56 protein-coding genes (2 of these 56 running past the window's edge) are annotated in these 57,671 nt (G+C 43.4%); 51 read left to right on the top strand and 5 right to left on the bottom strand.

Annotated features, from left to right (window positions below; translation table 11 throughout):
• From DS742_RS06000 to DS742_RS05985, 3 genes are all read left to right on the top strand, one after another.
• Nucleotides 1-661: the 3' portion of a helix-turn-helix domain-containing protein gene (locus DS742_RS06000; RefSeq protein WP_242996402.1), read on the top strand. 305 nt of this gene lie to the left of the window's left edge; 661 of the gene's 966 nt are visible here — the last part of the coding sequence; the start codon falls outside the window, past its left edge; its stop codon occupies nt 659-661.
• Nucleotides 662-664: 3 nt separating this feature from the next.
• Nucleotides 665-2,059, top strand: coding sequence for a tyrosine-type recombinase/integrase (locus DS742_RS05995; protein WP_117416094.1), 1,395 nt, complete (start codon nt 665-667; stop codon nt 2,057-2,059).
• 737 nt (nt 2,060-2,796) lie between these two features.
• Nucleotides 2,797-2,976, top strand: a complete 180-nt coding sequence (locus DS742_RS05985; protein WP_117416092.1) for a hypothetical protein — start codon at nt 2,797-2,799, stop codon at nt 2,974-2,976.
• Nucleotides 2,977-3,054: 78 nt separating this feature from the next.
• Here the strand turns inward: DS742_RS05985 and DS742_RS05980 are convergent, their stop codons facing one another.
• On the bottom strand, nt 3,055-3,783 hold the full coding sequence (locus DS742_RS05980; protein WP_117416091.1) for a class I SAM-dependent methyltransferase: 729 nt from the start codon (nt 3,781-3,783) through the stop codon (nt 3,055-3,057).
• A gap of 607 nt (nt 3,784-4,390) precedes the next feature.
• Between DS742_RS05980 and DS742_RS05975 the strand changes: the two genes are divergently transcribed.
• The 27 genes from DS742_RS05975 (at nt 4,391) to DS742_RS05845 (ending at nt 36,333) form a co-directional block, all read left to right on the top strand.
• On the top strand, nt 4,391-5,215 hold the full coding sequence (locus DS742_RS05975) for a ParA family protein (RefSeq protein WP_117416090.1): 825 nt from the start codon (nt 4,391-4,393) through the stop codon (nt 5,213-5,215).
• Nucleotides 5,172-6,119, top strand: coding sequence for a ParB/RepB/Spo0J family partition protein (locus tag DS742_RS05970; protein ID WP_117416089.1), 948 nt, complete (start codon nt 5,172-5,174; stop codon nt 6,117-6,119). Before DS742_RS05975 ends, DS742_RS05970 begins: the two co-directional genes overlap by 44 nt.
• 233 nt (nt 6,120-6,352) lie before the next feature.
• Nucleotides 6,353-7,057, top strand: coding sequence for a hypothetical protein (locus DS742_RS05965; RefSeq protein WP_117416088.1), 705 nt, complete (start codon nt 6,353-6,355; stop codon nt 7,055-7,057).
• Nucleotides 7,058-7,127: 70 nt separating this feature from the next.
• A complete protein-coding gene (locus DS742_RS05960; protein WP_117416087.1) occupies nt 7,128-11,378 on the top strand; it encodes a SpaA isopeptide-forming pilin-related protein in 4,251 nt (1,416 codons plus the stop codon).
• Nucleotides 11,379-11,526: 148 nt separating this feature from the next.
• A complete protein-coding gene (locus DS742_RS05955; protein WP_117416086.1) occupies nt 11,527-11,820 on the top strand; it encodes an exodeoxyribonuclease VII small subunit in 294 nt (97 codons plus the stop codon).
• 9 nt (nt 11,821-11,829) lie between these two features.
• Complete coding sequence (locus tag DS742_RS05950; protein WP_242996401.1) at nt 11,830-12,345, top strand: hypothetical protein; 516 nt, start codon at nt 11,830-11,832, stop codon at nt 12,343-12,345.
• An 89-nt stretch (nt 12,346-12,434) separates the two neighbouring features.
• The gene (locus DS742_RS05945; protein ID WP_066733305.1) at nt 12,435-12,668 is read left to right on the top strand and encodes a hypothetical protein; all 234 of its coding nucleotides are present in this window, start codon (nt 12,435-12,437) and stop codon (nt 12,666-12,668) included.
• Nucleotides 12,646-13,203: a hypothetical protein gene (locus tag DS742_RS05940; protein WP_117416085.1), complete on the top strand. Its 558-nt coding sequence runs from the start codon at nt 12,646-12,648 to the stop codon at nt 13,201-13,203. Before DS742_RS05945 ends, DS742_RS05940 begins: the two co-directional genes overlap by 23 nt.
• 5 nt (nt 13,204-13,208) lie before the next feature.
• The gene (locus DS742_RS05935; RefSeq protein WP_117416084.1) at nt 13,209-13,892 is read left to right on the top strand and encodes a hypothetical protein; all 684 of its coding nucleotides are present in this window, start codon (nt 13,209-13,211) and stop codon (nt 13,890-13,892) included.
• Nucleotides 13,893-13,907: 15 nt separating this feature from the next.
• Nucleotides 13,908-21,710 (top strand): helicase-like domain-containing protein, encoded by a 7,803-nt coding sequence (locus DS742_RS29400; RefSeq protein ID WP_117416083.1) that lies wholly within the window; start codon nt 13,908-13,910, stop codon nt 21,708-21,710.
• On the top strand, nt 21,700-22,092 hold the full coding sequence (locus DS742_RS05925; RefSeq protein WP_117416082.1) for a hypothetical protein: 393 nt from the start codon (nt 21,700-21,702) through the stop codon (nt 22,090-22,092). The genes DS742_RS29400 and DS742_RS05925 overlap by 11 nt, the downstream gene beginning before the upstream one ends.
• 16 nt (nt 22,093-22,108) lie before the next feature.
• Entirely contained in the window at nt 22,109-23,062 is a 954-nt protein-coding gene (locus DS742_RS05920) for a DUF3991 and TOPRIM domain-containing protein (protein ID WP_117416081.1), read from the top strand.
• A complete protein-coding gene (locus DS742_RS05915; RefSeq protein WP_117416080.1) occupies nt 23,059-23,976 on the top strand; it encodes a DUF3846 domain-containing protein in 918 nt (305 codons plus the stop codon). Before DS742_RS05920 ends, DS742_RS05915 begins: the two co-directional genes overlap by 4 nt.
• 133 nt (nt 23,977-24,109) lie before the next feature.
• Nucleotides 24,110-24,253 carry a DUF3789 domain-containing protein gene (locus DS742_RS05910; protein WP_074017777.1) on the top strand — a complete coding sequence of 48 codons (144 nt, stop codon included), beginning with the start codon at nt 24,110-24,112 and terminating at the stop codon, nt 24,251-24,253.
• The gene (locus DS742_RS05905) at nt 24,234-24,575 is read left to right on the top strand and encodes a plasmid mobilization protein (protein WP_117416079.1); all 342 of its coding nucleotides are present in this window, start codon (nt 24,234-24,236) and stop codon (nt 24,573-24,575) included. The genes DS742_RS05910 and DS742_RS05905 overlap by 20 nt, the downstream gene beginning before the upstream one ends.
• Nucleotides 24,566-25,936: a relaxase/mobilization nuclease domain-containing protein gene (locus DS742_RS05900; protein WP_117416078.1), complete on the top strand. Its 1,371-nt coding sequence runs from the start codon at nt 24,566-24,568 to the stop codon at nt 25,934-25,936. The genes DS742_RS05905 and DS742_RS05900 overlap by 10 nt, the downstream gene beginning before the upstream one ends.
• Nucleotides 25,920-26,714 carry a PcfB family protein gene (locus tag DS742_RS05895; protein WP_117416077.1) on the top strand — a complete coding sequence of 265 codons (795 nt, stop codon included), beginning with the start codon at nt 25,920-25,922 and terminating at the stop codon, nt 26,712-26,714. The genes DS742_RS05900 and DS742_RS05895 overlap by 17 nt, the downstream gene beginning before the upstream one ends.
• 5 nt (nt 26,715-26,719) lie before the next feature.
• Complete coding sequence (locus DS742_RS05890) at nt 26,720-27,604, top strand: hypothetical protein (protein ID WP_024531573.1); 885 nt, start codon at nt 26,720-26,722, stop codon at nt 27,602-27,604.
• Between the two features lie 9 nt (nt 27,605-27,613).
• Complete coding sequence (locus DS742_RS05885) at nt 27,614-27,817, top strand: hypothetical protein (RefSeq protein WP_003525217.1); 204 nt, start codon at nt 27,614-27,616, stop codon at nt 27,815-27,817.
• Nucleotides 27,804-29,600, top strand: coding sequence for a VirD4-like conjugal transfer protein, CD1115 family (locus DS742_RS05880; RefSeq protein WP_117416076.1), 1,797 nt, complete (start codon nt 27,804-27,806; stop codon nt 29,598-29,600). The genes DS742_RS05885 and DS742_RS05880 overlap by 14 nt, the downstream gene beginning before the upstream one ends.
• 14 nt (nt 29,601-29,614) lie before the next feature.
• Nucleotides 29,615-29,974, top strand: coding sequence for a glutamyl-tRNA amidotransferase subunit A (locus DS742_RS05875; protein ID WP_014635894.1), 360 nt, complete (start codon nt 29,615-29,617; stop codon nt 29,972-29,974).
• A 73-nt stretch (nt 29,975-30,047) separates the two neighbouring features.
• A complete protein-coding gene (locus tag DS742_RS05870) occupies nt 30,048-30,884 on the top strand; it encodes a VirB6/TrbL-like conjugal transfer protein, CD1112 family (protein WP_080908666.1) in 837 nt (278 codons plus the stop codon).
• A 14-nt stretch (nt 30,885-30,898) separates the two neighbouring features.
• Nucleotides 30,899-31,084, top strand: coding sequence for a hypothetical protein (locus tag DS742_RS05865; RefSeq protein WP_117416075.1), 186 nt, complete (start codon nt 30,899-30,901; stop codon nt 31,082-31,084).
• A complete protein-coding gene (locus tag DS742_RS05860; protein ID WP_117416074.1) occupies nt 31,084-31,449 on the top strand; it encodes a PrgI family protein in 366 nt (121 codons plus the stop codon). Before DS742_RS05865 ends, DS742_RS05860 begins: the two co-directional genes overlap by 1 nt.
• Nucleotides 31,442-33,775: a VirB4-like conjugal transfer ATPase, CD1110 family gene (locus DS742_RS05855; RefSeq protein WP_117416073.1), complete on the top strand. Its 2,334-nt coding sequence runs from the start codon at nt 31,442-31,444 to the stop codon at nt 33,773-33,775. The genes DS742_RS05860 and DS742_RS05855 overlap by 8 nt, the downstream gene beginning before the upstream one ends.
• A 37-nt stretch (nt 33,776-33,812) precedes the next feature.
• A complete protein-coding gene (gene srtB, locus DS742_RS05850; RefSeq protein WP_117416072.1) occupies nt 33,813-34,583 on the top strand; it encodes a class B sortase in 771 nt (256 codons plus the stop codon).
• Nucleotides 34,584-34,623: 40 nt separating this feature from the next.
• A complete protein-coding gene (locus tag DS742_RS05845; RefSeq protein WP_117416071.1) occupies nt 34,624-36,333 on the top strand; it encodes a CHAP domain-containing protein in 1,710 nt (569 codons plus the stop codon).
• A 38-nt stretch (nt 36,334-36,371) separates the two neighbouring features.
• Here the strand turns inward: DS742_RS05845 and DS742_RS05840 are convergent, their stop codons facing one another.
• Together DS742_RS05840 and DS742_RS05835 are read right to left on the bottom strand one after the other, a co-directional pair.
• A complete protein-coding gene (locus tag DS742_RS05840) occupies nt 36,372-36,830 on the bottom strand; it encodes a hypothetical protein (protein ID WP_117416070.1) in 459 nt (152 codons plus the stop codon).
• Complete coding sequence (locus DS742_RS05835; RefSeq protein ID WP_117416069.1) at nt 36,802-37,272, bottom strand: SLOG family protein; 471 nt, start codon at nt 37,270-37,272, stop codon at nt 36,802-36,804. Before DS742_RS05835 ends, DS742_RS05840 begins: the two co-directional genes overlap by 29 nt.
• Before the next feature lie 150 nt (nt 37,273-37,422).
• Between DS742_RS05835 and DS742_RS05830 the strand changes: the two genes are divergently transcribed.
• The 5 genes from DS742_RS05830 (at nt 37,423) to DS742_RS05810 (ending at nt 40,605) form a co-directional block, all read left to right on the top strand.
• A complete protein-coding gene (locus DS742_RS05830; protein ID WP_066733248.1) occupies nt 37,423-37,758 on the top strand; it encodes a helix-turn-helix domain-containing protein in 336 nt (111 codons plus the stop codon).
• A gap of 154 nt (nt 37,759-37,912) precedes the next feature.
• Nucleotides 37,913-38,131 (top strand): hypothetical protein, encoded by a 219-nt coding sequence (locus tag DS742_RS05825; RefSeq protein ID WP_117416068.1) that lies wholly within the window; start codon nt 37,913-37,915, stop codon nt 38,129-38,131.
• 169 nt (nt 38,132-38,300) lie between these two features.
• Entirely contained in the window at nt 38,301-38,510 is a 210-nt protein-coding gene (locus tag DS742_RS05820) for a helix-turn-helix domain-containing protein (RefSeq protein WP_066733245.1), read from the top strand.
• Nucleotides 38,511-38,606: 96 nt separating this feature from the next.
• A complete protein-coding gene (locus DS742_RS05815; protein WP_117416067.1) occupies nt 38,607-40,112 on the top strand; it encodes a class I SAM-dependent DNA methyltransferase in 1,506 nt (501 codons plus the stop codon).
• Entirely contained in the window at nt 40,102-40,605 is a 504-nt protein-coding gene (locus DS742_RS05810) for a restriction endonuclease subunit S (RefSeq protein ID WP_117416066.1), read from the top strand. Before DS742_RS05815 ends, DS742_RS05810 begins: the two co-directional genes overlap by 11 nt.
• Here DS742_RS05810 and DS742_RS05805 read toward each other — a convergent pair.
• The gene (locus DS742_RS05805) at nt 40,602-41,264 is read right to left on the bottom strand and encodes a restriction endonuclease subunit S (protein ID WP_278335929.1); all 663 of its coding nucleotides are present in this window, start codon (nt 41,262-41,264) and stop codon (nt 40,602-40,604) included. The genes DS742_RS05810 and DS742_RS05805 overlap by 4 nt on opposite strands.
• 89 nt (nt 41,265-41,353) lie before the next feature.
• On the opposite strand from DS742_RS05805, the gene xerA reads away from it, so the two are divergent.
• The 16 genes from xerA (at nt 41,354) to DS742_RS05725 (ending at nt 57,582) form a co-directional block, all read left to right on the top strand.
• Nucleotides 41,354-42,337, top strand: coding sequence for a site-specific tyrosine recombinase/integron integrase (gene xerA / locus DS742_RS05800; protein WP_117416064.1), 984 nt, complete (start codon nt 41,354-41,356; stop codon nt 42,335-42,337).
• Between the two features lie 14 nt (nt 42,338-42,351).
• Nucleotides 42,352-43,461 (top strand): restriction endonuclease subunit S, encoded by a 1,110-nt coding sequence (locus DS742_RS05795; protein ID WP_117416063.1) that lies wholly within the window; start codon nt 42,352-42,354, stop codon nt 43,459-43,461.
• Nucleotides 43,454-43,660 (top strand): hypothetical protein, encoded by a 207-nt coding sequence (locus DS742_RS05790; protein ID WP_117416062.1) that lies wholly within the window; start codon nt 43,454-43,456, stop codon nt 43,658-43,660. The genes DS742_RS05795 and DS742_RS05790 overlap by 8 nt, the downstream gene beginning before the upstream one ends.
• Nucleotides 43,661-43,752: 92 nt before the next feature.
• Nucleotides 43,753-46,818: a type I restriction endonuclease subunit R gene (locus DS742_RS05785; RefSeq protein WP_117416061.1), complete on the top strand. Its 3,066-nt coding sequence runs from the start codon at nt 43,753-43,755 to the stop codon at nt 46,816-46,818.
• Nucleotides 46,819-46,835: 17 nt separating this feature from the next.
• The gene (locus DS742_RS05780) at nt 46,836-48,965 is read left to right on the top strand and encodes a DUF8426 domain-containing protein (protein WP_117416060.1); all 2,130 of its coding nucleotides are present in this window, start codon (nt 46,836-46,838) and stop codon (nt 48,963-48,965) included.
• The gene (gene mcrC / locus DS742_RS05775) at nt 48,962-49,990 is read left to right on the top strand and encodes a 5-methylcytosine-specific restriction endonuclease system specificity protein McrC (protein ID WP_117416059.1); all 1,029 of its coding nucleotides are present in this window, start codon (nt 48,962-48,964) and stop codon (nt 49,988-49,990) included. Before DS742_RS05780 ends, mcrC begins: the two co-directional genes overlap by 4 nt.
• Before the next feature lie 26 nt (nt 49,991-50,016).
• Nucleotides 50,017-50,658, top strand: coding sequence for a hypothetical protein (locus tag DS742_RS05770; RefSeq protein WP_117416058.1), 642 nt, complete (start codon nt 50,017-50,019; stop codon nt 50,656-50,658).
• A 16-nt stretch (nt 50,659-50,674) separates the two neighbouring features.
• Nucleotides 50,675-52,186, top strand: coding sequence for a hypothetical protein (locus tag DS742_RS05765; protein ID WP_117416057.1), 1,512 nt, complete (start codon nt 50,675-50,677; stop codon nt 52,184-52,186).
• A gap of 16 nt (nt 52,187-52,202) precedes the next feature.
• A complete protein-coding gene (locus DS742_RS05760) occupies nt 52,203-53,108 on the top strand; it encodes a coiled-coil domain-containing protein (protein WP_117416056.1) in 906 nt (301 codons plus the stop codon).
• A gap of 4 nt (nt 53,109-53,112) precedes the next feature.
• A complete protein-coding gene (locus DS742_RS05755) occupies nt 53,113-53,511 on the top strand; it encodes an HIRAN domain-containing protein (protein ID WP_117416055.1) in 399 nt (132 codons plus the stop codon).
• A 200-nt stretch (nt 53,512-53,711) separates the two neighbouring features.
• Nucleotides 53,712-54,128 carry a YjdF family protein gene (locus tag DS742_RS05750; protein WP_117416054.1) on the top strand — a complete coding sequence of 139 codons (417 nt, stop codon included), beginning with the start codon at nt 53,712-53,714 and terminating at the stop codon, nt 54,126-54,128.
• Between the two features lie 46 nt (nt 54,129-54,174).
• On the top strand, nt 54,175-55,047 hold the full coding sequence (locus DS742_RS05745) for a sigma-70 family RNA polymerase sigma factor (RefSeq protein ID WP_117416053.1): 873 nt from the start codon (nt 54,175-54,177) through the stop codon (nt 55,045-55,047).
• Nucleotides 55,048-55,334: 287 nt separating this feature from the next.
• Nucleotides 55,335-55,922 (top strand): helix-turn-helix transcriptional regulator, encoded by a 588-nt coding sequence (locus tag DS742_RS05740; RefSeq protein ID WP_117416052.1) that lies wholly within the window; start codon nt 55,335-55,337, stop codon nt 55,920-55,922.
• A gap of 134 nt (nt 55,923-56,056) precedes the next feature.
• Nucleotides 56,057-56,521, top strand: coding sequence for a helix-turn-helix domain-containing protein (locus tag DS742_RS05735; RefSeq protein WP_117416051.1), 465 nt, complete (start codon nt 56,057-56,059; stop codon nt 56,519-56,521).
• A gap of 146 nt (nt 56,522-56,667) precedes the next feature.
• The gene (locus DS742_RS05730) at nt 56,668-57,108 is read left to right on the top strand and encodes a LytTR family DNA-binding domain-containing protein (RefSeq protein WP_117416050.1); all 441 of its coding nucleotides are present in this window, start codon (nt 56,668-56,670) and stop codon (nt 57,106-57,108) included.
• Between the two features lie 9 nt (nt 57,109-57,117).
• Complete coding sequence (locus DS742_RS05725) at nt 57,118-57,582, top strand: DUF3021 domain-containing protein (RefSeq protein ID WP_117416049.1); 465 nt, start codon at nt 57,118-57,120, stop codon at nt 57,580-57,582.
• 71 nt (nt 57,583-57,653) lie between these two features.
• On the opposite strand, the gene DS742_RS05720 is transcribed toward DS742_RS05725, so the two are convergent.
• A protein-coding gene (locus DS742_RS05720; protein ID WP_117416048.1) for an ImmA/IrrE family metallo-endopeptidase crosses the window boundary here: on the bottom strand, nt 57,654-57,671 show its 3' end. It continues 516 nt past the right edge of the window; only the last 18 of its 534 coding nucleotides appear in the window; its start codon lies beyond the right edge, outside the window; it ends in the stop codon at nt 57,654-57,656.

Raw genomic sequence — 57,671 nt, 5'->3', positions numbered from 1 at the left:
TTCCCCACAGGAGTTAGCACAGGAACTTGGTGTCACAGACAGTGTCTTATACGACATCTTAAAACGTGAAAATATTGAAACTGTTACGGTGGATTATTGGAAGCGTATTCCCAAAGAAGCATTTGATAAATGGTATGCCAGCCAGTCACGTTACCGAACCAGAGCTGATCGTGAAAAAGATTTGGCTGCAGAAGCTGCAACAATTACGATGCCGGAAATGGCACGATTACTTGGGACTACACGAAGTACCGTTTATTCCATTTTGAATAATCCCAATTATAAAGAGTTCTTTGATTTTGTGGTAATTGCAGATAAGAAAAGAATTACGAAAGAAAGCTTTCAGAGATTTTTAGACGGACAGGATCGATATCACTTGGATGCCCGCAATGAATATACAGAAGTTGCCGCAGAAGAAAATATGGCACTGGCAGATTTCAGAAGAAAGAATCTCTTCAAGTCCGGTGTTCGAAGAGGAAATGGAAATAAAAACTATTTGACCAGAGCAGAAGCTGCTATGCTTGCGAAAGTGTCAAAGCCGACCATTGATTATTGGGCAAATAAAGGGCATTACAAAATTTTAAAAATTGGAGAGTTGGTTCGAATACCTAGAGCAGAATTTGAAGATTGGTTAAATTACAGAGAGAATATGGAGGCGAAATAATACATGGCATCAATTAAAAAAAGAGGTAATAAGTTTTGCGTGATTTACCATTACAATGACAATGAGGGGAAACGCAGACAGAAATGGGAAACATATGACACGAAGGCAGAGGCAAAGAAAAGAGCGAAAGAGATTGAATACCGAGCTGAGATGGGAATCATCTCTGTTCCAAAATGCAAGCTGCTCAAAGAACTGATTGAAGAGTATATCGTATTATATGGAAAAGATAAATGGGCACTATCTACATATGAAGGTAATGTAGGCTTGATTCGGAATTATATTATCCCTATTATTGGAGATACCAAACTGTCAGAAATCAATACCCGATTTATGGAGAAGTATTACCAAACACTGCTGAAAACACCTGCAGTAATCAATCCGATCTTTGGAAAAAGATTAAATGAAACGGTAGGCACAAGTACTATTCGAGATATCCATAAGCTTCTTCGCAGTGCTTTTGATCAAGCTGTAAAATGGGAGCTTATGGAAAAGAATCCTTGTATCCATGCGACAGTTCCAAAGCATAAAGCAAAGAAAAGAGAAATCTGGACAGCAGAACAATTAATGTACGCAATCGAAGTATGTGATGATGAATTTACAAAACTTGCATTGAATTTGGCATTTGCCGGATCACTTCGTATTGGTGAACTGCTGGGTCTTACATGGGATTGTGTAGATATCTCTCCGGAAGCAATCCAAGAAGGAAGAGCCTACATATATGTGAATAAGGAGCTGCAGCGTGTTTCAAAAGAAGCTGTTAAGGAATTAGATGGAAAAGATGTATTATTGATTTTTCCGGAAGAAAGCAAACGTTGCAAAACCGTTCGTATCTTAAAAACTCCAAAAACTGATAGTAGCGTAAGAAAAATCTTCTTACCAAAGAGTGTGGCAATGATGCTCATAGACTGGAAAAACTCTCAGAAGGAAATCAAAGAAGTTCTGGGGGAAGAATATCAGGATTATGGACTGATCATGGCTACTTCTTATGGACTTCCTGTCAGTGGATCTTTTGTGAGAAAGGGATTAAAAAAGCTGATTGAAGAACACGATCTTCCCCCTGTTGTGTTTCACAGTATAAGACATACCAGTGTTACTTACAAATTAAAACTCAATGGCGGAGATATCAAAGCTGTTCAGGGGGATTCCGGTCATGCTCAGGTCAATATGATCACAGATGTTTATTCTCATATCATAGATGATGACAGAAGAAGAAATGCGGAATTATTTGAAGATGCTTTCTATAATAAAAAGAACTTAGATCCGCAGCTGCATGAAGCACAAGCAGCTAATACAGTGCAGGTACCGGACGGGGTGGATGCCGAGCTGCTATCAAAAGTATTATCTAATCCTGAAATGGCTGCTCTTCTATCCTCTCTTGCAAAGAGTATGCAGAAATAGTTGTGGACGAAAGTTCTTAACAAATTAGTATTCTTGTAGTATAATAAATCTGTAAAAAGAATGATTCGAAAAATTGAATATTGTTTCACCATTTCCGTTTTGTCAGAGGTTTCCGGTGATCGATATTTATGCTTTCGAACTTTCTCGTGAACATTCCCCAAATGGTGGCAAATGCCAAAGGTTTGCTAACAAAATGGGGTGTACAGCTAATAACAAAGAATAACAAGGATTGTCTCGGACGGGATTCGGAACCGAAAAAAGCCTTGATTTTACTTGACTTAGGAGCACTTCGCTTAACTGTGTTTGACACCGTAGCGTGGTGCTCCTAAGCGGTAGGTCGGGTGTTCGAATCACCTCGGGAACGCCAAAAACTCCGCCGGAAACTTAAGTAAAATCAAGGGTTTCCGGCGTTTTTTCATTTTTACAGAAAAAGAGAAAAATCGTAAAATTCACAGATTTTCATTAGCAAATTCTCCGTCAGCTAATGGAAATTAGGACTAATGTCGTCCGCCTTTCAGGTGTACGGTTTGCTAATAAAAATTAGCAGGATTTTCGCCATTTTGCTAATGAAAATGCCCTCTCTGCTAATGGGACAAAAAAACGAGCAAAATTCTTGCTAATGAACAAGGCGGTTGTTACCCTGTTAATTTGTTCATTTATGATTGGTCACGCAGAAATCGCAAACTATCTCTATCCCCTTTCCTATAATATAATTGCGGTAACAGGAGGTGGTTGTTTTGAAAGAACAGAAATATCATTTATATCTTTCCGATGACGAATACAGGAGAGTGATGCAATCACTTATCCGTTTGAAGAACAGCCTGATAGCACAAGGCAGATACACCGATGGTGTTGACGATGTTCTCTGTATGGTAATTTCAGCCAAGAAAAGAAAACTTAAAATCAAATATAGATAAGCAAAAAAAGAGACCGCCTACACTATGTAAGCGGTCTTTGATTATATACCGTCACTCCGACAAACTGAAAGTTGTTTATTAAACCTTTTTAACCATAACCAACAACATCATAGGTCTACGCATTTCATTACACATTCCCGGCATACCCATCATATCTGCCGGAGGCATTGCTTCCTCAATAGCCTCAATTTGAAAACCACATTTTATAAGTGGATTCAATATCTGCGTTAATGTGTGGTGCTGTTTAATTACTCGTTGACCAAGAAAATTGGTTTCTCTTTCGCCTGTGTAATAGTAATTGTCGATTGGCCAATATTTAGGTTTCCCATTTTCATCATAAATCCAATCCTCATTAACACCTGCGGTGAAAGTCGGATGTTCAATATTGAATAGGAAATACCCACCTACTTTTAATGTGCAATACACCTTTTGATAAACATTAGCTAAATTTTCGATATAGTGCAGTACCAGGTTAGAAACAACTAGGTCATAAGTATTTTCAGGATAAATGTATTCTTCAACACCGCAAACTTTATACTTGATTTTGTCATCAGAGTTATCAGCCACTGCTTTTGCAATCATTTTTTGACTACTATCAATACCAAGAATTTCAGTAGCTCCCATTTGTGCGGCATATTTGCAATGCCAACCGTAACCACATCCTAAATCCAAAACTTTTTTTCCCTGTAATTTAGGGAATAACGGTTGCAACTGATGCCACTCTCCAGCAGCTTTCAGACCATCTTTGCTTCTTCCCATTTCCGCATATGCGGCAAAAAATTCACTATTATCGTAAATATTTCTCATTGATAATTACCTCCACAACTTCCGGTTTGTCTTACTCTTGATTCTCCATTATACATCAAAATTATGAATATTTCTACCCGCCGTCTTTTTCGCTGATAACAGTGAGAAAGACGGCTTTTTTGTTTGCAAAAAAATTTTTTCAAGAAATTTTGAAAAAACACCCCCCAAAAACGCTCTCCCATTTCAAACAAGTGAAGGGGTTAATTCCGAACCACGAAAATGGAAGCCTTTCACTTGTACTTTGACAACTGAATAAGTCATTCACTAAGACTTTATTTCTGATGATTTTAGCCACCTTATCGGGTACGCCGAGACTTCTGCATTGCAGAACAGCGAGAATTCCCGGTATAAGTAATAGGTTGCCCCTGTTACGGCGATGACAGTCAGAAGGATAATGATACTTCTCTACGGAGCTGGCGGAGTACCCGGCAGAGGTGAAATTCCTATGATACAGATTAGCAGTCTGTTCCTTAGTGACTTCCCGTGAGCTTTTTGCTTGGCAAGGGGTGTTGAGAACAAATATTGCCCGACCGGTTAGGAAATGAGCCGGTCAAGTACATAGCCATACTGCGATGGCTATGAATTTTACGAAAGGAGGACGCACAAAGTGTCGAACTGCAAAACGATTGCGATATGCAATCAAAAAGGCGGAGTTGGAAAGACGACCACTACGGTAAACCTCGGTGTCGGTCTTGCAATGCAGGGAAAGAAAGTATTGCTCATTGACGCAGACCCACAGGGCGACTTAACCACCTGTCTCGGTTGGCAGGATACGGATAACTTGGGTATCACGCTTGCAACGAAACTCACAGATGTCATAAACGAAACGATGAATGACCCTACGGTCGGTATTCTGCACCACGACGAAGGTGTTGACCTTGTTCCGGCAAACCTTGAGCTTTCAGCAATGGAGTTTAACCTTGTCAACGCAATGAGCAGAGAAACGGCATTGAGAAATTATCTCAGCGAAGTGAAGGACAAATACGACTATATCCTTATAGATTGTATGCCTTCTCTCGGAATGGTTACAATCAATGCTCTATCTGCGGCAGACAGCGTTATTATTCCTGTTCAGGCTCAGTATTTACCGGCAAAGGGTATGACGCAGCTCGTACAGACCATTTCACGAGTAAAGAAGCGTATCAATCCGAACTTAGAGATTGACGGTATGCTTCTCACTTTGGTGGATAGCCGTACCAACCTCGCCAAAAGCACGGTGGAAGCTCTGAGAGAGAACTTCGGAAGTCAAATCAAGATGTATCGAACATATATCCCGATTGCCGTAAAAGCCGCAGAGACTTCTTCCAAAGGCAAGAGCATTTTTGCCTATGAACCGGGCAGCACGGTGTCAAAGGCATACACCGAATTTACAAAGGAGGTGTTAGCCGATGGCAGGAAGAAAGAGCGACTTCACTCTCACGAAGCTCGATGACTTATTCTCAACGCAGGAACAGAGAGATGAAGAAAAGCTTTCAAAAATCCGAGATATTCCCTTGGCTGAAATTGACGATTTCCCCGACCACCCTTTTAAGGTGCGTGATGACGAGGATATGGCACAGCTCATTGAGAGTATTAAGGAACGAGGGGTTATTACTCCGGCGACGGTAAGGCAGAAAGAGGACGGCAGATACGAACTCATTTCAGGACACAGACGAAAGCGAGCCTGTGAGCTTGCCGGGTTTGATACGCTCCGTTGTGAAGTCGTTGAACTGAACCGAGACGAAGCCACAATTTTAATGGTTGAGAGCAACTACCAAAGGTCGCAGATACTTCCCTCTGAAAAAGCCTATGCCTACAAAATGCGTTTGGAAGCAATGAAAAGGCAAGCAGGCAGACCGAGTAAAGAAAATGGTGTCCCAGTGGGACACGATTCTTTGGTGGGTAAATCAAGAGAACTGTTAGCGGCAGAAGGTCAAGACAGTAATACGCAAATTCAGAGATATATTCGCCTTACAAACCTTGTTCCTGAACTTTTGGAATATGTTGACGAGGGGCGAATTAAAATGCGACCGGCGGTTGAACTGTCTTTTCTCGATGAGGACAGTCAGCGTGATGTGGTTGATGAAATCGACCTGAACGACGCAACTCCGTCCCACGACCAAACAATCCGTATGCGAAAGTTCTTTGAGGAGGGCAAGCTCACAACCGAAGCAATCCAAGCGATTATGTCGGAGGAAAAACCAAACCAAAGGGAGAAAATTGTTTTGAGGGGCGACAGGGTTCGACAGCTTATCCCGAAAAATATTCCCATAAGCCAAACGGAGGATTTTGTGTGCAAGGCATTGGAGCATTACAACAAGTTTCTGCGAAGCAGAGCCGACCGTGACAGCCGATAGCCTTCCCCCTTTCTCACACTCTAACCCCTATATATACCGGCTATTTACCTGCTGAAAAATATACTCTATCTCCCTTGAGTATATCTATCTCTAATAACATATAGCTGTCTATAAAAGGGTTCGCACATTTGGAGCAAAAGCAAAATGTCTGCTACGATAAAAAGTTCAGCTATTCGCACCTTTGATGTTTTTTACCTGATTGAGTACGATTAAGGCAGAAAGGAGCGATGGATATGAAAAACAGGCTGATACCTTGTGTTCTTGCCTGCCTGATGATTTTTCTCGTAGGTTGTACCGGTAACACAGCCAAAGAAGCTGCACAGGAGATTACGAAAACAGAGACTTCTTTTCCGGCTGGTAATGCTGAAACAAACTCTCAGGAAGATACGGCAGAAGAACTGGAAATCACGACAGTTCAGGAAGAAACACCGATTACGGCAGAAGAAAGCCAGTCAACCGCTGAAAGTCAAACGGTTACGACGGTTCAGACAAAACCGGCGGAAGAAAAACCGGCTGAAACTCCTGTAACTGAAAAGCCAAAGGCTGAACCACCAAAGCAGACAACCACGCAGGCTGAACCTGAAAAACAAACGGAGCAGCCAAAAGAACAGACAACTGCCGAACAAAAGCCGGTTGAAAAGCCGACTGAGAAGCCGGCAGAACCGAAACCGACAGAGCCGCCCAAGCAGACATTCGATGTCAGCCCTTATGTAAGTTACGCAAAAGAGTATGCGGTAAGCATAGGGCTTTCTCTTGACAGCACGGCGACAGAATGTTGGGACAATCCCATATCCGCAAATCCTAACCGAAGCGGTATCAAGTCTGATATTGAAAGCAGACTGAACCGATACAAGAACAGCGAAGGCTTTACCGCTGTGTGGATATGGACAGAAAAGCTATCCGATACGGAGTACAACATCTATATCGGCTACTGCTAAAACAAAATAATTTTAAGCAGACGCACTGAGTTAAATCGGTGCGTTTTTGCATTTCAAGGAGGAAAACGCAATGGTTAAAACAAAATTCAAGAAAGCCGTCTCGCTTGTGTTAGCGGCGGTTATGAGCCTTACTGCTTTTATGGGCATTGGGGCAACGACAGCCTTTGCAGCCGTTGGAGAAAAAGCCGATGTGTACCTTGTCGATTATCCCCGAAGCGGAGATACCAATAACAACGGCGAATGGGGACACGGCAATCTCAACTATATGAACGGTTGGAAAGGCTTGTCCACGAAATACACGGGACTTCGTGCAATGGGTTCGTATTCGGGTAATATCGCCTACTGTATTGAACCGGGTACAGGTCAGCGGACTGGAGATACTCTTACTGAAAAGGACGAGAACTTCTTCAATAATATCAGTCCGAACGGTACTATTTCCGGCGATGATATTCGCCTGCTTATCGGTCGTATCTTGCAGTACGGCTATCGTGGAGGTATTTCGACAAGCTGGAAGTCGCAGAACGAAAGCGACGCAAACTGTATCGCACACGCTTATGCCACTCAGATTTTGATTTGGGAAACGATTGTCGGTGAAAGAGACGCAAGATTTAATCACGTTTCTACCGGCGGGTATAACGCTGTGCTTGAATGTGTAAGCTCTGCACACCCACTCCGCAGTAAAATCTTGTCTTACTACAACAGTATGGTAACAAGTGTTCAGAATCACACCAAAGTGCCGAGCTTCTGCACAAGGTCAAGCGGTTCTGCAAAGGTACACGAGCTTGAATGGAACGGAAGTAAGTATGTTGCTACTCTCACCGACACAAACGGTGTGCTTGGCAACTACAACTTCTCGGCAAGTATTGACGGTGTTTCGTTCTCTGTCAGTGGAAACAAATTGACTGTTTCTATGGATAAAGCTCCGAGCAAGGAATTTACCATCACAGCCGCAAAGAAAAACGGTGTCCGCAGAGGTGTAGTTGTATGGTCTGATGGTATCCATCAGAATGGCAACGGTATTCAAGATGTGGTCACTTATGCTCAGGAGGTCAGCGACCCTGTCAGCGGCTTTGTCAAAATGAAGGTCAGCTACGGCTCTTGTCAGATTGTAAAGACAAGTGAGGACGGAAAGGTTGACGGCATTCAGTTTACCATCAGCGGTAACGGCGTCAATCAGACTGTAACGACTGCAAACGGCGGTAAGTTCCAGCTTGATAACCTTATGCCCGGTGTTTACACGGTCACAGAGCAGTCTATTGACAAATATGTACCGCAGGAAATTCACAGAGTAACTGTTGTTGCTGGTCAGGTGTCCAAGGTCAATTTCAATAATGTTCTCAAGAGAGGTAATCTTCAGGTAATCAAATCCTCCGAGGATAATCTTGTAGAAGGCGTTACCTTCCACCTTTACGGCACTTCACTTTCGGGCATTGCCGTAGATGAGTATGCCGTAACAGATAAGAACGGTGTTGCTTCTTTCAATGATGTGCTTATTAGCGGTACTACCCCTTACACTGTTGAAGAAGTGGATACGGCTATCCGTTATGTTGTGCCTGAAAATCAGACCGCACCGATTAACTGGAAAGATGTTACAACCCGCAATTTTACGAACATTCTCAAAAAGTTTTCCGTCACTGTAACAAAGAGCGACCGTGAGGAAGGAACACCGCAGGGCGACGCTACCCTTGCCGGAGCAGTTTACGGTATCTATAAAGGCGAAACCCTTGTGGACAAGTATGTAACGGATAAGAACGGTCAATTTACCACAAAGGAATATATCTGTGATGACGACTGGACAATCCGTGAAATCACTCCGTCCGAGGGCTATCTGCTTGATACCACAATCCATAAGGTCGGTGCAGAACCGCAGCTTTATACGGTGGAACACAATCAGACAGCAAATGATGTTACCGAACAGGTTATGAAAGGCAATATCGCTATCATCAAGCATACCGATAACGGAGACACTCAGATTGAAACACCCGAAAACGGAGCAACTTTTGAAATCTATCTCAAATCTTCCGGCAGTTTTGACGCAGCAGAAGAAGATGAAAGAGATGTCATTGTCTGTGATGAAAACGGCTTCGGTCAGACAAAGAATATGCCGTATGGTGTATATACCGTTCATCAGACCGCAGGCTGGGAAGGTCGTGAGCTTATGAAAGACTTTGATGTGTTCATTGCTCAAAACGGACAGACCTACCGCTATCTTATCAACAACGCAAACTTTGAAAGCTATATCAAGGTTGTCAAGGTGGACGCAGAAAGCGGTAAAAACATTCCGTATGCCGGTGCAGGCTTCAAAATCTTTGACCCTAATGGTAATCAGGTAACAATGACCTTTACTTATCCTACCCCGACAACGATTGATACTTTCTACACCGACGCAAACGGACAGCTTGTTACACCGGAGAAACTGGAATATGGCAAGGGATATTCCCTTGTTGAGGTTCAGGCTCCTTACGGATATGTGCTTGACAGCACACCGGTGTACTTTGATGTGGCAGAGGAACATTCTTCCGATGAGGGTGGTATTACCGTGATTAAGGTCGATAAGCCAAATATGGCACAGAAAGGTACTGTCAGCATTGAAAAGATCGGCGAGGTATTCTCAGGGGTAAATATCTCCGGAGAGGAAAACGCCGATGTGATTTATCAGCCTGTCTATGAAGTGAAAGGTCTTGCAGGTGCGGTTTATGAGATTACCGCAGCAGAAGATATTATCACTCCTGACGGAACACTCCGTTATGCAAAGGGTGAGGTTGTAGATACTGTTACCACATATGAAAACGGACTTGCCAAGAGTAAGGAACTTTACCTTGGCAGATATACGGTAGTTGAAATCACCGCACCGGAGGGTATGGTTATTAACAAGGAAGCACACGAGGTCGAGCTTACCTACGCAGGTCAGGAAGTCGCCGTGACCGAAACGGCAACTAGCTTTGTAAACGAGAGACAAAAGGTTACGGTAAGTCTTGAAAAGGCTATCGAAAAGAACGACATCTTCAATATCGGCAACGGCGATGAAGTGAAGAATATCAGCTTCGGACTTTTCGCTGCTGAGGAACTTGTTTCAGTAAGCGGTACTTCTATCCCGGCAGACGGTCTGATTGAGATTATCTCTCTTTCCGAGAACGGCAAGGCTGTTATCAAAACCGACCTTCCTTTCGGAAGCTACTATGTAAAGGAGCTTGCCACCGACGAGCATTATATCCTTTCCGACAGTAAGTATCCGTTTACTTTCAGCTATGCGGGACAGGATACCGAAACAGTTGAGATTGCAGTCAATGAGGGCAAGCCGATTGAAAACAAGCTCATCTACGGTTCTGTCTCCGGTAAGAAGATTACCGAAAACGGCGAAGAACTCGGAGGAGCAGTTATCGGACTGTTTAAGGTTGATGAAACAGAATTTACAAAAGAAAATGCTTTGATGACTGCTACCTCTGAAAAAGACGGTAGTTTTTCTTTTGAGAAAGTACCGTATGGCAACTGGCTTGTAAGAGAAATTGAGCAGCCGAAGGGTTTTGTGCTTGATGAAACTTCTTATGAAGTTAAAATCTCCGAGGTCGGTCAGGTCATTGAGGTTGAAATCGTCAATGAGTATGTTCACGGCAATATCAAGTTGACTAAGGTTGATGAAGATTACCCGGATAACAAGCTGACAGGTGCAACCTTTGAGGTTTACAAAGATGTGAACGGCGACGGTAAACTGGACGACGGTGACGAGCTTATCGGTACGCTTACTGAAACAACTACGGGTATTTACGAGATGAAGGAGCTTCTTTACGGAAAATACCTTGTAAGAGAAACCAAAGCACCGGAAGGCTTTGAACTTGATAAGGGTGTGTACTCTGTTTTCATTGAAAAAGATGAAACCACATACGAGGTAGAAAACAAAGCCGGCGCCGGCTTTATTAACACGGCAATGAAAGGAAACCTGAAAATCGTTAAGACTTCCTCTGACGGTAAAGTTGAAGGCTTCACTTTCAGAGTAACGGGAGTAAACGGTTACGACCGTAGCTTCACGACCGATAAGAACGGCGAAATCATTATCGAGGGACTTCGTATCGGAGATTACACCATTTCCGAGGTTCAGGATTCTGTCTCTGCTTCCTATGTGCTTCCTGCGGATAAGATTGCAACCGTAAAGGTTAGCTCTACTACCGTTGTGGAAATGCACAATGAACTGAGAGACACGCCAAAGACCGGAGATAACAGCAATGTCGGCTTGTGGACTGCACTTGCGGGGCTTTCTGCCCTCGGCATTGTAGGCACAGCCATTGTTGCGTACAGAAAAAAGAAGAAGGAGGACAATGAGTAATGGACGCTAAAACAATCGTAGCAGTTGTATTGGTCGCCTTTATTATCGGCGGCTTTATCTTCTTGCAGATTAAGAACAGAAAGAAATAAGGAATGCTTATGTGGGCGGAGTGAAAACTTCGCCCACAGTTCTTTTACGGAGGTGCATTATGAACAAGCTAAAGACGGTTGACAGCAAGGTGCTTGCAATACTTAGGGAATGCCCCGAAACAAGGTATGACGATATGCAGCTTATCCTTTGCTATTACAACCGATACAGCTATATGAAAGTCGGCGATTTGCCGCTTGAGGATATAGTCAACAACTATAAAGGGTACGGCTTACCGTGCTTTGAGACTATCCGCAGAGCAAGACAGAGGGTGCAATCCCTGTTTCCCGAACTGTCAAGGCAGTGTGGCGGTTGCGACTGCGGAAACATCAGAATTGTGATTGAAGTGAGCTGAGGTGTGGATATGAACGAGGAAAAAAGAAAAATCGGTGAATACACTGTTCTTTGCTCGGTCAATGTGGGCGAAAAGGAAGTTATCTTGGCTTCCAACGAGCAAAGCACAAACGGTGATAAATTTTTGTGTGGCTTTGTGGAACGAAACGACCTGTTTGAACTGTGTTCGGAATGTATGGTAAGTGATGACTATATCGAAATCGTACACCTTTTCGGTAGCCGTGTGGCAAATGAAGCGGAGCTTTTCAAGGAACAGGTCGAAAAACTGGATATTCCAATCACGCTCATAACGGAAGCCGACTGTATCCCCGACCACTATTCCAAAGACATCAACGGCAAAATCATTGCCATTGACCCCAAGGTATTAAAACCCGAATTTCAGAGAGCTGACAGACAACTCTATTATGTTACGGGCGGTTTCGGTGCGTCTGCGAACAGCCGTGGAAGTGCCGTGTTTTGCACAAATCTTCACCGGAAAGTCAACCCGATACGAAAGAATGGATGTAATGGGCGAGGTAAAGCCTGAGTGTCTGCCTGAATGGGCAAAGGAAAAGGCACAAGAGCTTTCGCACAAAAAGCGAAATAAAGACAAAGAACGATAAGGAGGACAAAGCAATGAAGGAGAATTTCACTTTTCAGCAGAAAACAAAGCTTCTGACAAAACTGTTTGACGCAGGCTGCAATACGGAAAAGAAATTGCAGCAGCTTGATATGGAGAGCATTTTGAAAATTCCCGGTATCACTATTCCGGATATGAGCCTGATTATCGAGCTTCAGAAGCAGACCAAAGCCAATAAGCTGTTCTCTTATTTGGGAGGTGGCACTGATGAGCAGGCAGGAACAGAATGACCGCCATATCATTTGGAGTGACCTTAACCTTGACCTTGATGATTGGCGAGAGTCGTTAGAAGAATTGTACCCTAACTACCCCGAAGATGAACTGTACGACATTATGGTAAAATCCAATGCCGAAAACCTATATGATGAACGAGTAAATCTTGATATTCAGCTTTCACAGCCGATTATTGTTATCGGCGACCTCGGCAGATGGAACGGCAGAGTGTCGGGATACAAGATGATTGATTCAGGCAACATTAAGGACTGCCTTTATTCCGACACCGATTACACCGAATGGTATGTGGACAAGTACGGCGACCTTCGAGCCGACGCCGTTCATCACGACGGCACAAACCATTATCTTTACCGTGTATTCAAAGACGGTGTTACCGATACACAGATTGAAAATCTGCAAGATAAAATCTATAACAGAAAAGCCACAAGAGCCGACATCACACGAGTTACCAAAAGGCTCGGCGATGATATTGCCGGAGTATATGGCTTTTCTATTCCAAAGCAAAGACAACCTAACGAACAAGCGAGGTGATGAAAATGGATTACAGAGTATTGACCGAAGCAGAGCGTAAATACACCTTTAGCCAAAGTCAGCAGCTCTCTATGCAGACCGGTCTTATCGGATATTTGCGAGCCGACTTCGGTTCTGCCGGGAACGAGTTTTGGACGTCTTGGAACGATTTCAGGAAAGACCTGAAAACCGAGGAATTTAAGGCTGAATTTGACGATGTGATAAACGGATTGCGTGAAGGCGATGTTTTGTCCGGCAGAAAGGCTATGTCCTCTTACTGTTATTCCACTCCCGACAGTTCCTTTAATGACGACCGCAACCACTACGGCATTCGTCTTGATACGGAAAAGTACAGCTATCTTATGAGGTTTAACCCCAACAGGGGCGAGTACAATCTGTACTGCTATTGCTATCAGAAAGAGTGGCTGAACAGCCACTTAAAAAATGCTGAGCGTGGTATCCGATTTATCGACCCGCACTATCAGGAGCAGTTTCGCATTGCGGACGGAGAGAAAATTTCAATCAAGCTCGGCGACGGCAAAACAATGGAGAGGACTTGCAGATATATTGATGACTACCATTTGGAGGTCGGCACAAATCTCTACCACATCTGCGAATTTGCCGAGCTTTGCGAGAGAAACGGTCATACCGTAGAACCAGCCGCAAAAGAAAATACAAAGCCTGCAAAGGACAAAGAAAAATCACGATAAGGAGGTGCAGACGAGGTGGCAAGAAAATTCGACCTGATTTCGGAGCTATATGAAAGAACCTGTTTTGCGGTTACAGACAACCCGGTAAACTGGCAATCGTTTCTGAAAACAGCGGGCAGAAATTTCAGGCTCCGATTTGATGAACAGCTTCTTATTTATGCCCAAAGACCCGACGCAACAGCCGTGCTTGAAATCGAACGATGGAACGGCACTTTCGGTCGCTGGGTAAACCGAGGGGCAAAAGGTATTGCCGTATTTGAGGACGCAGACAGAAGCCGTCAAAGACTGATTCACTACTTTGATATATCGGATACCCACGAAAGCCGATATTCCCGCCCTGTTCCGATTTGGGAGATGAGACCCGAATATGAAGCAGAGGTTATTGAAACGCTTGAAAATACTTTCGGTGCGGTAAACGATACAACGAGTATTGAAAATGTCGTCAAAGAGAGCATAGCCAATGCCGTCGAGGACAACATCGCAGACTATATCTCCGACTTTATGAGTTTGGGTGCAGGCAGCGATATTGAGTATTTGTCTGCCGACGAAGCAAACGCCTTGTATTTGGAACTTGTCAGAAACAGCGTGTCATATATGGTTATGGCTCGATTGGGACTGGACGCAGACAAGGTATATTCTCCCGGTGACTTTGCCGGTATTTCAAGCTTTAATTCACAGGAAGTTCTCAATGCGGTGGGCATTGCTACAAGCGACATTGCTGAAATGGCGTTGCTCCCTGTCAGCAGAACAATCAGCACGCTCAGCAAGGAAAATCGCATAATTGATGAACAGGAGCAATCCGAATACAATAAAGACATCAAAGACGAAAGGAGTCAAAGCAATGAGCGAAATCACATACACGATGGTGGGAGATTACAATCTTCCGAACCTGAAACTGCCGGAGCAGACGGAAGTGACTCTCGGCAGATGGTCGCAGATGAGGAGAACTTATCTGAAGGAGCATCACAAAATCCAGTACTACAATCTTCTGACGAAAGGGATTCTGAACAGTCACTTGGCGGAGGTTCAGCAGAGAGCGAGCGAACTGGAGGAAACTCTCGTGAAGCAGATGGCAGAGAAAGCCGGGCTGACAGAGCAGATGAAAGCGGAAGATATGATGAAATGGGTTCGCCTGATGAACAACATCAGGAACTCGGCACAGGAAATCGTGAAGAATCAGGTAGTATTCGCTTAGAGTATTACGACAGAAACAACGAGGACAAGAGCCTGCCGTTTTTCGGTGGCGATGATACTATCCGAGAAATACTCGGCACTACCCCGCATTTGTCCGCTTCAAAGGAAGAAATCAAAGACTTCTATGAGAGAAAAACGGACAAAGCGACCCGTACCGAATATATCAAGGGTATCTTCAACAACGATTACACCCAGCTTACTTTAAGAGACGGCAGGCTTGTGGGGTATAAAACATTTCAGAATGTCCTCCACTTGTGGGAGGGCGAATACGAAAACAGAACCGCTCAGAGCTTCTATGACTGGGGTGTTATCGCACAGCATTTTGAAGCAATGAGACTTTTGGGAGAATTGACCGATACAATGAAACCGCTTCCGTCTATGGACGGTCAGTTGACTCTCATAATGGGCAATCAGGCAGAGGAACAAAAAACCTCTGCCTTTACTTTTTCTCAGGAAGTCATAGACGCTGTACTGACTCGTGGAAGCGGAGTTTCCGAGGGCAAAATGCGTATCTATGAGCAGTTTGAAAAGAGCCTTTCCGCAAAAGAAAACGCCGACTTCTTGAAAAACGAATACGGGTGGGGTGGCTCTTATCCGGTCATCATCGGTACGGGCATTGACGAACAGCACGACGGAAAAGGTATCACAATTTCAAAAGGTATCGGAAGCGACAAGCCGCACATTACACTTTCTTGGTCTCAGGTGGAAAAGCGTATCGGAGACCTTATCCGTATGGACAGATACTTAAATCCAAAGGAAAAAGAAAAGTACCCGGAATGGCTTGAAAAGCAGGAAGAACGGCGAGCAGAGCTTGCAGAGCAGAGAAAAAATCGAGAGATACTCTCTACCGCACCGCCTGAGCCTAAAAACAAAGAGGACGAGCCGGAAGCACAGTATGAATATCACCTCGGCGACAGCGTATATATCGGGGCTTCGCAGTATGAGATTTTGTCCTTTGACGAAAACCGTGTAATGCTCTATGACTTTGATATGCCCCTATTCAACAAGGAGCTTTCAAGGGAAGAATTTGACCGTAAAGTGCGAGAAAATCCGATGAACGACCACTTGAAGGTCAGTGTATTACCGACGGAAGAAAAAGCCGTTACAGGCGAAAATGAAGCTCAAAACGATATCGAAACCTTACAGGATTTCAGTCCGAAAACCGGTTATGACGACGCCTTCTTTATCGACCGGGACAATGAAAGTGTAACTTGGATGTACTATAACCCCGACAGCAATGCCGGAGGTCAGTATGTTACAAATACGCTTTCTTTTGACGAGATACAGGAAGCTGCACGGGAGTATGAGTCGGCTGAGGACTTCTTTGATTACCTCGGCAGTATTGCAAATCAGGAGCTTGCCGATGTAGGTTCCGAATGGTTTGAGGACGCAGAAAGTCAGTTTTCGGAACAGCCTGATTTCACAGGCTGCACCAAAGCGACAATGCAGAGCCTTGTGGCTGCGGCAACAGAAGTCCCGGTTTATGACCGAGAAACAGAAATTCTTTATTCCGTGCTTGGCAGATTAAAGATTGACGACATTGAACTCAGCTATGATGAAAACGGTCTTGTTGCAAGAGATAACGATAACGAATGGCACGGTGCAGAGTTTTATCATTTCCTTGTTGATGAAGCCTTTATATTCGAAGATGACGGCTCTGTGCTTGGTATCAGACCTGACTTGCTTGATGACTTTAAGGTTTTATCCGAACACAACGGCGTTGAAGTTAAGGACAACCGAGAGAAAGAACCTGAACCGATTGTACCCGCTTGGGAGCAAAAGAAAAAGTCAAAGGTAAAGAGCTTTGACCTCCACCCGGATATTCCGATGTCGGAGCGACACAACTTTGACCTTGCCAATAATCAGGTTGAGGAAGTGAACAAAAAAGAGCGTTTTCACAGGAACTATGCGGCGATTAAGGTCTTGAAAGATTGTCAAAGCGAAAACCGTTTTGCGACACCCGATGAGCAGAAAATCTTGTCGAGATATGTCGGTTGGGGCGGTATTCCCGAAGCCTTTGACGAACGAGCAGGAGCTTGGCATACCGAGTATGCAATGCTGAAAAATATCCTAACGCCGGAGGAATATGCGTCGGCAAGGGAAAGCACCTTGACCGCCTTTTACACTCCGCCCGAAGTATCTACCGCCATTTACAAGGTGTTGGAACAGATGGGATTTCAGGAGGGCAACCTGCTTGAGCCGTCCTGCGGTATCGGTAACTTCATCGGTATGCTGCCTAAGTCAATGGAAAACGCAAAGGTTTACGGAGTGGAGCTTGATACCATTTCAGCCGGTATCGCACAGCAGCTTTATCAGAAATCTTCCATTGCGGCACAGGGCTTTGAGGAAGTAAATGTCCCTGACAGCTTCTTTGACGGCGTTATCGGCAATGTGCCTTTCGGAGACTTCAAAGTCTCCGACAAACGATACGACAAGTACAACTTTCTCATTCACGATTATTTCTTTGCAAAATCGCTTGATAAATTACGCCCCGGCGGCGTGATGGCTCTTGTGACAAGTAAAGGAACTATGGACAAGGAAAACTCCAATGTGCGTAAATATATCGCACAGAGGGCGGAACTACTCGGAGCAATCAGACTTCCGAATGACACCTTCAAAGGCAATGCCGGAACAGAGGTCGTATCCGATATTCTGTTTCTGCAAAAGCGAGACAGGCTCATAGATATTGAGCCGGATTGGGTTCATCTTGACGCCGACGAAAACGGTATAAGGATGAACTCATATTTCGTTCAGCACCCGGAAATGATACTCGGCGAAATGAAAATGGTAAGCGGTCGCTTCGGACCGGAAGCAACCTGTGAGCCGTTTGAAAACGCCGACCTTTCGGAGCTTCTGAACGAAGCTGTTTCAAACATTCACGGAGAAATCTCCGAATACGAAGTTGCCGACGAGTTGGAGGAAGAAGATAATTCTATACCGGCAGACCCTACGGTAAGGAACTTCTCATACACGGTTTTGGACGATAAAATCTATTTCCGAGAGAACTCCCGTATGTCCCCGGTGGAGGTATCGGCAACCGCCGAGAACCGTATTAAGGGTATGATTGGGATAAGAGATTGCGTCCGCAACCTGATTGAACTGCAAACCGAGGATTACCCCGACAGCGAAATCAAACAGGCACAGGATAAGCTGAACACTCTGTATGACAGTTTTACAAAGAAGTACGGACTGATTAACAGCCGTGCCAATACTTCTGCCTTTTCAGATGACAGCTCCTATGCTTTGCTGTCTGCTCTTGAGGTCATCAACGAAGATGGCGAACTGGAACGCAAGGCGGATATGTTCTTCAAAAGGACGATTAAACCGCACAAGCCGGTAACAGAGGTTGACACCGCAGACGAAGCTCTCGCTGTCTCTATGGGTGAAAAAGCAGCCATTGATATGGAATATATGATGGAGTTGTCCGGCAAAAGCGAGGAAGAATTATTCGCTGACTTAAACGGTGTAATCTTCTTAAATCCCCTTTATGAGTACGGCAATTCTTATGAGCCGAAGTACCTGATGGCAGACGAATATCTGTCAGGCAATGTTCGTGAGAAACTGGCAACCGCCAAAAGGTCTGCGGCACTGTATCCCGAAGATTATACCGTCAATGTACAGGCACTTGAAAAGGTGCAGCCAAAGGATTTGACAGCAAGCGAGATTTCCGTAAGGCTCGGTGCGACTTGGATTCCGCCTGAAATTTTCCAACAGTTTATGTTTGAGTTTCTCGACACCCCACGCTATGCACAGTGGAATATCAAGGTTCACTACTCTCAGTTTACCGGAGAATGGAACATTGAGGGAAAGAGCTATGACCGTTCCAATGTAAAGGCGTACAGCACATACGGTACTTCCCGTATCAATGCCTATAAGATAATTGAGGAAACGCTGAACCTGAAAGATGTCCGTATCTTTGATTATATCGAAGATGACGAGGGCAGAAAGAAAGCCGTTCTCAATAAAAAGGAGACGGCAATCGCACAGGCAAAGCAGGAACTTATAAAGCAGGGCTTTCAGGACTGGATATGGGCTGACCCTACCCGCCGAGAAAAACTCACGAAGATGTATAACGAAAAGTTCAACAGCATAAGACCCCGTGAGTACGACGGAAGCCACATTGTTTTCAACGGTATGAACCCGGAAATCGAACTCCGTGAACATCAGAAAAATGCGGTTGCACACATTCTGTACGGCGGCAATACGCTGTTGGCACACGCAGTCGGTGCGGGCAAGACCTTTGAAATGGTAGCCGCCGCTATGGAGTCCAAACGACTTGGACTTTGCAATAAGTCGCTGTTCGTAGTCCCGAATCACTTAACCGAACAATGGGCGGCGGAGTTTTTGCAGCTCTATCCGGCGGCGAATATTCTCGTGGCAACAAAACGAGATTTTGAGACGAAGAACCGTAAAAAGTTCTGCGGTCGAATTGCTACGGGAGATTATGACGCAGTGATTATCGGTCATTCTCAGTTTGAAAAAATACCGATGTCCATTGAAAGACAAAGGGCAATTCTTGAGCAGCAGCTTGAAGAACTGACAGACGGTATTATGGATTTGAAGCGAAACCGTGGAGAAAATTTCTCCATTAAACAGCTTGAAAAGTCTAAAAAGTCCGTGAAACAAAAGCTGGAAAAGCTCAACGACCAAAGCCGCAAGGACGATGTTGTTACCTTTGAAGAACTTGGTGTGGACAGGCTCTTTATTGACGAAAGCCATTATTACAAGAACCTCTATCTCTACACCAAAATGCGTAATGTGGGCGGTATCGCTCAGACGGAAGCTCAGAAATCCTCCGACCTCTTTATGAAATGCCGATACCTTGACGAGCTTACAGGCGGACGAGGAACTGTGTTCGCAACGGGTACGCCTATCTCAAACAGTATGGTGGAACTCTATACCATTCAGCGATACTTGCAGTACAACACGCTTGTAAAAAACAATTTGCAACACTTCGACTCGTGGGCAAGTACCTTTGGAGAAACTGTAACAGCCGTTGAACTTACCCCGGAGGGAACTGGTTACAGAGCAAAAACCCGCTTTGCAAAATTCTACAACCTTCCGGAGCTTATGGCGATGTTTAAGGAGGTCGCCGACATTAAGACGGCTGATATGCTGGAGCTGCCTGTGCCGGAAGCACACTTCCACAATGTTGCGGTCAAGCCGTCGGAAATGCAGAAAGAAATGGTTGCTTCCCTTGCGGAACGAGCCGAGAAAGTTCGTGGCGGCGGTGTGGATTCGAGTGTAGATAATATGCTCAAAATCACAAACGACGGCAGAAAGTTGGCACTTGACCAGCGTATGCTCAACGATATGCTGCCTGATTTTGAGGGCAGTAAAATCAACGCCTGCGTCGATAACATCTACCGTATTTGGGAGGAAACAGCTGATAAAAAATCGGCACAGCTTGTGTTCTGCGACCTCTCAACGCCAAAGAACGACGGCACATTTTCGGTGTATAACGACATCAGAAAGAAGCTCATTGAGCGTGGTGTTCCCGAAAGCGAAGTCCGCTTTATCCACGAAGCAGATACCGATGTGAAGAAAAAAGAACTGTTCCAAAAGACCCGTAAGGGCGAGGTCAGAGTGCTTCTCGGTTCTACGCAAAAGATGGGAGCCGGCACGAATGTTCAGGACAGACTTATCGCACTTCACGATGTGGATTGCCCGTGGAGACCGTCAGACTTGGAGCAGCGTTCCGGTCGAATTATCCGTCAGGGCAACTCAAACCCCGATGTAGATATTTACCGCTATGTAACGGAGCAGACCTTTGACGCATACCTCTATCAGCTTGTAGAGGGAAAGCAAAAGTTCGCCAGTCAGATTATGACGAGCAAATCTCCGGTGCGTTCTGCCGAGGATATTGATGAAACCGCTCTGTCCTATGCAGAGATTAAAATGCTTGCCACCGGCAATCCGTATATTAAGGAGAAGATGGATTTGGATATTCAAGTCCAAAAGCTGAAGCTCCTAAAATCCAACTTTCTCTCTGAAAGATACGCTTTGGAAGATAAGATAATCAAATATTATCCGCAGAGAATTACGGCTTTGGAAAACCGCATTGAAGGCTTGAAGCAAGATGTAAAAACTGCGAAACAGCACCCGAAACCAACGGACGACCGCTTTGTCGGTATGGAGGTTAAGGGTGTTTTTTATTCCGAAAAAGCCGACGCCGGTAAAGCTATCATTGAAGCCTGCAAACAGATGAACAGCCCCGACCCTATTCCTCTCGGCAAGTACCGAGGGTTTGAAACGGAGCTGCTTTTTAATACCGCAGAGCGAAATTATGAGGTTCGACTGAAAGGTGCGACAAGCAGAAATGTTCCTCTCGGCGATGACGCACACGGCAATATTATCCGTCTTGATAACGGTATTGACAGATTTGCCGAGAGCTTATCGCTTGCGGAAAACGACCTTGAGAACACCAAAAATCAGTTGGAAACCGCAAAGAAAGAAGTCCAAAAACCGTTTATCCAAGAGGAAGAACTCAAGACAAAGCTTGCCCGATTGGACGAGCTGAATATCTTGCTCAATATGGATAAGCGAGAAAACGAAATTGTCGGCGGCGAACCCGATGAGGGCGAAGTGCCGAACACACGAAAGGAGAAAACCTATGAACGATAAAATGACACCCGACAAAGAAAGAGAAAACTGCACTTGCAGAAAAGCAATCATCAACCCTTTTGACGCAATGATGATGGTTGTGGTCAGGAGACTTGATAAAGCATATCACGAGTTAAAAAGAAGCAAACCGCCCGCAAAAGAAGCAGAATTTGCACTTAGAAATGCCAAGCTTTCTTTCTACGGAGAGTTGGTTCGACAGAGCATTGAAACGGTATTTTCGCCGGAAGAAATCATTGCCTTGTATGAAAACGATGACCTTGCGGGAGGTGCGTGGACTGTTTGGAATGACATCGGCTGCCCTGTTGATAAGATACTTATCATCATTGCAAAGCTCAGTATCAACGAACCGATACAGAAAGCGGTTGCCGATTTGCTGATGTAGAACGGCGGTGATACCTATGCCGTATATTGCACCGGAAGTCATAACCGAAGCGAAACGAATGGACTTATTAACCTATCTCAGAGAGTATGAACCGGGCGAGCTTGTCAAGTTTTCAAGCAACACCTACACCACACGAACCCACGACAGCTTGAAGATTTCCAACGGAAAATGGATGTGGTGGTCGAGAGGTATCGGGGGCAAATCCGCCCTCGATTACCTTATCAAAGTCCGTGGAATGGATTTTGTCGGGGCGGTTCAGACCATTATGGGAAGCGGTTCAGTCAGCTTTCCGACTTGCGAAAATATCAAAAGTTATGAGGAACAGCCTTTGCTTCTGCCTGAAAAAAGCCCTACGACCGATGTGGTATTTGATTACCTTTTCGGGCGTGGGATTGATTATGAAATCATCAATTACTGCTTGGAACAGGAGCTAATCATTGAGTCGCTTCCGTATCACAATGCTGTTTTTATCGGCTATGACGAAAGCAAAGAACCTAAATACGCCGCATACAGAGCAACAAATCAATCAAGGATTATGGGCGACTGCACCGGCAGTAAAAAGCAATATTCTTTCCGCCTGACTGCCGAAAACACCGGAGAGGTTCATCTTTTTGAGTGTGCCATTGACCTGCTTTCCTATGCAACTTTGATGAAGCTGGAGGGCAAAGACTGGCGACAGTTTAACCTTGTTTCTCTTGCGGGAGTGTACTCCCCAAAGCAGAAAATTGAGGACTCGAAAGTGCCTGTTACACTCGGCAGGCTGCTTGAAAAGGACAAAACAATCAGGCGAATTGTTCTTCATTTGGACAATGATATTGCCGGAAGAAAAGCTACCAAAGCGTTGCAGACTATTCTCTCAGATAAGTATGAAGTCGTTGACGACCCTCCCAAATACGGGAAAGATGTCAACGACTTTCTATGTAAACGCTTAGGGATAAAAGATAAAACCGAAAGGAGTTTTGCACGATGAAACTAAAAGAAATCAGAGAAATGTACCCGGAGGGTACGCAGATTGTACTCACTGAAATGGCTGGCGAAAGTCAAATGCCATACGGTCTGAAAGGAACAGTTAAGTTCGTTGACGACGCCGGACAGATTCATATGAGTTGGGAAAACGGAAGCTCCATTGCTTTGAATATTCATAAGGACACCTTTGAAAAGGTCGAAGCACCGGAGAAGATTTCCGTCATTCTTGTTGAGCCGGGCAGGTATCCGAAGCTCATTGAAATTGAGGATACGCTTGAAGCAATGCAGTCTCTTGTGGAGGGAGATATTGAAGAATATATGCCCTTTGAGGACGAGGTTGCCATCATCTGCAACGAGGCAGGAAAGATGAACGGTATGCCGCTGAACAGGGCGGTTTATTCCGAACCTGAGAACGTTGAGATGAGTTATCCGCAGTTGAAAGCTCATTTCCGGCAGGCAGAAAAAGAAAGAAACCACACGACCGGATATATTGTTTTTACGGCTGACAGCTTTGACAAGCCTTACACAGAGGAACAAAGAACCTATGTTGTTAGCAGTAACAACAAGGCTTTCATTGAGGGTATGGGCGGATATTCTATCTATGCTTCTTCCCTCGACGGCTCGGATAAATGTGTGCGACTGGAAGCATATATGGCTGATGAACACGGCGGCAAGGACGGTTGGAAGATTGAAAAATGTTATGTGAAAGATGACAGCAACCGTGAAATGCTTGACATTATTGCCGGCAAGTTCTTCATCGCTTACGCACCGATTGAGTCCGAAAAGTTTCTCAGTATGCCGAAAGAACTGGCTCGTAAGTATGAGGAAAAGTTCAAATACCCGGAGAGATTTTACAAGTCTTTGGACGGCATTGAAGCAAAGCCATATAAGCCTGTCTCAAAGGATATGGAGAGATAAGAGTCAATCTATGGGGCAACCCTGAGTGTCTGCATAATCTTAGCGAGCAGACCATTTATGGACAGGAATGTCCAAAACGGTACACTCGTTAGGGGTTGCCCCTAATACCCCAAGCAAGAAAGGAGCATAAGCAATGCGGGAGATAGTATTGGTCGCCGCCGGGTTAATCATAGGCGGCTTTTTCGGAGTAACAACAATGTGCCTGTTTCAGATAAATCGGGACAGGCACTATATTTACAGAAAGGACAGCGATAAAAATGAGCAAGAGAAACATTGAAAAGCACATTCTGATGAACAAGGCAGAAGCTCAGGATTTGCAGAAAAAAGCAAAACGGGCGTGTCTTTCCGAAGGCGGTCTTATCCGTTTGCTTCTCAAAGGATACGAGCCGAGAGAAAAGCCCGACGAAAGATTTTACGATGTTATGCGGGAGCTTTCAGCTATCGGCAACAACATCAATCAGCTTGCCGCCAAAGCAAACACGCTTGGCTTTGTGGACGCACCACAGCTTAAAAAAGAAGCCGAACGCTGGCATAAGTTTCAGGCTGATGTGGAGCGTATTTTTTTAAGACCCGATAAGAGCGATATGAAATGGCAGTAAGTAAATTGTGGTCGGTCACATCAAGGCTCGGTCAGGTAATCGACTATGCCGCCAATCCCGAAAAGACTGCGGCAGATATTTACACCGAGGAACAGTATCAGGCTCTCCGTGATGTGCTTGCCTACGCAAAGGACGAAGAAAAAACCGAGCGTGAATTTTTCGTTGAGGGTATCAACTGCAACCCTGCGACCGCAAGAGACCAGTTTGTATCTGTGAAAAAAGCATACGGCAAAGACGACGGCATTCAAGCCTATCACGGATACCTGAGTTTTAAGGAACAGGACATATCCCCGGAGCTGGCACAGAAAATCGGAATGGAATTTGCAAACGAAGTGTGGGGCAAAAGATTTCAGGTGGTGGTTACTACTCATCTGAATACGAAGCACCTGCACTGCCATTATGTAATCAACTCCGTTTCCTTTGTAGACGGCAAGCGGTTATGGGGAGATGAAAAAGCGTGGTTCAAGTTCCGTTTGGTTGCCGACCGTCTCTGTGAAAAGTACGGACTGTATTATAATCCGAACCCGAACCGCAGTAAGCAATCCTCTTATTACTACAAGCAGGAGCAAGCCGGTATGCCGAGCCGATACTCCATTACTCGTGACGCCATTGATGAAGCGATTGCACACAGCACCAACCTAAAGACCTTTGATTATATTCTCACGCAGATGGGCTATGAGCATTGTCTCAGCGACAGCCGAAAGTATTGGACGATTGTTCCGAAAGGGTACAAGAAGCCGATACGACTTAAATCCCTCGGAGAGAATTATACAGAGGACGCAATCAAGCGTAGGCTGACGGAAAATCAAAAGGTTCTCATCGTTCCTTTTGCAAAGGAAACGGTAAGAGCCAGACAATACCGATTGCCCACAAGAGAACACAAAATCAAAAAGGTCGGCGGACTGTATGGGCTGTATCTGCATTACTGCTATAAGCTGGGTTATCTGCCGAAGTACAAAAAACAGAATACCGCAAGGCTTCACTATCTTTTGAAAGAAAATTTGCTGAAGCTCGATAAAATCACTCAGGAGACAAGGCTGCTTGGACGGGAGAACATTTCTACCGACGAACAGCTTTTCTCATATAAAGAGTCCGTGTTGTCGCAAATCAAATCCCTGACAGACGATAGAACGCACCTGCGAAAACAGTTAAGAAGAAATTTGAGTGACGATGAGCTATCAAATGTCAAAGAGCAGATTACGGCAATCACGAGCAAGCTGTGGACTCTCCGCAAAGAGGTCGGTCTTTGTGATGACATAGCCGAAAGGTCAAAGGTCATCGAAGCCAACCTTGAAACAGTTAGAGTTTACGAAGAAAAACACGAACGAAAGGAGCAGAACCGTAATGACAAACGGAGGTGATGCGGCGGAACAGGTCGTCAGGCTATCGCTTGAGGGCTTTGAAGTAGCCGCAAAATTAAGCGGAGCGGCAGCAAAGAATATTGCCGTTCTTTTAGTCTCTGTTCTCAAACAGGAACAGAAAACAAAAGGCAAGGCTCGACTTACCAATATGATTAAGTCGGGCAAGGAGCTGAAGGTGTTTTCTATCCCCAACAAGGACTTGAAGAAGTTTACCGAGCAGGCAAAACGCTACGGCGTTCTATACTGCGTACTCAGGGATAAAAACACAAAGGGCGATAATGTACCGATTGATATTATTGCCCGTGCAGAGGACGCTTCCAAAATTCAGAGAATCGTTGAGAGATTTGAACTCGGTAAAGTTGATAAGGCTGCGATTGTCACCGAGTCTCAGAAGGCTGTCGAAAAGCGTGAAGCTTTGGAAAAAGACAAGCCGACGAAAACCAAAAACGAAATCATCACTGAGGAAGCCGTCAGAAAACCTATTCAGAAAGAGGGGTATTCCCAGTCAAACCCCACAGTCGCCAAAACGGACAAAAACCCTCCGTCAAGGCACGACTCCGAGCCGGTAGATATGCAAACTGATAAGGGTACTGTAAGCGACAGACAGAGAAAGCCGTCGGTAAAAGCAAAGCTTGACCGATATAAGGCAAAGTCCAAGCAGCAGAAAGAAGCAGAACGCAAAGAGCCGGAGGTATCAAAGCCGGAGGTTAAGAAAGCACCGGCACAGACCGTACACCAGCAGCCGAAACCTAAAAGCAAAAATGTGAAAGAGAGGTAATCACAATGACAAACAATTTTACTCCTGCTAAGGCAGGACAGCAGAGAAACAGACTTTCCAAAGAGGAATATGCCGAGAAGATGAAGGCTGAAAAGGAAGCCGTATATCAGATGGCGGACGACACCGCAAAGGCTATCGTTTCCGACCCGGAAAAGTTCAAAGCCTTCCTTGATACGCAGAGCCGTCTTGACCGATACTCTGCGGTCAACGCACTTCTGATTTTCAAGCAGCTCCCCGAAGCAAGCCAGCTTAAAAACTTTGATGACTGGAGCAAGGATAATGTGAAAATTCAGAAAGGTGCAAAAAGCATTTCCATTCTTGAACCTGTCGAGTATGCCAAGAGAGACGGTACAACCGGCATTTCCTACAATGTAAAAAAGGTATTTGATGTTTCTCAGACCAACGGCAAAAGACCGCCTGCACCGACTGTCAACCGTGACCCGAAAGCACTCATTACCGTTATGCTTGATTCTTCCCCGGTTGAAGTGGAAGCGACAAATGAGCTTCCGTATCCCAATATGGCGGCGTTTTACAACAACGAGGAACAGACCTTGTATGTAAAGCGTGATGTGGGAGACAGCGTAGCGGTCGCTCAGTGCGTAGCACAGGAGCTTGGCCACGCACAGCTCTCCATCAACAGCGACAGTTACAGCAGAGCGGATATGGGCTTTCAGGCGGTATGTATCGGCTATATGCTTTGCAAGAAGTACGGCGTCGATACACAAAATTTTGCTATCAACCGTATCCCTGAGAAGCTCGCCGGCAAAGAGCCGAAGGACATTCGCTATGAGCTTTCCAAAACGAGAAATGCGATGGCGGATATTCACTCCCGTGTTTCCGATGAGCTTTACAAGAAAAAGCAGGAACGAAGCAAAGACTACGAAAGATAAGGTGATACTATGGCGAAGGAAGAAATGTATCATATCGCATTGGACGATTATGAACACGGCATTATTATCCGTTCTCTCAACGACGAGAAAACAGATTTGATGAACGAGGGCAAATCTACCGATGCGGTGGACGACCTTATCATCAAGGTCGGAACTGCCCCAAAGAAAAAGTTCAGAGTTATCGAAAAGGAACGCTCCTGTGAATCGAGATAACGAAAGGCAGTCTGCGATTATTCTTTCCGTCATCGGTATTATCCCGGTCGTATGGCTGGCACTTCTGATTGCACCCTCTGTAAAAGGAGGATTGCCGGAAATACTGCCGAGCCTATTAACAGCGTTCAACAACCCATTCCATATTGAGCTATGCGAGGACAGCCTAAAAACTGTCCTCGTTTTGCTTCTCTGCTATGCAATGGGTATCGGGATTTACTTCTCAACACAGAAGAATTACCGAAGGCGTGAAGAACACGGCTCTGCAAAATGGGGCAACGCAAGAGCCGTAAACAAAAAATACAGACAGTCTCCGGCTTCAGAGAACAAGCTGATGACGCAAAATGTCTGTATCGGACTCAATGCTAAGAAACACCGAAGAAACTTAAACACCCTTGTGTGCGGCGGTTCGGGAGCCGGTAAGACAAGGTTTTACTGTAAGCCGAATCTTATGCAGTGTAACACATCATTTGTCATTCTTGACCCAAAGGGCGAAATTCTCCGAGATACCGGAAAGCTGCTTGAAAGCAAAGGCTATGAAGTCCGTGTTCTCGATTTGATTTCAATGGAGAAAAGCCATTGCTATAACCCGTTTGTCTATTTGCAGAATGACAACGATGTGCAAAAGCTCGTGACGAATCTTTTTAAGAGTACCACTCCGAAAGGAAGTCAATCACAAGACCCCTTTTGGGATACCTCGGCTTCAATGCTTCTGCTTGCACTTGTATTTTATCTTCATTACGAAGCACCCGAAGATGAACAGAACTTTGCAATGATAATGGAAATGCTCAGAGCCGGTGCGATTGAGGACGAGGAAGACACAAGACCTTCTCCCCTTGATGAATTGTTTGCGGAATTGGAGATGTCAAATCCCGACCACATTGCTTTGAAGTATTACCGTTCCTATCATTCAGGTGCGGCGAAAACCTTAAAGTCCATACAGATAACCCTTGCGGCAAGACTGGAAAAGTTCAACCTTGAAAGTCTGGCTTCTTTAACCACCACAGACGAGCTTGACCTTCCGTCACTCGGAGAGAAAAAGGTCGCTCTGTTTGCTTTGATACCGGATAACGATTCCAGCTTTAACTTCTTGGTATCTATCCTTTACACACAGCTTTTTCAGCAGTTGTTCTATGCTGCCGACCATATTCACGGAGGCTCGCTTCCCGTTCCCGTTCATTTCCTGATGGACGAATTTGCGAATGTGAGCCTGCCCGATGACTTTGACAAGATACTGTCGGTTATGCGTTCCCGTGGAGTGTCGGTAAGTATCATCTTGCAGAACTTGGCTCAGTTAAAAGCCTTGTTTGAAAAGCAATGGGAAAGTATTGTCGGCAACTGCGACGAGTTTTTATATCTCGGAGGTAACGAGCAAAGCACCCACAAATATGTGTCCGAGCTTCTCGGTAAGGAAACCATTGATACCAACACTTTCGGAAAGAGTACTGGTCGAAGTGGCAACTACTCCACAAATTATCAGATTAGCGGTCGAGAGCTTCTTACCCCTGATGAGGTTCGTATGCTTGATAACCAATATGCAATTCTGTTTATTCGTGGAGAACGCCCCGTTATGGACTTCAAGTATGACATCTTGAAGCACCCGAATGTGGCACTTACAACCGATGGAAAGGCTTCTGCATATAAACACGGCGAAGTGACCATCAAGCACTCATCAATTTCTGTTCTTTCTATTAACCCGGAAGAACTTCCAGAGGAAAGCTACGGAGAAACCAATTACGAGCTTCTATCCGATGAGGATTTTGAAGTAAATAAAAACTTATTTTAACGGAGGAAAACACAATGAACATTTTTAAGAAGAACAACGAAAAGAAAACTACTCAGAAGCTGCCTATGACCGGAAAGGTTCAGAAAGGCTTCCGTGCTTACTGCGCCGTAATCGCAGCAGCAACTCTTGTTTGCGGCATGAGCGTTACCGCTTTTGCCGCCAGTGACCCGATTACCGTAGTCAACAATCTGTCCGATTTTATCTTCGGACTTATCCGTGCCATCGGTCTTATCCTGCTTGGCTTCGGTATCGTTCAGGTCGGTCTCTCTTTGAAGTCTCACGACCCGTCTCAGAGAGCCAACGGCTTTTTGACCCTTGCAGGCGGTATCATCATTACCTTTGCAAAGGAAATCCTGACCCTTATTACCGGTTAAGAGAACACAGTTATCCTATGGGGCATACCTGGCATTTCAGGTATGCCCCTAATCTTAAAGGAGGTGCAAACAGATGAGTGATAACTGGGTAGTTCAGAACCTCGAAAATGCCCTTGAAACTTGGAACAGCAAGCTATCGGAAATATGGCAGTTGCTAACCACTTCGCCGCAGGAGTTCAAAGGCGGCAGTATTTGGTCTGTAATGGTGAATATTAACGGAGCAGTTCAGGCTATCGGTCTTGCTTTGCTTGTTTTGTTTTTTGTTGTCGGTGTGGTTCGCACCTGCGGCAGTTTTACCGATGTAAAGAAACCGGAACACGCATTAAAACTGTTTATCCGCTTTGCCATTGCCAAAGGTGTGATTACCTACGGGCTGGAGCTTATGCTTGCCCTGTTCAACATCGTACAAGGTACGATTTCAACCATTATGACATCTGCGGGATTCGGTACGCCCAATCAAACAACCTTACCTGCTGAAATGGTAACAACCATTGAAAGCTGCGGATTTTTTGAGAGTATCCCATTGTGGGCGGTTACTCTTATCGGCGGACTTTTTATAACAGTCTTGTCGTTCATTATGATAATGACGGTGTACGGACGATTTTTCAAGCTGTATATGTACACGGCTCTCGCTCCGATACCGCTTTCCACTTTTGCCGGAGAACCGTCGCAGAATGTGGGTAAGAGCTTTATAAAGAGCTACTGTGCCGTTTTGCTTGAGGGAGCAGTAATTGTACTTGCTTGTATCATCTTCTCTCTATTTGCTTCTACGCCACCGGTAGTGAACCCTGACGCAGCAGCCGTTACTCAGGTATGGGCATATATTGGCGAACTGGTATTCAATATGCTTGTGCTTGTCGGTGCGGTTAAGATGAGCGACCGAATTATCCGTGAAATGATGGGCTTATAACGGGAGGTTCTCTGATGAAGAAAAACAAGAATAATAATGATAGATGGCAGGGCTATATGCCTGCCGACTGCGACTGCAAATATTGTGTGTATTACGGAGGAAAGAAAAACGGCGAAGTAATTTGCCTTGCTGACGCCTGCGTCTGCTCTGATGAAATCCGTCACGCAAAACAAGCATATCGCAGAGAAAGGAGCTTTTGATGGAAGTCAAAATTAACCGAGAGATACGAAATTACACAGAGTCAATGTTTTTTGGACTGTCGCTCAGACAGTTCATTTTTTCTGTTCTTGCCTGTGCGGTAGCGGTAGGACTTTACTTCCTCCTAAAACCGTACCTCGGAACAGAAACCGTATCGTGGGTGTGCATTTTGGGAGCTGCCCCTTTTGCGGCTCTTGGCTTTGTGAAATACAACGGAATGACGGCTGAGAAATTTATATGGGCGTGGATTAAGTCCGAGTTCCTTATGCCGAAAAAGCTGGTTTTTCATTCCACCAACACCTATTACGAATTGATGAAACCGACAATCGAACAAAAACAGAAGGAGGCTTATAAGAGCAATGATTAAAACCCTTACAAACCTGTTAAAGCAGGATAAAGAAAAGTTTGTAGTACCAAAGGGCGTACAGGATTGTATTCCCATTACCGCAATCTATGATGACGGTATTTTCCGTGTGGGCAAGGATAAGTATTCCAAAAGCTTCAAGTTCACGGATATTAACTTTGCCGTAGCAAGCCGTGAGGACAAGGAAGCAATGTTCCTTGAATACTCCGAGCTTCTCAACTCTCTTGACAGCGGAGCTACTACAAAGCTGACTATCAACAACAGACGGCTTAACCGTTTGGACTTTGAGAAAACCATTTTTATCCCCGAAACCGGCGATGAGCTTGATGTTTACCGAGAGGAATATAACAAAATGCTTCTCGACAAGGCGACCGGTGCAAATGCAATCGTTCAGGATAAGTATGTTACTATCTCCATCAACAAAAAGAGCGTGGAGGACGCAAGAACCTATTTTGCCCGTGTCGGTGCTGACCTGATAGCCCACTTTGCAAGACTCGGAAGCAAATGTGTGGAGCTTGAAACCGATGAGAGACTGAGAGTTGTCCACGATTTCTTCCGTGTCGGTGAGGAAACCGCATACCACTTCAATATTAAGGAAACGAGAAAAAAGGGACACGATTTCAAGGATTATGTTTGCCCGGATACAATGGAATTTGAAAAGGACTACTTCAAAATGGGAAACCGTTACGGGAGAGTCCTTTTTCTTCGTGAGTACGCTTCCTATATCAAGGACAGTATGGTAGCCGAGCTTACCGACCTGAATCGCAACCTGATGATGTCTATTGATATTGTACCCGTTCCTACCGATGAAGCGGTGAGAGAAGCAGAGAGCAGACTGCTTGGGGTTGAGACGAACATTACCAACTGGCAGAGAAAGCAGAATCAGAACAATAACTTTTCCGCTACCGTTCCTTATGATATGGAACAGCAGAAAAAGGAAATGAAGGAGTTCCTTGATGACCTTACCACTCGTGATCAGCGAATGATGTTCGCTGTACTCACTATGGTTCATACTGCGGACTCCAAAGAACAGCTTGATAACGACACCGAAGCTCTGCTTACTACGGCAAGAAAGCATTTGTGCCAGTTTGCCGTTCTCAAGTATCAGCAGATGGACGGACTGAATACGGCTATGCCCTTTGGAACACGCAAGATTGACGCATTCAGAACCCTTACCACAGAAAGCCTTGCGGTATTTATTCCGTTCAGGGTTCAGGACATTTACCACGAAAACGGCATTTACTACGGTCAGAATGTTATCAGCAAAAATATGATTATCGCCGACCGCAGACAGCTACTCAACGGTAACTCCTTTATTCTCGGCGTATCCGGCGGCGGTAAATCCTTTGCGGCAAAGGGAGAGATTGAAAATATCATTCTTTCCTCCAACGCAGATGTTATTATCATAGACCCTGAGCGAGAGTATTCGCAGCTTGTAAAGGCTCTCGGCGGCGAAATCATCAATATTTCCGCTACTTCTCCGAGCCATATCAATGCAATGGATATGAACAAGGAATACGGCGACGGTGCAAACCCGGTTATCCTGAAATCCGAGTTCATTATGTCCCTTTGCGAACAGCTTATCGGCGGCACAAACCTCGGAGCAAAGCAGAAATCTATCATCGACCGTTGTACGGCAAGTATTTACCGAGACTATCAGCAGAGAGGATATACCGGTACTGTTCCTACCTTGCAGGACTTCCGTGCGGAGCTTTTGAAACAGGACGAGCCGGAAGCAAAAGAAATCGCCCTTGCTATCGAGCTGTTTACACACGGCTCTTTGAATACCTTCGCAAAGCCGACCAATGTTGATACGGATAACCGACTTATCTGTTATGACATTCTTGACCTCGGCAAGCAGCTTATGCCTATCGGTATGCTTGTTGTCCTTGACTCTATTCTGAACCGTATTACACAGAACCGTGCTAAGGGTAAGCAGACATTCATCTTCATTGATGAAATCTATCTTCTGTTCCAGCACGAATACTCCGCAAACTTCCTGTTTACTCTTTGGAAGCGTGTGAGAAAGTACGGTGCTTACGCCACCGGCATTACGCAGAATGTGGACGACCTTTTGCAGAGCCATACGGCAAGAACTATGCTTGCAAACAGCGAGTTTTTGATTATGCTCAATCAGGCGTCAACCGACAGAATTGAGCTTGCCAAGCTCCTTAACATTTCCGACCTCCAGCTTTCATATATCACGAATGTTGACGCAGGACACGGACTGATTAAGGTCGGCAGTTCGCTTGTGCCGTTTGCAAATAAGTTCCCGAAGAATACGAAACTGTATAAGCTGATGACAACCAAACCGGGCGAGGGTGTATAACCCTTGCCCTATTCTGTATATGAGAAAGGAAACACCTATGAAAAACAAAATCTATATTGCCATAATCTGTGCTTTCAGTATTGTATTTGCCGTCAGTTCAGGTTTTCTCATCAAGCACTATTACGACTCTGCAAAGCAGGCGGAGATGTACGACAATCTGATTGAGGTTGTGGAGACCGAGCCTGAAGAAACCAAAGAGCCGATGAACTACTCCGAAGAAAAAACCTTTATCCCAGAGTATCAGGAGCTTTATCTGCAAAACAACGATATGGTCGGTTGGATTAAGGTTGAGGACACAAAAATCAATTATCCGGTTATGCAGTCAAAGGACAACCCGAACTTCTATCTGAAGCACGGCTTTGATAAGGCATACACCGACTACGGCTGTCCTTATGTTCAGGAAAACTGCGATATGGAACTGCCAAGCGACAATATCATTATCTACGGTCATCATATGAACGACGGCTCTATGTTCGCCGGTCTTATGAAATTCAAGGACAAGAGCTTTTGGGAAAAGCACAAAACAGTATCCTTTGATACGCTGACCGATAGACAGACCTATGAAGTAATTGCCGTGTTCAAAACCGTAGTATATACGGATAGTCCCGACAGCTTCAAATATTATCAGTTCGTCAATGCGGACACCGCCGAGGATTTCACTGCCTATGTTGAGAAGTGCAAAGAACTGTCGCTTTACGATACCGGTGTAACCGCCGAATACGGCGACAAGCTCCTGACCCTTTCCACCTGTGAGTATTCCCGGACAAACGGCAGACTTGTTGTAGTGACGAAGCTCATTAACGAATAACACAACAAGTGGTTCAGCCTGCATAGGAAGGAGGGATTGTATGGCTGATATTAAAACAAAAGATAATGCAAAAGGTACGATACGAACCATAGATAAGGCTGCCGTCGCAACCCAACGAATGAAGCAGGCGTATATCGCAACAAAAGAAAGGGCGGAACGGTTGGTAAATGCCAACAGCAGTTCTGCCGAGGAATATGCTTCCGATAAGCTGGAAAGCGGTATTGACGAGGTGGTTCACGATGGTGCTTATGCGTTCGATAAGGCTGGACGAAAAGGATTTGAAACCACAAAAGAGAATATCCGCACCGCAAAGGACGGTATTCAGCGTTTCAAGCAGCAGCGAGCCGAGCAGTCTTTACGAAAACAGGCTTCGCATAACACAAGCTCTGCGATTAAGACTGTTGACAAGGCGGAAAAGACCATAAAGCAGTCTGCCACTTCCTCCGGAAAGAAAACCATTAAGTTTGCCGGAAAAGAAGCAACCAAAACCGCACAGAAATCAGTTAAGACGGCTGAACAGACTGCAAAGACTGCGATAAAAACCAGTCAGCAAGCGGCGAAAGCGGCACAGAAAACAACTCAGGCGACGGTTAAGGCTTCGCAGAAAGCGGCACAGGCAGCAAAAGCCACAGCCAAAGCAACTGCCGCTACGATTAAAGCCGCAGCCAAAGCCACCGTTGCCGCAGTAAAAGCAATCATAGCGGCGGTAAAAGGTCTTGTTGCCGCCATCGATGCCGGCGGTTGGGTTGCGGTGGTAGTTATTATTGTTCTATGCCTTGTCGCATTAATTGCGGGTTCTGTGTTCGGTATCTTCTTTTCGGGAGAGGATTCCGGCACGGGAATGTCAATGCAGACAGTCGTTCAGGAAATCAATCAAGAATATGATGACCGATTGGAGCAGGAAAAGAACTCCGTAAGCTATGATGTGCTTGAAATGAGCGGAAGCCGAGCTGTGTGGAAAGAAGTTCTTGCGGTCTATTCCGTTAAAGTAAATACCGACCCCGATAATCCGATGGAGGTTGCTACGGTTGATGAAACCAAGAAGCAGCTACTGTCGGATATTTTTTGGGAGATGAACGATATTTCTTCCAGAACGGAATCGAAAACCCACACCGAAATCGAAGAAAGCGACGACGGACACGGCAACATCGTACAGACCGAAACCACAGTAACAGAAACTTTCCTGTATATCACGGTATCGCACAAGACCGTTGATGAAATGGCAGCTATGTACGGCTTTAATCAGGAGCAGAAAGATTATCTTGCCGAGCTATTGCAGGACGAAAACAATCAGCTATGGTCTCAGGTGCTTTACGGTATCGGATACAGCGACGACCAAATCGTAACGGTTGCTCTGTCTCAGGTTGGTAATGTAGGCGGTCAGCCTTACTGGTCTTGGTACGGATTTGACTCCCGTGTAGAATGGTGTGCCTGCTTCGTTTCTTGGTGTGCCAACGAGTGCGGATATATCGACGCCGGTATTATCCCGAAGTATGCCGGTTGCGTAAACGGCGTTCAATGGTTCAGAGACCGAGGACAATGGGCAGACGGTTCGTATGAACCTTCGCCCGGTACAATCATCTTCTTTGACTGGGAGGACGACGGTGTGACAGACCACACCGGTATCGTTCAGAAATGCGAAAACGGTACAGTCTATACCGTTGAGGGTAATTCCGGTGATACTTGCAGAACCAAAACATACCCTGTCGGAAGCTCAGTTATCTACGGATACGGTATTCCGGCATATTAAAAAAAGATGGCTGCTCGATTGAGTAGCCATCAAGTACATTATTCAAAATCAGTTATTTCTTTATCTTTCAGATAGACATTGTGCGTGTGATAAGTAAAACATATCAACAAATCGCTGTCTCTATTATCTTTTGCTTTGAACATAGAAAAATCGTCGGACAGAATAAAAATAAGTCCCAGCAGTTTCTTAATATATCCAGTATATGAAGCATAGTTCATATAGAGAGATGCGGTATATCCGTCATCGTCCTCTTTCAAATCTGCGTCAATTTCAAAGGTTTCCGATAACTCACGGACTGCCCATATAAATTTATCTTTATTTGCTATACGCTTTTCATTGGGTACAGTCCTTCTGTTTTGTTTCATAAACTCAAGAAATTCTTCCGCTGACATCAAGTTTTCGTTATCATCGTAATTCTCTTTTTTCATTTCTTCTTCAATTTGTTCAAGCGTCGGTCGGTCAAACCGATTACTGAATATCACTCTTTCTTTCCCCATCCTCTTTTGCTCCTAAGTTGATTATTTGGAGTTTTTTCTTCTTGGCTCTCTCATAGGTCTTGGCAGCACCGCCCCAAGAATGAGTGACGAAACAGATTGCATAGCCGGAATTATCCACCATATATCTGTTTCTTGCGGGAATGGCTGATTTGAAATTGTATTTTTCAAATCCGTCGGGATATATTATCGAATCGAAAAGCTCCTTATCATAAACATTGAAAGAGAGATAAGGGATAACGATATAGTTCTTGATGTGCGGATACTCCTTTTTGAGTTCATAGACACAGCGACCGCACAACCTGTCAAAGCCGCCTTGCCCTCCGCTCAGAAAATCTGTAACGCCTTTTTCGATAAGCTCTCTTATTGTGTTTTTGAGCTTTTCTGCGGATAATCCAAAGCATTCATTATGACCTATAAAGGTAGCTGTTGTTTCCAAAGCCATTGTAAATCACTCCTGACATAAGACATTATAACACAAATTTCTTTGAAAATCATCACTAATAGTTGTTTTATCTTCCGTGAAGTTGGTGTATATCGCTTTCAGCATAATCTATACTAATAGTTATAGAAGTACACCAAAGGGGGTGATGTGATGCAGCTTGATACAATCGGCAAGAATATCAGAAAGTATCGTCTTATGAAAAAGTTCCGTCAGGAGGATTTAGCTGAGAAAGCCGGACTAACAACAAATTATATCGGTATGGTCGAGCGTGGAGAGAAAATTCCATCACTTGAAACATTTATTAAGATACTAAACGCTTTGGAAGTATCATCTGATATGGTTCTTGCTGATGTTTTGGAAACGGGATATACCGTCAAGAACTCCATACTAAACGAAAAACTTGCAAAGCTTGCTCCCGAAGATAGAAGCAAGATATATGAGGTTATTGATACCCTATTAAAACACTCAAAGCAAATCGCACCATAAATCACGAAAGTTCGCCTTAATCAGCGGGCTTTCTTTTTTTGATGAGAAAAAATTTATACTTTCGACAAGTATTGCGGGACTTCGACAAATCGGTTGTGCTATAACTATAACTGTTAGTGATAGATACTCACCATAAGACATAGGAGGAAATGTATTGAAGAACGTAATTAAGGAAGTTGCAAAAGCACATAAAATGAGTGAACAAGAAATCAGAGATGAAATGAGGGTTGCTATCAGGGCGGCTATGAAAAGCACAGACCCTACGGCACAGGCATTTTGGAAACAGATAGCCCCGGACGGAAAAGAACCTCCGGTGGAAAAGGTCATTGCTTCTATCTCCCTGATGGTTCAAGAGAATAAGCTGTGTAGTTGAGGTGCAATCGCACCTCTTTTTTAATATAACGAATAGTTGGTGTCGAGATTGCCTTAAAGCGAAAAAGTGCGAAATAGCAGTAATTATATTGAAAATCGGAGTGTTTTGTGCTATACTCTTTAATGAGTTACTATATTCTCGTTGAAACACACTGAAAGGAAGGACACGAATGGCAGTTACATATAAGAAACTGTGGCATATTTTGCTGGACAGAGATATGAAAAAGAAAGATTTACAGGAAACCGCAGAGCTTACAAAATACACAATGCGTAAACTGGGCAATGATGAAGCCGTTACAACAGATACCCTTGCTAAAATATGCAGAGCTTTGAATTGTACTGTTGATGATATTATGGAAGTTTTACCCGAAGATAAGTGATAAGTCCGTTTTATGGGACACCACTATTGCTAAAATGATAATGGATATTTGCGACGATAAGTTTTCGTTATAATAAATGGAGAAAGGATTTGTGTTATGGCTACCGGAAATAACGCCAATATCGGCTTTGAAAAACAGATTTGGGACGCAGCGTGTGTCCTTTGGGGGCATATCCCCGCAGCAGAATACAGAAAGGTTATCGTAGGTCTTATTTTCCTGCGTTACATTTCAAGTGCTTTTGAAAAACGCTATCAGGAGCTTGTTGCTGAGGGCGACGGCTTTGAGGACGATAGAGACGCCTATGTAGAAGATAATATCTTCTTTGTGCCGGAGGACGCTCGTTGGAGTAAGATTGCTTCTGCTGCTCATACACCGGAAATCGGTACGGTTATTGATGACGCTATGAGAGCCATCGAAAAAGAAAACACCACCCTTAAAAATGTGCTTCCTAAAAACTATGCCAGCCCTGATTTGGACAAGCGTGTTTTAGGTGATGTTGTTGACCTGTTTACCAATATGGATATGGGAGACACAGAAGAAAGCAAAGACCTTCTCGGCAGAACCTATGAGTATTGCATTCAGCAATTTGCCGCTTATGAAGGCGTTAAAGGCGGTGAGTTCTACACCCCGGCAAGTATTGTAAAAACAATCGTTGCCATACTAAAACCGTTCAAAAACTGCCGTGTATATGACCCTTGCTGCGGTTCGGGCGGTATGTTCGTACAGAGTGCAAAGTTCATTCAGGCTCATAGCGGAAAGCGTGGAGAAATCGCCGTTTACGGTCAGGAGTCTAATGCCGATACTTGGAAGATGGCTAAAATGAATATGGCTATTCGTGGCATAGATGCCGATTTCGGTCCGTATCAGGCGGATACATTTTTTAACGACTTACATAAAACGCTGAAAGCAGATTTCATTATGGCAAATCCGCCGTTCAACCTTTCCAACTGGGGACAGGAAAAACTCAAAGACGATGTTCGTTGGAAATACGGAACACCGCCTGCCGGAAACGCCAACTATGCGTGGATTCAGCATATGATACATCACCTTGCACCGAACGGAAAGATTGGTCTTGTGCTTGCAAACGGAGCGTTGTCCTCTCAGTCCAGCGGTGAAGGCGAAATCAGAAAGAATATCATTCAGGCTGACCTTGTGGAAGGTATTGTTGCTCTGCCGACGCAGCTCTTTTACAGCGTTACGATTCCGGTAACACTTTGGTTTATTTCAAAGAACAAGAAGCAAAAAGGCAAAACGCTGTTTATCGACGCTCGCAAGATGGGTTATATGGTTGACCGCAAGCACAGAGATTTTACGGACGAGGATATTCAAAAGCTGGCAGATACATTTACCGCTTTCCAAGAAGGGACACTTGAAGATGTGAAGGGTTTCTGTGCGGTTGCCGACCTTCAGGAAATCGAAAAGCAGGACTTCATCTTGACACCGGGCAGATATGTCGGCATTGAAGAAGTCGAGGATGACGGAGAACCGTTTGAAGAAAAGATGGCTCGCCTTACCTCCGAATTATCTGAGATGTTTGCAAAGTCCCACGAATTAGAGGACGAAATCCGTAAGAAACTGGGGGCGATTGGGTATGAAGTGTAAACTGTCAGATATTTGTTCTTTTAGAAGAGGTAAAATTTCGGTCGATAGATTAAACACAAATAATTATATTTCTACTGAAAATATGCTACCAAATAAGGGTGGAATCACGGAAGCAAGTTCTTTGCCAACTGTACCACTTACGCAGGAGTATAGAAAAGGAGATGTGCTGGTTTCAAATATTAGACCTTATTTCAAAAAGATATGGAAAGCAAAGTATGATGGTGGGTGTTCAAATGATGTGTTAGTATTTGCAGCAAATTCTAATACGGACAAAGACTTCCTTTACTACATACTTGCAAATGATGAGTTTTTTGCTTATTCAATGGCTACCTCAAAAGGGACAAAAATGCCGAGAGGTGATAAAACTTCCATAATGCAATACGAAGTACCCGTAATGGATATTGAGTTGCAAAGAAGGATTTCAAGCATATTAAAATCTATTGATGAAAAAATCGAACTGAACAATGCGATAAACAATAATTTAGCGGCTTAAATGTCAATGTCAGAGACATCAAGCTCGCCGGACATCAATTTAGGTAAAAGAGTATCTCTTAGGTCGGCTAACCGGGCATTTTCATCTCTCAAGTTACGGATTTGAGAAAAAATTGGTTGAATTAGCTCATCAAAGGCGCTCAAAGCGTCCTTACTTGGTATGATAGCAGGAACTTTCTTTAGGTTTTGTTGGCTAACCTTTTGCTGAACAGCTCCGGTAACGATTGATTTAATATTTGTCAAACTGAAGAATAAATACAGTTCTTCAACCGAGAAGCCCTCTTTACCTGTTATGATGTGAGCGTGATTGTTGACCCAAAATTGTCCATAGACATATTGGAGAATTGGAAAACCCAAACTATCCACGACCGTGCCATCTTCTCCAAGCAAAAGATAAATGCCGTCGAAAAGATAGTTGTCAACATAATCCATCACTGATGTAGCCCCGTAATAAGGGTAAATCTTCGCCATTTTGTCTCTTTCTGCACCTGAAAGAGGAACTCGCTTAGAGTCGTGAAGCTGAATAATATCGCCGACAGTACCAAGTCTCCAGCCATCAGGAAGATTGCCATCGGTTAAAAACGGAGTAAAATCAAAAAACCAATCCTTATAAAGAGCTTTAGATTGCTGCTCTAAATTATTGTTTAGCTTATAACATATCCCATAACTTCCGTGGGTGGCGGAAGTTAATATCGGGGGACTTCCGCCCCATAGTCGTTCTCTAAGAATTATTAAAAGGAGAATTGACTATGAAACAAGATTTAATCAAAGATGTTATTCAGGGAATGTTACCTTTTCTGAATAACGCACAAAATGAGAAGTTGCAGGAGGTTTTACAATATACCCTTGCAAAGTATGAGGTAACTGAGAAGCAAAATCAAAAGAGTAACTCGGAACAGAACTATGTAGAGCTGTTCTTATCGGCAAAGCGAATTGAGGGCTGTTCCGAGAAATCTCTTAAATACTACAAGACAACCATTGAAGCAATGCTCGATGAGCTGAACAAAGATGTTAAGCACATTGTAACGGATGACATTCGTGGATACCTGACTGAGTATCAGGAAAAGAAGAAGTCAAGCAAGGTTACGATAGACAATATCCGCCGTATCCTGTCCAGCTTCTTTTCTTGGCTGGAGGACGAGGATTACATACTGAAAAGTCCGGTCAGACGAATACATAGAGTAAAGACCGGCACAAACATCAAGGAGACATATTCCGATGAAGCGTTGGAGCTTATGAGGGACAACTGTACAGAACTGAGAGACTTGGCAATTATAGATATGCTGGCTTCAACAGGTATGCGTGTTGGCGAAATGGTGTTGCTTAACCGCAATGACATTGATTTTAACGAGAGAGAATGTATCGTGTTTGGTAAAGGCAGCAAGGAACGAGTGGTCTATTTTGACGCTCGAACTAAGATACATTTGCAGAATTACTTAGAGAGCAGAACGGACGATAATCCAGCACTGTTTGTATCGTTGAAATCGCCGCATGAAAGGCTGAAAATCGGCGGAGTTGAGGTTCGTCTGCGAGAATTTGGAAAACAGTTAGGATTGCAAAAAGTACACCCACACAAGTTCAGGCGTACACTTGCAACTATGGCAATAGATAAAGGAATGCCTATTGAGCAACTACAACAGCTCTTGGGGCATAGGAAGATAGATACGACCTTGCAGTACGCAATGGTCAAACAGAGCAATGTTAAGATTGCTCATCGAAAATACATTGGATAGAGAGGAAAACGATTATGCCTGAATGGATTGAATGTACTTTGGGGGATTTAGTTACTTTTCAAAGAGGACACGATTTGCCCAAAAGCCAAATGCAGCAGGGACAGTATCCCGTAGTGGGTTCAAATGGTATTATTGGATTCCACAACAAGTATACAACAAATGAGCCATCAATTACTATTGGACGAAGCGGTAATGTCGGAAAACCATTTATATATTATGGGAAGACTTGGTCACATAATACAACATTATATGTTAAAGATTACAAAGGAAACGACCCGATTTTTGTTTTCTATTTTCTAAAAACTTTGGACTTGGCGAATTATGCAGGAGGTAGTGCTGTTCCAACACTCAATAGAAATCATATTCACACATTACCTATCTGTGTACCAAAAAGTGTTGAACAACAAAAGAAAATTGGAATATTTCTAAAAAAACTTGATGAAAAAATAAAAACAAATGAGAGCATAAACAATAATTTAGAGCAGCAAGCTCAGGCAATCTTTGCAAATGAGTTTTTATCATTGCAGTCATTGCCTGATGGTTGGAAACAGGCAAGCCTTATAGACATTGCCGACTATCTTAACGGTCTTGCTATGCAAAAACACCGTCCATCTGCTAACGAGATAGGTATTCCCGTCTTAAAAATCAAAGAGCTTCGTCAAGGTTGTTGTGATGATAACAGCGAGTTGTGTTCTCCAAGCATTAAAAGTGACTATATCATTCACGATGGAGATGTAATTTTCTCTTGGTCAGGCAGTCTGCTGGTCGACTTTTGGTGTGGCGGTTTTTGTGGTTTGAACCAACATCTGTTTAAGGTATCATCAATCAAGTATGATAAGTGGTTTTATTATGCTTGGACAAAGCACCACCTTGACCGCTTTATAGCCGTTGCTGCTGATAAAGCTACAACAATGGGTCACATCAAACGTGATGAACTTGCAAAAGCAGAAGTGCTCATACCTAATGAAGCGGACTACAAACGAATCGGAGCATTGCTTCAGCCAATTTATGACTTGATTATCTCAAATCGAATAGAGAACAAGAAACTTGCTGAAACAAGAGATTCGCTACTTCCCAAACTTATGAGTGGTGAAATTGATATGTCGGAGGTGGATTATGAATAAGAAAGACCTCTCAATACCGTTTAATGCACCACTTAATCCACAAGATACCGAACTGCAAACCTACGGTTGTAGAGCAAACAATCCAGATATATGCGGGAACAACGGATTACCAAATGTCTGTGCTTTTTCCTCGGAGGATTGTATTTGTAAAAAACCGTCAAGAGCTTGGAAAAAGCAATATCACAAGCTCAAGGATTAAGCCGCTAAATTATTGTTTACAATATGTCGCCTGCCGGGAGACCACAAAAATTGAGAATTATATTATGATAAATCTGTAAAGGAGAGAGATTTATGCCGGGATTATATACCGAAGCCGATTATGAAAACTCTGTAATCGAGCTATTTAGAAACGATTTGGGATACGAGTACGCATACGGTCCCGATATTGAAAGGGATTTTTACAGCCCGTTATATGAGGAGGTTCTGATTGACTCTCTGTATCGTTTGAACAGAGGGTTGCCTGATGACGCCATTCAGGACGCCTTGTTCAAGCTGAAAAACTTTGAAAACGGAGAGCTTGTGCAGAAAAACGCCGTTTTTATGGACTATCTGCAAAACGGTATTCCTGTAAGATTTTTTGTTGGCGGCGAGGAGCGTTCCTCTATCGTCTATCTTGTTGACTACAAAAATCCCGACAATAACTCCTTTATCGTAGCTAACCAATGGACTTTTATTGAGAACAGCAATAAACGCCCCGATGTAATTCTCTTTTTGAATGGTTTGCCTGTTGTATTGGTTGAACTTAAATCTCCTTCCCGTGAAGAAACGGACGCTTCCGAAGCGTACAGGCAGCTCCGTAACTATATGCAGGAAATCCCGTCTATGTTCATTTACAATGCTATTTGCGTTATGAGCGACCAGTTGACCTCCAAAGCGGGTACGATCACCTCCGGTGAAGACCGCTTTATGGAGTGGAAAACCAAAGACGGAGACTATGAAAACACGCAGTATGCTCAGTTTGACACTTTCTTTGAGGGTATATTCCAAAAAGAAAGATTGCTCGATATTATAAAAAACTTCATTTGCTTTTCTAATGAGGGTATCAATACTTTCAAAATTCTTGCCGGCTACCATCAGTATTTTGCGGTAAGAAAAGCGATTGAATCCACAAAACACGCTACCGTTACCGACGGTAAAGGCGGTGTGTTCTGGCATACACAAGGAAGCGGAAAATCGCTTTCTATGGTGTTCTATGCCCATTTGTTGCAGGAAGCATTAGACAGCCCGACAATCGTTGTTCTGACTGATAGAAACGACCTTGACGACCAGCTCTACGGACAGTTTGCAAAGTGCAAGGACTTTTTAAGACAAGAGCCTATGCACGCAGAAAGCCGTGAACACTTGAAAACTCTGCTTGCCGGCAGACAGGCAAACGGAATTATCTTTACCACAATGCAAAAGTTTGAGGAGTCCCACGAGCCTCTGTCCGAACGCCATAATATCGTTGTTATGGCTGACGAAGCACACAGAGGTCAATACGGACTTGCCGAGAAAATAAAGATTACAAAGAACGAAGAAGGCGAAGATGTTGCAAAGCGTGTTATCGGTACAGCCCGTATTATCCGTAACACCTTACCGAATGCTACATACATTGGCTTTACAGGCACGCCTATCTCCTCCAAAGACCGCAGTACCCGTGAGGTGTTCGGAGATTACATTGACATCTACGATATGACGCAGGCTGTCGAGGACGGTGCTACACGCCCGGTTTACTATGAGAGCCGTGTAATTAAGCTCAACCTTGATGAAGCAACCTTAAAACTGATTGACGCCGAGTATGATATTATGGCAGCCAATGCAGATGAGGAAGTCATTGAAAAGAGCAAGCGTGAGCTTGGACAGATGGAAGCTGTTCTCGGAAATGATAATACAATCAATTCTTTGGTTTGCGATATTCTCGACCATTACGAGAATAACCGTGAAAACCTGTTGACCGGTAAGGCAATGATTGTTGCCTATTCCCGCCCTATCGCTATGAAGATTTACAAGCGTATCTTGGAGCTTCGCCCTGCTTGGACGGAAAAGGTGGCAGTCGTTATGACCTCCGGTAATAATGACCCGGAAGAATGGCGACAGATTATTGGAAACAAGCACCATAAGGACGAGCTTGCAAAGAAATTTAAGGACAATAACAGTCCTTTGAAAATCGCTATTGTTGTTGATATGTGGCTGACCGGATTTGATGTGCCGTCTCTTGCCACAATGTATGTTTACAAGCCTATGTCTGGACACAATCTTATGCAGGCAATCGCCCGTGTAAACCGTGTGTTCAGAGACAAAGAAGGCGGACTTGTCGTTGACTATGTAGGTATTGCCACCGCCTTAAAGCAGGCAATGAATGACTATACCTCCCGTGATAAGAAAAACTACGGCGATACCGATGTTGCTAAGGTTGCTTATCCGAAGTTCTTGGAAAAGCTGTCTGTTTGCCGTGACAAATTCCACGGATATGATTATTCCAAGTTCCAAAACGGCACAGACCTTGAAAGAGCAAAGACTATTAGTGGTGCTGTCAACTTCATTATGGGCAGAGAAAGAGTTGATGAGAAGGACTCTTTTGTAAAGGAAGCCCTTATGCTTCATCAGGCGTTGTCTCTCTGTTCATCTTTGGTTGATGAGGACAGCCGCTTTGAAGCAGCGTTCTTCGAGTCCGTGCGTGTATTGGTACTCAGGCTGACAAATACAGGCGTCGGAAAGAAGATTTCCTTGCCGGAAATGAACGCAAGAATCAATGAACTTTTGAAGCAGAGTATCAAGAGCGACGGCGTTATCAACCTGTTCTCAGACATTAAAGAGGAGTTTTCTCTGTTTGACCCGAAGTTCCTTCAGGAAGTCGCAAATATGAAGGAAAAGAACCTTGCTGTTGAACTCTTGAAAAAACTGATTGCGGAGCAGGTGTCGGTCTATCGCAGGACAAATGTGGTTAAGTCCGAAAAATTCAGCGAAATTATGCAGCGTTCTCTCAATGCTTATCTCAACGGTATGCTCACCAATGAAGAAGTCATCGAAGAAATGCTGAAATTGGCAAAGCAAATTGCCGCAGCACAAAAAGAGGGCGACAAGCTCGGACTAACTGCTGATGAGCTTGCTTTCTATGACGCATTAACAAAACCACAGGCAATTAAGGACTTCTACGAAAACGATGAACTGATTGCCATTACAAAGGAGCTTGCAGATACGCTCCGCAAGAACAAAACGATAGACTGGCAAAAGCGTGAGTCTGCAAGAGCAAAAATGCGTATGCTTATCAAGAAACTTTTGAAAAAGCACAAGTATCCGCCGGAAGGTATGGAGGACGCTGTTCAGACGGTTATGACACAGTGTGAGCTATGGACGGATAATATGATGGACGCATAAGGTGACGGAGGACGATTATGGATATTAAATTTCAATGGACAAACTTCTATATGGAGCTGGCTACTGCTCTATTGGAGTATAAAAACAACCGTAGCGAGTTAATTGGAAAACTGAAAACTATTTTCTCAGACGCAGGAATGAACTTCCCATTCAAGGAAAAAGGCAAAGAAACATACGAGGATATTTGCCCTTTTACTATCTTCGGTTCATTTAACAAAGGAATTACCAATGCCAATCGAATTGCTTTGTTGGAGCAATTTGCAAAACAGTTTTCAATAAAATCTGCTGTTCCGACAGAATTTGACGGTATTCCTGTCGTAATGAATTTAAGTGCGTGGTTCTTCGCATATAAGGGAAACCGTGGAGAACACGATATAGATAATCTGTGGGATTTACTTGAAAAAGCGATTGCCTACTCTGATGAAGCTTCCGCAGAAAATAAAAACGCTTTCATTGCTGCCTATGACACAGTAACAAAGCAGAAGATGATTAAGTGGAATATTACGATGGGGCTTTATTGGGTAAGACCCTATACCTTCATCAATTTAGACTCAACCAACAGAGCCTTTATTACTGATGTCGATAATATGCCGCACTATTTTACAACAATCTTCTCTGATATAAATAAAGGCTTGCCTGACGGAACGAGTTATCTGTTTATGTGTGAGCAGGCAAAAAATGCTCTCAATCAGAAAGAATACGAATACCACAGCTTCCCTGAACTTTCTTATTGTGCGTGGAAAAGCAGCCAAGCGGAAAAACCGGAAGAACCTCCGACAAAAACCGTTGACTCAAATGTGAAGGAAACAGATTACTGGATTTATTCTCCCGGCGATAATGCTTGTATGTGGGACGAGTTTTTCAAGAATGGCATTATGGGGATAGGCTGGGACGAAGTAACCAACCTGAAAGACTTTGCTTCTAAAGAAGAAATCAAAGAATTTATGAAGAAAGTCTATGACGCAAGCTATTCCTACAAGAATAATGCTCATTGCCTATGGCAGTTTGCAAACGAGATTAAAGTCGGCGATGTGGTTTTCGTTAAAAAAGGAATGCACAAAATAATCGGCAGAGGTGTTGTGACTTCCGATTATATTTACGATTCATCAAGAGACACATATAAACATATAAGAAAAGTTGACTGGCAGAATAACGGCGAATGGGAACACCCCGGACAGGCTGTTATGAAAACACTTACCAACATATCGGCTTATCCTGATTATGTTCAGAAGCTCCTTGATTTGTTCGCAGAAGACTCGCCGGAAGAAGTGTCGGAACAGAAAGAAATCAAGTATCCGCCATATTCAAAGGACGATTTTCTGAATGAAGTGTATATGGACGAAGATACATATAACACCCTGACAGAATTGCTTGAAGCAAAATACAATGTTATTTTGCAGGGTGCTCCGGGTGTGGGCAAGACTTTCGCCGCAAAGCGACTTGCCTATTCCATAATGGGACAGAAAGACACCAGCCGTGTAGCAATGGTGCAGTTCCATCAAAGCTACTCTTATGAAGATTTCATTCAGGGATACAGACCTTCAAAAGAAGGATTTGAACTTGAAAACGGTGCGTTCTACAAGTTCTGCAAGGAAGCGGAAGAAGATAATGAAAGACCTTATTTCTTCATCATTGATGAAATTAACCGTGGCAATTTGAGTAAAATACTCGGCGAGTTGATGATGTTGATTGAGAAAGACAAGCGTGGCGAAAAGATAAAACTGCTCTATTCAAACGAATGGTTCACAGTTCCTCAGAATGTGAGAATTATCGGAATGATGAACACAGCGGACAGAAGCCTTGCACTTATGGATTATGCGTTAAGAAGAAGGTTCGCATTCTTTGATTTTGCACCGGCTTTTTCTTCGGAAGGTTTCAAGAATTACTTGGCGGAAAAGAACTCTCCAAAACTGGAAAGCTTGATAACCGTTGTTGAGTCCCTTAACAATACAATTTCATCAGACGAGTCGTTAGGAGACGGTTTCAGAATTGGACATAGTTACTTCTGTACCGACGATGAAATTACCGATGAATGGCTCAAATCTGTTGTGGAGTATGAAGTGATACCGTTAATCAAGGAATACTGGTTTGATGAACCGACAAAGGTAAGAGACTGGTCTGCAACCTTAAGGAGTGCAATAAAATGATACGCATACAAAACATATACTATATGCTTTCATATGCGTTTCAAGTCTTGAATGAGCAGGGATATAAACAGGTGGCGACGGAAGAATTTGATAATGTCGCTGAACTATGTGCAGCCATTCTCATTAAGGGAGTCTCGTTGCAAATCAAAAGAGGATTAGGTAAAGAATATGTGCTTCAAACAGAGCCCTTGTCAGCTCTCCGTGGCAAAATAGATATTTCCGCTTCGGTAAAAGAGCAATCAATGCTGAAAAAGCAGTTGGTGTGTAATTATGACGAGTTTTCCGTAAACTCTTATATGAATCGAATTATCCGCACGACTATGGATACTCTTGTAAGAAGCAGTATCAGCAAGGACAGAAAAAAACAGCTTCGTAAACTTCTCATCTATTTCTCAGAGGTAGAGCCATTGAGCCGAGAAAGTATAAACTGGAAGCTGCAATTTAACAAGAACAATCAGACATACCAAATGCTGATTTCGATTTGTTACCTGATACTTAAAGGATTGTTGCAGACAACATCTGACGGAAGCACAAAGTTGATGGATTTCCTTGATGAACAGCGTATGTGCAGGCTATATGAAAAGTTTATTCTTGAGTATTACAGGAAGGAACATCCTGAAATAAAAGCGTCGGCTTCTCAAATTCCGTGGGATACTGATGACGGATACAGAGAAATGTTGCCGGTTATGCAGAGCGATATTATGCTGAAACAAGGCTACAAGACATTGGTAATTGATGCAAAATATTACTCTCATACAACGCAAAAGCAGTATGATGTAAACACTTTGCATTCAGGCAATCTGTATCAGATTTTCACTTATGTTAAAAACCTCGATACAGAGAACACCGGCAATGTATCGGGAATGTTGCTTTATGCAAAGACCGATGAATTGGTATTACCGAACAACAATTACAAAATGGGCGGTAATGCAATTTCAGTAAAAACGCTTGATTTGGATTGTGATTTTTCAGAAATACGGAGACAGTTAGATGAGATAGTTCATTCCTGCTTTGAATTTGAATGATAATAGAACTTAGTGAGGTTAATGTAATGAAAAAGCTAATTATTGTATGTGAAGAAAAATGCCGTCAATACGGCGATTATCTTGCACAGCTTATCAGCTTGGAAGATGATACAGAAGATGAAACAGTAGGAACAAAAGATGGAGAGGTTGCTGCTCAGGTATGGCTTGAAAAGGACTACAAAGCTAATGCCGCACAGCTATCATCTAATCAATACATTCTTTTTATCGGACAGGATAAACTTATTAAAGAAAAAAGCTCCCATATGAATATGGAGTTTGCGGAATTTGGAATGAAATATGGCTGGCTTGGAAAGCAGGCTGTGCTTTCTGTTGAGAAAGTCGTTGAAGCTGATAAATATGAGAACTTTATTTCATACGCTCAGAACTATCAGCAGAATGTTGAGCAGTTAATTAAGAGCAAAGATAAGAAAGCTCTGAAAGCAGGTACTGCCGCAGGAGCAGCGGGAGTTGCTGGAGCTGCGGGAGTTGCTAAAGCAGGAGCATTGGCAGTTATCTCACCGGTAGCGTTAGTTCCAATCGCCGGTATTGGTGCCGGTGTGATGGCGGTAAAGAAATTTACGCTTAACAGCAAGATTAAAGAACAGCAATATAGTTGTGCTGTAATGAAATTCTATTTAGATGACCTGAGCAAGTTTTTAGGTTTATAAAGGGGCGTGAAGCATAATGGTTGGATTTGAAGAGGGATATACATATTTTGAAAAAAATGCTTCTGCTTATGCCGCAGCCACTATGTCTGATTCCTATGTTGCGTCTGTGAATGATGAGATAAATAAACTCGTTCAGGATTTGAATTCCTTGGAGGGTTTTAAGACTGCTTCTAATGTGCTAAAAGGCGATGTTGCGGAGTTCTGGCATACCGGAACATTTAATATTGATTCCGCACTGAAAGGTTCATCAAACAGAGCTTTTGTGGATAGAAGCCACGATTTCGCTTCAACTGATATTTCAACTAACTTTGGAGACAAGTACGGGCTAAAATATTATAGTGACGGTCAAGCGAGTGCAAAAGCACAGGCTGTAAGTGTTTTTCAAAGGTTTAAGGAGTATCAGAGCCACGGAGGAACAGATAATTTAGAAGATTTCTTGCGTAGCAGAGGTTATGATAATGCAGAAAATGTTTTGAATGACCCTATTTACTCCGGGCAAATTCGTATCATACCCCGTGACCAACTGGAAGAAGCAACACAGTATCTTGAGCGAATGATTAAGACCGAAGCTGCAAGGCGACCGGAACAGGTTTATCGTTATCAAGAAACGCTTGATTTGTTAAAAGACCGCCTTAGTGACGACAAAGGAGCTGAATCCATTCCACTTTCAAAAAAGGAAGCAGAAGCTCTTGCAACGCTGGCGAAACAGGGAAAAATAAATGCAGACGAATTGGGACTTACGACCGAAGAACTAATCAAATACGACTACATTATTCAACAGGCGTTCAAAGCCGGGCTTACGGCAGCTACCATTTCTGTTGTCTTGAAAGTTGCTCCGGAAATAATCAAGGCAATAGATTATTTGATGAAAAACGGAGAAATCAACGCTGAGCAGTTTAAGAAGATAGGATTTGCAGCAGTATCAGGTGGTGCAGAAGGATTTATCCGAGGAAGTGTGTCAGCAGCTATTACAGCTTCCTGTAAAGCAGGACTTTTGGGAGAAGCACTTAAATCTGTTGACCCGACGATTGTTGGTACGGTAACTGTTCTGACGATGAATGTTATCAAAAATGCTTTTCAAGTTGCTCTTGGAAAGAAAACAAGAACTCAGCTTTCGGGCGAGCTTGTCAGAGATATGTATATTTCAGCTTGTTCATTGATTGGCGGTGGGATTTCTCAGGCGTTCATAGAAGTACCGGTATTAGGTTATATGATTGGTAGTTTTGTTGGTTCAATCATCGGTTCTTTTACCTACAATATCGGATATAAAGCGGTTGTATCATTTTGTGTGGACTCAGGATTTACAATGTTTGGTCTTGTAGAACAAGATTATACCTTGCCAAAAGAGATTATTGAGCAAATGGGAATAGAAACATTTGAATATGAGTCTTTCCAGTATGATACATTTGAACCGGAAGGATTTTCATTTGATACCTTTGAAACGGATACTTTTGAGCCGGACACTTTAGATATTACATTTTTACGACGAGGGGTAATTGGCGTATCAAAAGTCGGTTATGTTCTGTAAAGCGAGGTGCGATTGAATGGACGAAAAAGAAATCAGAAAAAGACTTGCCGGTCGTGCCGCAGAGTATATGATGTTTAGGAACGATGAAGAAGAAAACGCCGAGACGACGACAGAAGTATCTTCATCGGGTAATGTTATTGTATTCCCTGACTTTGAAAAGCTGAAAAGCGAAGTAGAAAAAATGCGTACAGAACTGTCAATGCTTTTGCTGGAGCGTGACGAGCTTCAATTCGTTATCTGTAAGAATATAGAGACAGAATATATGCTAAAACTCGGCAGTATTGAGTATAAGGCGTATGAAGCTCAATGTGCCGCTCTGCGACTGAAACGCAAAATCGAATTGATTCAGGCAAAGAAAAATAGACAGGAAAAGGTCATTATTTCTGCTATTGAGGAAACTCTTGATAGCGAATTTGCAGAGTATCAAAAACAACTCAACGAGCAGATTGATAGGATGAATGACGCTCTTAAACGAAGTAAGGCAGAAGTTCTGTCTGACGAAGATAACAAGGAACTTAAAAAGCTCTATCGTAAAATAGTAAAGGCATTACACCCTGATATTAACCCCGATGTTTCAGAAGCACAGGTTCAATTATTTGATAATGCAGTATCAGCCTATAAAAGCGGCGATTTGGAAACATTGAGGATTATCGGCGAAATGGTCGGAAACAATCCGCTGCCTGAACAGCATAAGGACGCTATGGCACAGCTTGTCGAAGAACGAGAGCGTTTACAGGGACTTCTGAAATCTATAAGAGAGAGTATTGATAATATCAAATCAGAGTATCCGTACACGATGAAGGATATTCTTGAGGATACAGAGAGAACCAAGCAGAAGAAACAAGAACTTGAAAATATTGTTGAACAGTATAACGAACTTATCTCTATTTATAAGTCGAGAATCGAAGAAATGTTGAGGTGAGATAATGGGAGATTTGGTTAAATCCGGCGGCAACGGACTTGTAGGACTCTTGCACGGCAAAGGCGGAGAGCTTTCCATACCCAAACCTTTTGAAAAAGATATATTTCTTTTTGATACATATGTAGCCGGGACAACCCATATTGAGGGTATCGAAGAATTAGAGCCACATCTGAATAACGATGACAGACTTGAGTTTTTCAGAGAACCCGATAACCGATATGATAAGCAAGCGATTGTCATAAAGACTGCTGACGGTGTAAAAATCGGTTATGTACCGAAGCAGGATAATGTAATATTTGCTCGCCTGATGGATGCCGGGAAGCTCCTTTTCGGTAAGATTACCTCAAAGGAAAAGAAAGGCTCGTGGGTAAAGATTTATATTAAGGTTTTCCTACACGAATAAAACAAAAACTTTGGTTTAGAAAGAAAATTAGCTATATAGTGCTTTGCACTTTATATAGAAGGCAAGGATAAAAACGCAACGCACATACGATGTGCCAGAGCCGGTAGGTAGCCCGGCCGTCCCATCGCTTTCGATGGGGTAAGTAACCTGCCCCTCCGGGTTGTCCGTTCTTTGCTCATAAAATTCAAGGAGGGATATTTATGGGCGAGACTGTTGGCAAACTGTCGGTGTTTTTTGACGAGCCGTTTTGGGTTGGCGTTTTTGAGAGAATCGAGGATGGTAAACTATCAGTAGCTAAGGTAACATTCGGTGCAGAACCGAAGGATTACGAAGTATATGATTTTGTCTTGAAGCACTATTACAATTTGCAGTTTAGTCCGGCTGTTGAAGTTGCTGTTGCGGAGAAGCATATAAATCCAAAGCGTATGCAGCGTGAGATAAAAAAGCAGATGTCCAATACAGGTATCGGAACAAAATCTCAACAGGCATTAAAATTGCAACACGAACAGTATAAGACAGAACGCAAAAAGAAAAATCGTGAGCAAAAGCAAGCTGAAGAACAGCGTTTGTTTGAACTGAGACAGCAAAAGAAAAAGGAAAAGCACAGGGGCAGATAAAGCCTCTGTGCAATTCCGTTATAAGCAAAGATTGTGAGAGATTATTATGCCTATACCATACGATAAATTGACCTATAATGACATTCTACACCATCAGGCAGCGTATGAGTGCTTCGACAAAGCCGGAAAAGAGTTGTTTCCTGATTGGGATATTATTGGCTTTGAAAAAGCGGTGCTTGGTTGTGGGGATAATCATTATTTATTTATGGCTGAACAGATTAAAAAAGTTCCTCGTCTTTTTGGAGATTTAGATGAAACTATGCCTTTTCTTCGGTTTCGAGAAGAAGGGCAGCATTACGGCTATGAGTTATTCCTTTCTCCTCCAAAGCATTGGGGTAGCCGAGGTGCGCCATTATGGTGGGCATATGCAGCACGCAAATTCACCTATGACAAACTACCTATGGACGAACAGTTCTTCTATGAAAAATATAAGAGTATTGTCCAAGAGTTTGGTATGAGGATTTATAGCAACCACCTTGTCTATATTGAACGATTTGCTGCCGGTGGAATGAGTTCGGGAATGGTTGGGGAAGAATTTGTTCGAGAAGGTTGGTATGATGTGAGACGCAGAAACCGTCTATATCAATATGATAAAGTTGTCTCTCAAACTCTTTATTTAGATAAGGTTAAAGAGAGAATTGCTTGGTATTGCAATACAACGAATACTATTGATTATGAATTGAATCCTGATTTTGACAGCGACAGTTTTCTATTTGCATTTGAGGATACGGATATGAACGACCATCAAAAGGAAATCGTATCTCAGCTTTGGGGAATATATACCGGAAAACCAATGAGCAAAAAAGAAGTCGCTGAGAATATGGGAGTCACATATAATAGAATCCGTCAGGTGGAAATATGCTGTCTGCGGCATATGCTCCGTAATAGAAATCGAGAAACCTTAATTAAAGAAAGATGATTGCGTTAGGAGATACCGAAGCCGCAGGAAGTGTATTTCAGAAAATCGGCGAGCTTTCCACGCAGGATATTACTACTGTAAAGCAATCGCTCGATTCTATTGTGCCTACTTACCTTTCGTGGGCTAAAGAAATCATCAACCTATTTTTATAAGGATTTAAGTGCTGTCAAATACTTTTGACACCGTGTTTTCAGCGAAGTAAAACAGGTTTGATAGACAGAAAAAGAAAAAGTGATTATTCTCGGAGTAGGTCAAGAGAACAAATCACTTGCGAAGGAGGAATTTTTATGGAGCTGAACGCACAGATAAAAAAATACCGAACAGAGCTTAATCTGTCCCAAGAGGAATTGGCTGAAAAGGTATATGTGACAAGACAGACGATTTCAAATTGGGAGAACGGAAAGAGCTACCCCGATATTCACAGCCTGCTGCTTCTCAGTTCATTGTTCAAGGTATCTCTCGACCAACTTATAAAAGGAGATATAGAGACAATGAAAGAAATCATCAACGAGCAGGAAGTAAAAAAGCTCAATCATTACAGTACCATCTATGCAGTTCATCTTATTGTGTTGCTTTTATCGGCTGTGCCTTTGTTTATGTGGCTAAAATGGTATGCGCTTATTCCGTTCGGAATATTATTTGCTATTACTATGTTCTGGGCATTGAAGGTTGAAAAAATCAAGAAAGAAAATGATATACAGACATATAAGGAAATAGTCGCATTTACAGAGGGAAAGAAATTAGATGAACTCCACAAAGCGGTTGAAGCAGGAAAACGTCCGTATCAAAACATCTTGAAAGTGTTCGCTGGCGCCGGTGTTGCTGCCCTGGTCTGTATTTTGATTGGACTTCTTATGCATATATTCTTGAATTGAGTGAATTGTTGTAGGAAGTAACAATGAATTGAAATTAAAACCGGCGATTCCACGCATATTCTCCGTTTGAGAGGTGTGTTTTTGCATAAGTCAGCATTAAAATAAAGAAGCAAAAACACATTGGAGGTAAAGTTATGAACCAACTTACAATCGGCAAATTTATTGCCCAGAAAAGAAAAGAGAAAAACCTAACCCAAGAACAGCTTGCTGAAAAACTGGGCGTGTCCAACAAGACTGTATCAAAATGGGAATGTGGAAAATGTATGCCTGACTACGGTATTGTAAAACCGCTGTGTCAGGAGCTTGACATTACCGTATCCGAGCTTATGGACGGCGAGGTAAAGGATGACAACAGTATTCGAGTGTTTGACGAAGAACAAATACTTGATATGCTCCGGCGAATACAGCAGCTTGAAAAACAGAGAATGTCAATTCTCGGTATTCTGCTGATTGTAATGGGAATTGCTTTGCTTGCATTTTCGCAGTTGCTCGGAGGAACGGATTTCAGAGATTTTCTGTCCGGCTTAATGGCGGGAATATCTGTCGGAGAAATGCTCGTTGGAGTATTTATTATAGGTCGTTCATTCGCAAAGCAATAGAGGACAATGTCTGCTATACTTAGTACACAGAACATCTTGTTTTTTACAAAATACCACCTATGGTCAAATAATAACCATCTATCGGGAAACAGTAGACTTTGTTTCCCGATATTCTTATACTAAAGCCGTGGAAAGGAGGTAAGCAAATGCAAATTGAGATTAAAATCGATGAGCACTGCACTGAACCGAAAATCACCATTGTGACAAACAAGGTGACAGATGAGGTTAATGAAATAATGAAAAAGCTTGCCGGGGAACAAAAACAAGTGATTGCAGGCTTCCAAGATGAACAAGTGACCGTATTGGAGCCAAATCAAATTTATCGTATTTTCGCTTCAAACGGGAAAGTATATGCCGAAACAGAACTTGGGGAATATGTTATCAGGCTAAGGCTGTATGAAACGGAGCAACGCCTTGCAAGCAATTCGTTCGTGCGAATATCTAATTCTGAAATCATCAATCTCAAAAAAGTAAGAGGCTTTGACCTTAGTTTTACAGGCACCATTTGTGTTTCTCTTTCGAACGGAACAGTTACTTATGTTTCGAGGCGATATGTCGCCAGAATCAAACAATTATTAGGAATATGAGGTGATAAAATGAAAAAGCAGATACTTTCGCGTGGATTAGTAGGATTTCCTGTCGGAATAGCAATTGGTTTTGTGATTACATTGATTATTTCCGCATGTGTTGGAGACGGCTCATATTATCCTGTAACACCGGAGTTAATCGGTTCGATGGGTAATGAGTTGAACGCCGTCATTTTACAGACTGTTCTCTGTGGTATAATGGGTTCGGGTTTTGCAATGGCTTCTGTTATTTGGGAACTTGATTCGTGGAGCCTTGCCAAACAAAGCGGCATATACTTTTTGATTGCGTGTATAATAATGTTACCGATTGCCTATATAACAAACTGGATGAAACATTCTATTGCAGGTGTCCTTTCCTATGTAGGCATTTTCGTTGTGATTTTTGTCCTTGTTTGGATAGCCCAATATCTAAGTTGGAAACGCAAAATAAAAAGAATGAACGAATGCTTCGGAAAAGGTAAAGATACAAAGTAGGTTGTGACCTTGTAACGCATAGAAAGGGCAAACAATATAAGACCGTCAGACTCAAACGAGACTTGACGGTCTTATATTTTTTTACTGTA

The organism is Lacrimispora amygdalina (genome assembly GCF_003432035.1).
In the GTDB taxonomy this organism is placed as follows: Bacteria; Bacillota; Clostridia; order Lachnospirales; family Lachnospiraceae; genus Lacrimispora; species Lacrimispora amygdalina.
This window is presented reverse-complemented; position numbering and strand designations above follow the sequence as displayed.

Bases quoted from the DNA above. Each gene is read 5' to 3' on its own strand.
- DS742_RS05970 (WP_117416089.1), top strand. From the start codon at position 5,172: ATGGCAGGAAGAAAGAGCGACTTCACTCTCACGAAGCTCGATGACTTA.
- DS742_RS05810 (WP_117416066.1), top strand. From the start codon at position 40,102: ATGAAGTGTAAACTGTCAGATATTTGTTCTTTTAGAAGAGGTAAAATT.
- DS742_RS05840 (WP_117416070.1), bottom strand. From the start codon at position 36,830: ATGGGGAAAGAAAGAGTGATATTCAGTAATCGGTTTGACCGACCGACG.
- DS742_RS05910 (WP_074017777.1), top strand. From the start codon at position 24,110: ATGCGGGAGATAGTATTGGTCGCCGCCGGGTTAATCATAGGCGGCTTT.
- DS742_RS05875 (WP_014635894.1), top strand. From the start codon at position 29,615: ATGAACATTTTTAAGAAGAACAACGAAAAGAAAACTACTCAGAAGCTG.
- DS742_RS05735 (WP_117416051.1), top strand. From the start codon at position 56,057: ATGAACCAACTTACAATCGGCAAATTTATTGCCCAGAAAAGAAAAGAG.
- DS742_RS05900 (WP_117416078.1), top strand. From the start codon at position 24,566: ATGGCAGTAAGTAAATTGTGGTCGGTCACATCAAGGCTCGGTCAGGTA.
- xerA (WP_117416064.1), top strand. From the start codon at position 41,354: ATGAAACAAGATTTAATCAAAGATGTTATTCAGGGAATGTTACCTTTT.
- DS742_RS05960 (WP_117416087.1), top strand. From the start codon at position 7,128: ATGGTTAAAACAAAATTCAAGAAAGCCGTCTCGCTTGTGTTAGCGGCG.
- DS742_RS05865 (WP_117416075.1), top strand. From the start codon at position 30,899: ATGAAGAAAAACAAGAATAATAATGATAGATGGCAGGGCTATATGCCT.
- DS742_RS05815 (WP_117416067.1), top strand. From the start codon at position 38,607: ATGGCTACCGGAAATAACGCCAATATCGGCTTTGAAAAACAGATTTGG.
- DS742_RS05920 (WP_117416081.1), top strand. From the start codon at position 22,109: ATGCCGTATATTGCACCGGAAGTCATAACCGAAGCGAAACGAATGGAC.
- DS742_RS05745 (WP_117416053.1), top strand. From the start codon at position 54,175: ATGCCTATACCATACGATAAATTGACCTATAATGACATTCTACACCAT.
- DS742_RS05955 (WP_117416086.1), top strand. From the start codon at position 11,527: ATGAACAAGCTAAAGACGGTTGACAGCAAGGTGCTTGCAATACTTAGG.
- DS742_RS05740 (WP_117416052.1), top strand. From the start codon at position 55,335: ATGGAGCTGAACGCACAGATAAAAAAATACCGAACAGAGCTTAATCTG.
- DS742_RS05950 (WP_242996401.1), top strand. From the start codon at position 11,830: ATGAACGAGGAAAAAAGAAAAATCGGTGAATACACTGTTCTTTGCTCG.
- DS742_RS05760 (WP_117416056.1), top strand. From the start codon at position 52,203: ATGGACGAAAAAGAAATCAGAAAAAGACTTGCCGGTCGTGCCGCAGAG.
- DS742_RS05925 (WP_117416082.1), top strand. From the start codon at position 21,700: ATGAACGATAAAATGACACCCGACAAAGAAAGAGAAAACTGCACTTGC.
- DS742_RS05885 (WP_003525217.1), top strand. From the start codon at position 27,614: ATGGCGAAGGAAGAAATGTATCATATCGCATTGGACGATTATGAACAC.
- DS742_RS05785 (WP_117416061.1), top strand. From the start codon at position 43,753: ATGCCGGGATTATATACCGAAGCCGATTATGAAAACTCTGTAATCGAG.
- DS742_RS05905 (WP_117416079.1), top strand. From the start codon at position 24,234: ATGAGCAAGAGAAACATTGAAAAGCACATTCTGATGAACAAGGCAGAA.
- DS742_RS05820 (WP_066733245.1), top strand. From the start codon at position 38,301: ATGGCAGTTACATATAAGAAACTGTGGCATATTTTGCTGGACAGAGAT.
- DS742_RS05860 (WP_117416074.1), top strand. From the start codon at position 31,084: ATGGAAGTCAAAATTAACCGAGAGATACGAAATTACACAGAGTCAATG.
- srtB (WP_117416072.1), top strand. From the start codon at position 33,813: ATGAAAAACAAAATCTATATTGCCATAATCTGTGCTTTCAGTATTGTA.
- DS742_RS05940 (WP_117416085.1), top strand. From the start codon at position 12,646: ATGAGCAGGCAGGAACAGAATGACCGCCATATCATTTGGAGTGACCTT.
- DS742_RS05980 (WP_117416091.1), bottom strand. From the start codon at position 3,783: ATGAGAAATATTTACGATAATAGTGAATTTTTTGCCGCATATGCGGAA.
- DS742_RS05870 (WP_080908666.1), top strand. From the start codon at position 30,048: ATGAGTGATAACTGGGTAGTTCAGAACCTCGAAAATGCCCTTGAAACT.
- DS742_RS05750 (WP_117416054.1), top strand. From the start codon at position 53,712: ATGGGCGAGACTGTTGGCAAACTGTCGGTGTTTTTTGACGAGCCGTTT.
- DS742_RS05935 (WP_117416084.1), top strand. From the start codon at position 13,209: ATGGATTACAGAGTATTGACCGAAGCAGAGCGTAAATACACCTTTAGC.
- DS742_RS05835 (WP_117416069.1), bottom strand. From the start codon at position 37,272: ATGGCTTTGGAAACAACAGCTACCTTTATAGGTCATAATGAATGCTTT.
- DS742_RS05795 (WP_117416063.1), top strand. From the start codon at position 42,352: ATGCCTGAATGGATTGAATGTACTTTGGGGGATTTAGTTACTTTTCAA.
- DS742_RS05830 (WP_066733248.1), top strand. From the start codon at position 37,423: ATGCAGCTTGATACAATCGGCAAGAATATCAGAAAGTATCGTCTTATG.
- DS742_RS05790 (WP_117416062.1), top strand. From the start codon at position 43,454: ATGAATAAGAAAGACCTCTCAATACCGTTTAATGCACCACTTAATCCA.
- DS742_RS05995 (WP_117416094.1), top strand. From the start codon at position 665: ATGGCATCAATTAAAAAAAGAGGTAATAAGTTTTGCGTGATTTACCAT.
- mcrC (WP_117416059.1), top strand. From the start codon at position 48,962: ATGATACGCATACAAAACATATACTATATGCTTTCATATGCGTTTCAA.
- DS742_RS05845 (WP_117416071.1), top strand. From the start codon at position 34,624: ATGGCTGATATTAAAACAAAAGATAATGCAAAAGGTACGATACGAACC.
- DS742_RS05915 (WP_117416080.1), top strand. From the start codon at position 23,059: ATGAAACTAAAAGAAATCAGAGAAATGTACCCGGAGGGTACGCAGATT.
- DS742_RS05755 (WP_117416055.1), top strand. From the start codon at position 53,113: ATGGGAGATTTGGTTAAATCCGGCGGCAACGGACTTGTAGGACTCTTG.
- DS742_RS05895 (WP_117416077.1), top strand. From the start codon at position 25,920: ATGACAAACGGAGGTGATGCGGCGGAACAGGTCGTCAGGCTATCGCTT.
- DS742_RS05855 (WP_117416073.1), top strand. From the start codon at position 31,442: ATGATTAAAACCCTTACAAACCTGTTAAAGCAGGATAAAGAAAAGTTT.
- DS742_RS05725 (WP_117416049.1), top strand. From the start codon at position 57,118: ATGAAAAAGCAGATACTTTCGCGTGGATTAGTAGGATTTCCTGTCGGA.
- DS742_RS05780 (WP_117416060.1), top strand. From the start codon at position 46,836: ATGGATATTAAATTTCAATGGACAAACTTCTATATGGAGCTGGCTACT.
- DS742_RS05890 (WP_024531573.1), top strand. From the start codon at position 26,720: ATGACAAACAATTTTACTCCTGCTAAGGCAGGACAGCAGAGAAACAGA.
- DS742_RS05965 (WP_117416088.1), top strand. From the start codon at position 6,353: ATGAAAAACAGGCTGATACCTTGTGTTCTTGCCTGCCTGATGATTTTT.
- DS742_RS05730 (WP_117416050.1), top strand. From the start codon at position 56,668: ATGCAAATTGAGATTAAAATCGATGAGCACTGCACTGAACCGAAAATC.
- DS742_RS05765 (WP_117416057.1), top strand. From the start codon at position 50,675: ATGGTTGGATTTGAAGAGGGATATACATATTTTGAAAAAAATGCTTCT.
- DS742_RS05770 (WP_117416058.1), top strand. From the start codon at position 50,017: ATGAAAAAGCTAATTATTGTATGTGAAGAAAAATGCCGTCAATACGGC.
- DS742_RS05945 (WP_066733305.1), top strand. From the start codon at position 12,435: ATGAAGGAGAATTTCACTTTTCAGCAGAAAACAAAGCTTCTGACAAAA.